Source organism: Burkholderia sp. BCC1998 (genome assembly GCF_905339875.1).
Classification (GTDB): domain Bacteria; phylum Pseudomonadota; class Gammaproteobacteria; order Burkholderiales; family Burkholderiaceae; genus Burkholderia.
Genome location: NZ_CAJPHE010000009.1, coordinates 230,174 through 277,575, shown reverse-complemented (window position 1 = coordinate 277,575; position 47,402 = coordinate 230,174). Strand labels below are relative to the sequence as shown.

The 47,402-nt window shown below is 67.1% G+C and carries 38 protein-coding genes and 2 pseudogenes (1 of these 40 cut by a window edge); 17 read left to right on the top strand and 23 right to left on the bottom strand.

Annotated elements, in window-relative coordinates:
• Together U5A56_RS18510 and U5A56_RS18505 are read left to right on the top strand one after the other, a co-directional pair.
• Nucleotides 1-3,879, top strand: a 3,879-nt coding sequence (locus U5A56_RS18510) for a beta strand repeat-containing protein (protein ID WP_321923879.1), incomplete at its 5' end; no start/stop codon positions are given.
• Nucleotides 3,880-4,153: 274 nt separating this feature from the next.
• Entirely contained in the window at nt 4,154-5,527 is a 1,374-nt protein-coding gene (locus U5A56_RS18505; RefSeq protein ID WP_124487249.1) for a TolC family outer membrane protein, read from the top strand.
• A 134-nt stretch (nt 5,528-5,661) separates the two neighbouring features.
• Here U5A56_RS18505 and U5A56_RS18500 read toward each other — a convergent pair.
• Both U5A56_RS18500 and U5A56_RS18495 read right to left on the bottom strand, forming a co-directional pair.
• A pseudogene (locus tag U5A56_RS18500) lies at nt 5,662-6,308 on the bottom strand (tyrosine-type recombinase/integrase); the annotation flags it as partial.
• 87 nt (nt 6,309-6,395) lie between these two features.
• Nucleotides 6,396-7,268, bottom strand: a complete 873-nt coding sequence (locus U5A56_RS18495) for a hypothetical protein (RefSeq protein ID WP_321923877.1) — start codon at nt 7,266-7,268, stop codon at nt 6,396-6,398.
• A 720-nt stretch (nt 7,269-7,988) separates the two neighbouring features.
• On the opposite strand from U5A56_RS18495, the gene U5A56_RS18490 reads away from it, so the two are divergent.
• Together U5A56_RS18490 and U5A56_RS18485 are read left to right on the top strand one after the other, a co-directional pair.
• Nucleotides 7,989-10,313 (top strand): YjbH domain-containing protein, encoded by a 2,325-nt coding sequence (locus U5A56_RS18490; protein WP_321923875.1) that lies wholly within the window; start codon nt 7,989-7,991, stop codon nt 10,311-10,313.
• 54 nt (nt 10,314-10,367) lie between these two features.
• Nucleotides 10,368-11,084: a carboxypeptidase regulatory-like domain-containing protein gene (locus tag U5A56_RS18485; RefSeq protein WP_321923873.1), complete on the top strand. Its 717-nt coding sequence runs from the start codon at nt 10,368-10,370 to the stop codon at nt 11,082-11,084.
• A 260-nt stretch (nt 11,085-11,344) separates the two neighbouring features.
• Here U5A56_RS18485 and rpoD read toward each other — a convergent pair whose 3' ends face one another.
• From rpoD to U5A56_RS18470, 3 genes are all read right to left on the bottom strand, one after another.
• Nucleotides 11,345-13,372: an RNA polymerase sigma factor RpoD gene (gene rpoD / locus U5A56_RS18480; protein WP_260426236.1), complete on the bottom strand. Its 2,028-nt coding sequence runs from the start codon at nt 13,370-13,372 to the stop codon at nt 11,345-11,347.
• 557 nt (nt 13,373-13,929) lie between these two features.
• Complete coding sequence (locus tag U5A56_RS18475; protein WP_321923871.1) at nt 13,930-14,403, bottom strand: RES family NAD+ phosphorylase; 474 nt, start codon at nt 14,401-14,403, stop codon at nt 13,930-13,932.
• Nucleotides 14,400-14,828, bottom strand: a complete 429-nt coding sequence (locus U5A56_RS18470) for an antitoxin Xre/MbcA/ParS toxin-binding domain-containing protein (protein ID WP_321923869.1) — start codon at nt 14,826-14,828, stop codon at nt 14,400-14,402. The genes U5A56_RS18475 and U5A56_RS18470 overlap by 4 nt, the downstream gene beginning before the upstream one ends.
• A 179-nt stretch (nt 14,829-15,007) precedes the next feature.
• Here U5A56_RS18470 and U5A56_RS18465 point away from each other — a divergent pair, with 179 nt between their 5' ends.
• Together U5A56_RS18465 and U5A56_RS18460 are read left to right on the top strand one after the other, a co-directional pair.
• Complete coding sequence (locus U5A56_RS18465; RefSeq protein WP_124487255.1) at nt 15,008-15,322, top strand: helicase; 315 nt, start codon at nt 15,008-15,010, stop codon at nt 15,320-15,322.
• A gap of 106 nt (nt 15,323-15,428) precedes the next feature.
• Nucleotides 15,429-15,653, top strand: a pseudogene (locus U5A56_RS18460) (ISNCY family transposase); the annotation flags it as partial.
• 229 nt (nt 15,654-15,882) lie between these two features.
• Here the strand turns inward: U5A56_RS18460 and U5A56_RS18455 are convergent.
• On the bottom strand, nt 15,883-16,188 hold the full coding sequence (locus U5A56_RS18455) for a DUF4148 domain-containing protein (protein ID WP_124519845.1): 306 nt from the start codon (nt 16,186-16,188) through the stop codon (nt 15,883-15,885).
• 322 nt (nt 16,189-16,510) lie between these two features.
• Between U5A56_RS18455 and U5A56_RS18450 the strand changes: the two genes are divergently transcribed.
• The 3 genes from U5A56_RS18450 to U5A56_RS18440 are packed head-to-tail and all read left to right on the top strand — an operon-like array spanning nt 16,511 to nt 22,819.
• Complete coding sequence (locus U5A56_RS18450; RefSeq protein ID WP_321923867.1) at nt 16,511-19,759, top strand: efflux RND transporter permease subunit; 3,249 nt, start codon at nt 16,511-16,513, stop codon at nt 19,757-19,759.
• A gap of 56 nt (nt 19,760-19,815) precedes the next feature.
• Nucleotides 19,816-21,252: an efflux RND transporter periplasmic adaptor subunit gene (locus tag U5A56_RS18445; protein ID WP_321923865.1), complete on the top strand. Its 1,437-nt coding sequence runs from the start codon at nt 19,816-19,818 to the stop codon at nt 21,250-21,252.
• A gap of 31 nt (nt 21,253-21,283) precedes the next feature.
• Nucleotides 21,284-22,819 carry an efflux transporter outer membrane subunit gene (locus tag U5A56_RS18440; RefSeq protein WP_321923864.1) on the top strand — a complete coding sequence of 512 codons (1,536 nt, stop codon included), beginning with the start codon at nt 21,284-21,286 and terminating at the stop codon, nt 22,817-22,819.
• Here U5A56_RS18440 and U5A56_RS18435 read toward each other — a convergent pair.
• Together U5A56_RS18435 and U5A56_RS18430 are read right to left on the bottom strand one after the other, a co-directional pair.
• Nucleotides 22,797-24,257 (bottom strand): heavy metal sensor histidine kinase, encoded by a 1,461-nt coding sequence (locus U5A56_RS18435; protein WP_321923862.1) that lies wholly within the window; start codon nt 24,255-24,257, stop codon nt 22,797-22,799. The genes U5A56_RS18440 and U5A56_RS18435 overlap by 23 nt on opposite strands.
• Nucleotides 24,254-24,931 carry a heavy metal response regulator transcription factor gene (locus U5A56_RS18430; protein ID WP_027786146.1) on the bottom strand — a complete coding sequence of 226 codons (678 nt, stop codon included), beginning with the start codon at nt 24,929-24,931 and terminating at the stop codon, nt 24,254-24,256. The genes U5A56_RS18435 and U5A56_RS18430 overlap by 4 nt, the downstream gene beginning before the upstream one ends.
• Before the next feature lie 354 nt (nt 24,932-25,285).
• Here U5A56_RS18430 and U5A56_RS18425 point away from each other — a divergent pair, with 354 nt between their 5' ends.
• Genes U5A56_RS18425 through U5A56_RS18410 form a run of 4 tightly spaced genes read left to right on the top strand, consistent with a single transcriptional unit; the run spans nt 25,286 to nt 28,460 of the window.
• A complete protein-coding gene (locus tag U5A56_RS18425) occupies nt 25,286-26,128 on the top strand; it encodes a transporter substrate-binding domain-containing protein (RefSeq protein ID WP_044844255.1) in 843 nt (280 codons plus the stop codon).
• The gene (locus U5A56_RS18420) at nt 26,125-26,859 is read left to right on the top strand and encodes an amino acid ABC transporter permease (RefSeq protein WP_321923860.1); all 735 of its coding nucleotides are present in this window, start codon (nt 26,125-26,127) and stop codon (nt 26,857-26,859) included. Before U5A56_RS18425 ends, U5A56_RS18420 begins: the two co-directional genes overlap by 4 nt.
• Nucleotides 26,849-27,634 carry an amino acid ABC transporter permease gene (locus U5A56_RS18415; RefSeq protein WP_321923858.1) on the top strand — a complete coding sequence of 262 codons (786 nt, stop codon included), beginning with the start codon at nt 26,849-26,851 and terminating at the stop codon, nt 27,632-27,634. The genes U5A56_RS18420 and U5A56_RS18415 overlap by 11 nt, the downstream gene beginning before the upstream one ends.
• On the top strand, nt 27,621-28,460 hold the full coding sequence (locus tag U5A56_RS18410) for an amino acid ABC transporter ATP-binding protein (RefSeq protein ID WP_321923856.1): 840 nt from the start codon (nt 27,621-27,623) through the stop codon (nt 28,458-28,460). The genes U5A56_RS18415 and U5A56_RS18410 overlap by 14 nt, the downstream gene beginning before the upstream one ends.
• A 1-nt stretch (nt 28,461) precedes the next feature.
• Here U5A56_RS18410 and U5A56_RS18405 read toward each other — a convergent pair whose 3' ends face one another.
• Together U5A56_RS18405 and U5A56_RS18400 are read right to left on the bottom strand one after the other, a co-directional pair.
• Complete coding sequence (locus tag U5A56_RS18405) at nt 28,462-29,793, bottom strand: LLM class flavin-dependent oxidoreductase (RefSeq protein ID WP_321923854.1); 1,332 nt, start codon at nt 29,791-29,793, stop codon at nt 28,462-28,464.
• Nucleotides 29,790-31,445, bottom strand: coding sequence for an MmgE/PrpD family protein (locus tag U5A56_RS18400; RefSeq protein ID WP_321923852.1), 1,656 nt, complete (start codon nt 31,443-31,445; stop codon nt 29,790-29,792). The genes U5A56_RS18405 and U5A56_RS18400 overlap by 4 nt, the downstream gene beginning before the upstream one ends.
• Before the next feature lie 75 nt (nt 31,446-31,520).
• On the opposite strand from U5A56_RS18400, the gene U5A56_RS18395 reads away from it, so the two are divergent.
• A complete protein-coding gene (locus U5A56_RS18395; RefSeq protein ID WP_044844336.1) occupies nt 31,521-31,727 on the top strand; it encodes a type II toxin-antitoxin system VapB family antitoxin in 207 nt (68 codons plus the stop codon).
• Nucleotides 31,724-32,107: a type II toxin-antitoxin system VapC family toxin gene (locus U5A56_RS18390; protein WP_321923850.1), complete on the top strand. Its 384-nt coding sequence runs from the start codon at nt 31,724-31,726 to the stop codon at nt 32,105-32,107. The genes U5A56_RS18395 and U5A56_RS18390 overlap by 4 nt, the downstream gene beginning before the upstream one ends.
• A gap of 49 nt (nt 32,108-32,156) precedes the next feature.
• Here the strand turns inward: U5A56_RS18390 and U5A56_RS18385 are convergent, their stop codons facing one another.
• A complete protein-coding gene (locus tag U5A56_RS18385) occupies nt 32,157-32,333 on the bottom strand; it encodes a CsbD family protein (RefSeq protein ID WP_044844262.1) in 177 nt (58 codons plus the stop codon).
• Nucleotides 32,334-32,568: 235 nt separating this feature from the next.
• Here U5A56_RS18385 and U5A56_RS18380 point away from each other — a divergent pair, with 235 nt between their 5' ends.
• Together U5A56_RS18380 and U5A56_RS18375 are read left to right on the top strand one after the other, a co-directional pair.
• Complete coding sequence (locus U5A56_RS18380; RefSeq protein WP_082088472.1) at nt 32,569-32,715, top strand: DUF3096 domain-containing protein; 147 nt, start codon at nt 32,569-32,571, stop codon at nt 32,713-32,715.
• A gap of 690 nt (nt 32,716-33,405) precedes the next feature.
• Complete coding sequence (locus tag U5A56_RS18375; protein WP_124522693.1) at nt 33,406-33,705, top strand: hypothetical protein; 300 nt, start codon at nt 33,406-33,408, stop codon at nt 33,703-33,705.
• 317 nt (nt 33,706-34,022) lie between these two features.
• On the opposite strand, the gene U5A56_RS18365 is transcribed toward U5A56_RS18375, so the two are convergent.
• From U5A56_RS18365 to U5A56_RS18310, 12 genes are all read right to left on the bottom strand, one after another.
• A complete protein-coding gene (locus tag U5A56_RS18365) occupies nt 34,023-35,243 on the bottom strand; it encodes a M20 aminoacylase family protein (protein ID WP_415749171.1) in 1,221 nt (406 codons plus the stop codon).
• Between the two features lie 36 nt (nt 35,244-35,279).
• Complete coding sequence (locus U5A56_RS18360) at nt 35,280-36,749, bottom strand: aldehyde dehydrogenase family protein (protein WP_321923848.1); 1,470 nt, start codon at nt 36,747-36,749, stop codon at nt 35,280-35,282.
• A gap of 86 nt (nt 36,750-36,835) precedes the next feature.
• Entirely contained in the window at nt 36,836-38,161 is a 1,326-nt protein-coding gene (locus U5A56_RS18355) for an FAD-binding oxidoreductase (RefSeq protein ID WP_321923846.1), read from the bottom strand.
• Nucleotides 38,162-38,163: 2 nt separating this feature from the next.
• Complete coding sequence (locus U5A56_RS18350) at nt 38,164-38,898, bottom strand: cupin domain-containing protein (RefSeq protein WP_124519858.1); 735 nt, start codon at nt 38,896-38,898, stop codon at nt 38,164-38,166.
• A gap of 116 nt (nt 38,899-39,014) precedes the next feature.
• Entirely contained in the window at nt 39,015-39,467 is a 453-nt protein-coding gene (locus U5A56_RS18345; RefSeq protein WP_044844267.1) for a helix-turn-helix domain-containing protein, read from the bottom strand.
• 11 nt (nt 39,468-39,478) lie between these two features.
• Nucleotides 39,479-39,607: a hypothetical protein gene (locus U5A56_RS18340; RefSeq protein WP_257774286.1), complete on the bottom strand. Its 129-nt coding sequence runs from the start codon at nt 39,605-39,607 to the stop codon at nt 39,479-39,481.
• A 25-nt stretch (nt 39,608-39,632) separates the two neighbouring features.
• Complete coding sequence (locus U5A56_RS18335) at nt 39,633-40,967, bottom strand: FAD-binding oxidoreductase (RefSeq protein ID WP_321923844.1); 1,335 nt, start codon at nt 40,965-40,967, stop codon at nt 39,633-39,635.
• 153 nt (nt 40,968-41,120) lie between these two features.
• Entirely contained in the window at nt 41,121-42,995 is a 1,875-nt protein-coding gene (locus U5A56_RS18330; RefSeq protein ID WP_321923842.1) for an ABC transporter ATP-binding protein, read from the bottom strand.
• Nucleotides 42,995-43,954 (bottom strand): ABC transporter permease, encoded by a 960-nt coding sequence (locus U5A56_RS18325; RefSeq protein ID WP_124487274.1) that lies wholly within the window; start codon nt 43,952-43,954, stop codon nt 42,995-42,997. The genes U5A56_RS18330 and U5A56_RS18325 overlap by 1 nt, the downstream gene beginning before the upstream one ends.
• A gap of 30 nt (nt 43,955-43,984) precedes the next feature.
• Nucleotides 43,985-44,938 carry an ABC transporter permease gene (locus U5A56_RS18320; RefSeq protein WP_044844269.1) on the bottom strand — a complete coding sequence of 318 codons (954 nt, stop codon included), beginning with the start codon at nt 44,936-44,938 and terminating at the stop codon, nt 43,985-43,987.
• Nucleotides 44,939-45,017: 79 nt separating this feature from the next.
• On the bottom strand, nt 45,018-46,601 hold the full coding sequence (locus tag U5A56_RS18315; RefSeq protein WP_321923840.1) for an ABC transporter substrate-binding protein: 1,584 nt from the start codon (nt 46,599-46,601) through the stop codon (nt 45,018-45,020).
• A 785-nt stretch (nt 46,602-47,386) separates the two neighbouring features.
• Nucleotides 47,387-47,402, bottom strand: partial view of a methyl-accepting chemotaxis protein gene (locus tag U5A56_RS18310; RefSeq protein WP_321923898.1) — the 3' portion only. Its footprint extends 1,523 nt past the window's final position; the window shows 16 of its 1,539 coding nt (coding positions 1,524-1,539); its start codon lies off the right edge, out of view; it ends in the stop codon at nt 47,387-47,389.

Sequence of the window (47,402 nt, the reverse complement as noted above, 5' to 3'; positions counted from 1 at the left end):
TCGTTGAACCTGACCGGTGTCGAAACCGGCGCCACCGTCGAATACTCGATCGACGGCGGCCATACGTGGAACACGAGTTTCAGCGCGACCGAAGGCGTGAACGATGTGCAGGTCCGGCAAACCGACATCGCCGGCAACACGTCGGCCGCGACATCGTTCAGCTTCACGCTCGATACCTCGGCTGCCGCCCCCGGCGTCGCGCTGACCACCGATTCCGGCAGCAGCGCGTCCGACCACATCACCAATGTCGGCACGTTGAACCTCACCGGCATCGAAACCGGCGCCACCGTGCAGTACAGCGTCGATAACGGTGCGCACTGGAGCACCAGCTTCGGTGCCCTGGAAGGCGCGAACAACGTGCAGGTCCGGCAGATCGACGTCGCGGGCAACACGTCGGCGGCGACGTCGTTCAGCTTCACGCTCGACACGTCGGCCGCCGCGCCCGGTGTGGCGCTCACCACCGATTCCGGCAGCAGCGCGTCCGACCACATCACCAATGTCGGCACGTTGAACCTCACCGGCATCGAAACCGGCGCCACCGTGCAATACAGCGTCGACAACGGGGCGCACTGGAGCACCAGCTTCGGTGCCCTGGAAGGCGCGAACAACGTGCAGGTCCGGCAGGTCGACGTCGCGGGCAATACTTCGTCGGCGACGTCCTTCAGCTTCACGCTCGACACATCGGCCGCGGCGCCCGGCGTGGCCCTCACCACCGACTCCGGCAGCAGCGCCTCCGACCACATCACCAATGTCGGCACGTTGAACCTCACCGGCATCGAAACCGGCGCCACCGTGCAGTACAGCGTCGATAACGGTGCGCACTGGAGCACCAGCTTCAGCGCCGTCGAAGGCACGAACAACGTGCAGGTCCGCCAGATCGACGTCGCGGGCAATACGTCGGCCGCGACGTCGTTCAGCTTCACGCTCGACACGTCGGCGGCTGCACCCGGTGTTGCCCTGACCACCGACTCCGGCAGCAGCGCCTCCGACCACATCACCAATGTCGGCACGTTGAACCTCACCGGCATCGAAACCGGCGCCACCGTGCAGTACAGCGTCGACAACGGCGCGCACTGGAGCACCAGCTTCAACGCCATCGAAGGCACGAACAACGTGCAGGTCCGCCAGATCGACGTGGCCGGCAATACCTCGTCGGCGACGTCGTTCAATTTCACGCTCGACACGTCGGCCGCCGCCCCCGGCGTGGCCCTCACCACCGATTCCGGCAGCAGCGCGTCCGACCACATCACCAACGTCGGCACGTTGAACCTCACCGGCATCGAAACCGGCGCCACCGTGCAGTACAGCATCGACAACGGCGCGCACTGGAACACCAGCTTCAACGCCATCGAAGGCACGAATAACGTGCAGGTCCGGCAGGTCGACGTCGCGGGCAATACTTCGTCGGCGACGTCGTTCGGCTTCACGCTCGACACGTCGGCTGCCGCGCCGGGCGTGGCCCTCACCACCGACTCGGGCAGCAGCGCCTCCGACCACATCACCAACGTCGGCACGTTGAACCTGTCCGGTGTCGAATCCGGCGCCACCGTGCAATACAGCGTCGACAACGGTGCGCACTGGAGCACCAGCTTCGGCGCCCTGCAAGGTACGAACAACGTGCAGGTCCGCCAGATCGACGTCGCCGGCAACACCTCGTCGGCGACGTCCTTCAGCTTCACGCTCGACACATCGGCCGCAGCGCCCGGCGTGGCCCTCACCACCGACTCCGGCAGCAGCGCCTCCGACCACATCACCAACGTCGGCACGCTGAACCTCACCGGCATCGAAACGGGCGCCACCGTGCAATACAGCGTCGACAACGGTGTGCACTGGAACACCACCTTCAACGCCATCGAAGGCACGAACAACGTGCAGGTCCGCCAGATCGACGTCGCCGGCAACACCTCGTCGGCGACGTCCTTCAGCTTCACGCTCGACACATCGGCCGCGGCGCCCGGCGTGGCCCTGACCACCGATTCCGGCAGCAGCCCATCCGACCACATCACCAACGTCGGCACGCTGAACCTCACCGGCATCGAAACCGGTGCCACCGTGCAGTACAGCATCGACAACGGCGCGCACTGGAACACCAGCTTCAGCGCCGTCGAAGGCACGAACAACGTGCAGGTCCGCCAGATCGACGTGGCAGGCAACATCTCGAACGCGACCAGCTTCAATTTCACGCTCGACACCACCGCCCCGTCCACGCTGTCGTGGCAATACAGCGGGAACACGCTCACAGCCAACACCGACACGTCGAACGTCTGGAAAGTGACGGTCCACGACAACACCACCAACGCCGACTACAGCGCAACGCAACAAAGCGCCGGTACCTGGGCCTTCACGCAACAGAGCCTCAACCTCAACAAGGACTCCCTCACCGTGACCGAGTGGGACACGGCAGGCAACACGCGATCCTCGACGCACACGGCGCCCGCCGGCGTCGCCGGATCCGAGATCAATCTGGCGCTGGCCGATCCGTCCGGCCATGCGTCCGACCTCGCGGTGACGATCGCCGGCATCCCGTCCGGCTGGACGCTGAACGCCGGCACCAACCTCGGCAACGGCGCATGGCTCGTCCCGACGAACGATCTCGGCGCACTCACCGTCACGCCGCCCGCGTCCTTCACGGGCGCCACGGTGCTCACCGTGACCGAAACCTGGACCGCCGCGGACGGCAGCCACCAGGCCGTCACGGTCGCCGACAACGTCGAAGCGTTCGCGGCCAACGCGCCGATCTTCGCGTGGTCCGGCGACGATCAGCTCACGGGATCCGCCGGCCACGACCTGTTCGTGTTCGCGCAGCCGATCGGCAACGACACGCTGCACAATCTCGACCTCGCCGCCGACAAGATCGACCTCGTCGGATTCACCGGCATCACGAGCTTCAGCGACGTCCAGGCCCACATGACGGACGACGCCAACGGCAACGCGGTGATTGCACTGGGCGACGGCGCGACCATCACGGTGGCGGGCGTTCACGCCACCGACCTCACCAGCGACAATTTCGTGTTCGACCAAGAGGCGGTCACGACCAACGCCGGCGTCATGACGGTCAACGACGGCGCGATGCTTCCCGTCGGCGGCACGATCGACAACACGGGCACGATCGCGCTCGGATCGACGGGCGACCTGACCCGGTTCGAGGTGCTGGTCAGGAGCGCGACGCTGGAAGGCGGCGGTCACGTGACGCTGTCGGACGACAGCCACAACGTCATCTTCGGCAGCACGCCGGACGCGACGCTCGTCAACGTCGACAACACGATCGCCGGGGCCGGCCAGCTCGGCGCCGGCCAGCTGACGCTCGTCAACGAAGGGACGATCGTCGCCAGCGGCGCCAACGCGCTCGTGATCGACACGGGCGCCCACGCCGTCGTCAATACGGGCACGCTCGAGGCAACCGGCAGCGGCGGCCTCGTGCTCGACAGCGCCGTAGCGAACACGGGCAACCTGTGGGCCAACAACGGCAACCTGACGATCCACGGCGACGTGACGGGCGCCGGCAGCGCGACGATCAGCGGCGCCGCGACCCTGGAGTTCGGCGGCGCGTCCGCGGAAAACACGACGTTCGCCGACGGCGCCGCCGGTACGCTCAAGCTGGACCAGTCCGCCGGCTTCACCGGCACGGTCAGCGGCTTCGGCGCGGCCGATACGCTCGATCTCGCGGATGTCCTGTTCAACGACCACACGACGCTCAGCTTCACGGCCAACGACACCGGAACGGGCGGCACGCTGACCGTCAGCGACGGCGCCCACACGGCGCAGGTTGCGCTGCAGGGCAACCTGTCGGCCGGCGGCTTCCAGCTTTCGCACGATCAAGGCAGCGGCACCGTCGTCACTTACACCCCGCCGCCGCTGCCCCACGTCCAGGAGGTCTAGCCGGCCGGAACGCCCCGCGAGCGACGCGTGCACGCGCGATCGAATGCAGCACGCCGTCGCTCGCGGCGGCAGGTCCGACGCATCCTGCGCAGCGCACCGACGCGAATATCTTCACGGGAATTCCGTCGAATGGACTAAGCTGCCAGAAGGCGCAACGTGATTCCGGCGAGCTGCGCCGGCCGCATGATTCCGAGCATCGCGAAATATCCGATCGTGCCTGAGCCGTGCTGCTTGCTGGCAGCCGTCAGGCGACAGGCGACAGGAAACCGAGTCGATGAACCGAAACTACCCGCTGCTAGCCGTGCTCGCACTCGCGTCGGCGCTTGCCGCCGCCTCGTCGCTCGCCGCCGCGCAAAGTCTCCAGGAAGCAGTCGAGCAAGCGATCAGAACCAACCCCGAAGTCCGCGCCACCACGTATAACCGCGAAGCGGCCGATCAGGGCCTGAAGCAGGCGCGGGCCGGCTACTGGCCGCGCGTGGACGTCGACGCGTCGATCGGCAAGGAGCAGCGCGACGATGTGGAGACCCGCCTGCTCGGCCTGAACCGGACCACGTTCACGCATCGCAATGCCAACGTGACGTTGTCGCAGATGCTGTTCGACGGCTTCGCGGTCAGGAGCGAAGTGGCGCGTCAGCAGGCGCGCATCGACTCGTCCGCCAATCGCGTCGCCTCCACGTCCGAGGACGTGGCGCTGCGCGTGGTGGGCGCCTATCTCGAGGTGCTGCGCCGCCGGGAGACGACGGCCGCCGCCGAGGACAACCTCGAATCCCATCGCCGGATCCACGACCAGATCAAGCTGCGCAGCGACCGCGGCGTCGGGCGCCGCGCCGACCTTTACCAGGCGGAAAGCCGGCTGGCGCTGGCCCAGGACAACTTGCGCACCGAGCAAAGCAGCCTGAAGGATGCCGAAGTGGCTTACGCCCGTCTCGTAGGCTCGGCCCCGGATGCGCTCGTCAAGCCGGTGGCGCCGGAAGGCGCGCTGCCGCCGACCGAACGCCTCGCGCTGGACGCGGCGCTGGCGAACCACCCGTCGCTCGCCGGCGCCGAGGCGGACGTGGCCCAGGCACGCGCCCGGTACGACGGCGCCAAGGCCGCGCTGTGGCCGCGCCTCGACCTGGAGCTCAGCGCGAGCCACGACCGCGACGGCGTGCTCGGCCCGACCAACGACCGCCGCGTGATGCTGCGTCTTCGCTACAACCTGTTCCAAGGGGGCGCCGACAAGGCGCGCATCGGCGAAGCGCACGCGCAGATCCGCGAAGCGGAAGAGGAACGCAATCGCACGCGCCTCGAGATCCAGGAAAGCGTTTCGCATGCGTACAACGCGTACCTCACCGCGCGCGACCGGATGGTCGTGCTCAAGCAGTACGTCGATTCCAGTGCGTCGACGCGCGAAGCGTACATGCTGCAGTTCGGCATCGGACAGCGCTCGCTGCTCGATCTGCTCAATGCCGAGAACGAGTATTACAGCGCGCGCATCGATTACATCGGCGGCCAGTATGCGGAAGCCGCGAGCGCCTACCGGGTGTTCGCCGGCATGGGACAGTTGCTCGATACGCTGCACGTCGGGCGGCCGGCCGAGGCGTGGGGAGCCGGCAGCGCGCGGCCGGCGGTCGCCTTCAATCGCGGCGCCCAGGACACCGGGAAATGACACTCGCCCGGGCGGCGCGGCTGACCGGACCCGGCGCGCTCATGGGGGGATGAACACGGGAAGCGCAATTTTCTATCATAAGCCTTGAAGTTATGAAATCTATTGTGCTTATGCTTAAGGTGCCATAAGCAGGCCTACTGCTTGAAATCCCGTGAGCGAAACGCCTGATCGATTTGCCGGGCTCGCTGCACCTCGTCGCTGTGCAGGTAGGTCGATGTCGTCGAGATCGAGGCGTGCCGCAGGTTGTCGCGCACCATGATCAGCTCAGCACCACGCGCCAGCGCGTGCGACGCGTGGGTGTGCCGCATCCAGTGCGGGCTCGCGCGGCGCAGCTTTTCGGCGGTCGCCGGCCGATCGTCCTGGATTGCATCGGCCACCAGCATGAAGAACCGTCGCAGCACGCGCCAGAGCCGTCTGGGTTCGATGCCCGCGCCATGCTCGCAACGAGCGGCGTCGCCGGGTCCCAGCGTGCGAGCGTGATCGGCAGCCCGCGCTGCACGAGATATTGATCCAGCGCGGTTCGAGCGAGTGACGGTAGCGCCATCTTGCCGAGCTTGCCATCCTTGCCAAGCACGTGCAGCCAGTGATCGCCGTGCTCGTCCCGGCGGATGTCGCCGAGCGTCGCGCCGACCAGCTCGCTCGCGCGCAGGCCGGTCGCATAGCCGAAGTCCAGCAGGAAGCGGAGGCGCTGCACGGCCGGCAGGCTCCAGCCGTACGACCATTCGAGGCCCTCGGCAAGTGCGCGGATCAACAACCACTCGCCCTCGGAGAATCCCCGTGACCACGATGACGATGCGCGAGCTGGACCGATTCAAGGTGATTCAGGATGTATCCCATCGCCATAGACTGTTTGAAATTTTTATTCAAATTAATGCAATTGCACCTCCGAATATAATTGACTCCATAAGCGAGAAAAGCGTGACTGCGCCAGATATGCCGGCATCTCCGAATAGACAAAGAACGGAGTCAACCCATAGCGTAAGCCCTGTCGATCACATTGCCGCAGAAAAGTCGGCCCCGCCTGTGTCGCCGCCTCCAGCAAGCTGCGTAGCGGCATGCCCGCGGTCTCATTGAGCACGACGTGAAGAATCGGATAGAGTGCGTCACGCTCACGGCACTCGGTTTGGCGACATGCTTCGCAATACGCCTCCCAGCCTTCGTCGGTGCGGTCGATCGGTGCAAGGACGGCCGCGCGGACGTGCGCGGAGACGACGTCATCGAGACATTTCCGATTGCCCTCCAGCACCGCGAGATTCTTACGCCGAAACGCATCTTCAATCAGCACGCGTTCGGCGTCGTCGATTGTCCGGAAGCCCGCGTAATCTTTATCGCCCCAGGCTTCAGCGTAGTCCCAGTCATACAGTGACCGGATATCGTTCAGTCTCTGCTCTTCGACGACATAGCGCACGAGCGTCGGACACATGTCCATGACGAACAGCCTCTGATTCAACGCGTCCATGGTCCTTGCCGGCATTCTGTCGACGAGGTACTCCAGCGACTCCGCGTTTGCGCGCCGGTGGACGCGCACCGCCCGGCTCGCCACGTCCGGTGCCGCGGCCCGGTCATTTAACGGTCCTGCCACGGTCAACCGTTTGTCCAGTGACCAGGTCGTCACGGCGGCATAACCCGGATGAAAAGCCACGATTGAAGCGCGATCGCCATAGCCAAATCGCGCGAGCACGTCGAGGTACTGTTCGAGCCGCTCCAAGGTGCGCACGCACGCATCAAGCGATTGATTCAATACTGGTTTATCCGGTGTTCAAGCGAAAGGCGATCCCGTTCGCGCGCCCGGGCATGCTTATTTCCGTCGACTCAAGTTGTCGGATTTGATCAAGAATCCGGCGCAGATTGCGCTTCCGGTTTCCACTAGACTTACTCGCATATAGGTAACGATCGGTAATACAGCAGCGAGACATGCGAACCCATGGGAAGCGCACGTCTGAATGAAACGATTGCCCGCGGACGTGTACCGCACGGCGTCGGCCCGATCGCCGGACGCATGAGCATGGGGTGAAAGTCGGTCTAATTATAAGTTATGCGAATGAAATGATATTGACGACACCCGGTGCCGATTGCGGTCGCCGGGCTTGATTGCGCGAGCGAGTCGCTTCGGGGAACGGTCCACGCGGCAGGACGCGGTGGGCGCGCCAAGTCGCTAACGGGCGCGCGATGTTGGGGGGGCGTTGCCATGTGTCGATCACGGTGCCATGTGTCGATCACGGTCCCATGTGATCGGCGCGCGACAGCGATCGGAATTATGCATACCGGTGCGTCGCGGGTGATGCGGGCACTTCGCCGTTCCGCGGGACGGGGTTGGGTAGAGGATCGAGAGGGATCTTCGATCGCATCGTCGCCGCATGAGCGTTCACGGCCACGAGCGATGCCAGTGCCGCGGCGGTGCATGTCGACGTTCGGCGATGTCGGATGCCACACACGATACGAACAACCAAGTACACGACCGATGACGATCAAGCTACGTGCGAACGCGACCACGAACAAGCCGGCGGCCATTGCCCTGGGGGCAGCGGTGGCATTTTCCCTGCCGGCTGGTGCGGCGGGCACGCCCGTGCTGACATCGCTGGGGCAGTCCGGCGGGCTATTGATTCCATACGGATTCACGCTGCCTGAAGGAACATTCGAGGGGCAATACAACAACTACATCGATCCACGGTTCGGGAAGCAGACGACGAGTTCGGACATCGTCTGGGGCGCGATCGGCCTGTTTCCGCACGTGGAGATATCCGGCGGTCTGGCGAACTATCCAGGCGACGTACGCACGACGGTGCCGGGCTACGACCACATCGTGCTTCGACATCTGATGGCGAACGCAAAGGTCTCGATTCCGAAGTTCTTCACATACCAGCCGGACATCGCGATCGGCATCAATGACGTTGGCGGGCAAACGCATTACTTCCGGTCCACCTACGGTGTCGTATCGCAAGTGCTCGGGCCCGCGACGCTGACGGTCGGCTACGGGCACGGCGACCGGCTCGACGGGGTGTTCGGCGGCGCCGAGCTTCGGCTGTGGCACACGGGCCTGTCGCTGCTGGCGGAGCACGATTCGAAAACGCCCTATGCGGGCATCCGCTTCCAATCGCCGCCGATCAAGTGGCTGGCCGACGCGAGCCTCGTGGGCACCGTGATGCGCTCGCTCAGGCATACGGACGGGATCGCGCCGCGCACGTCGTTCTCGGTCGGCGTGCAGATTCCGCTCGGCCGGCGGTTCGATGCCGCGCGCTGCGGCGACGGCTTGTGTAGCGACGCGCCGGTTGTCGCGGCAGGCACATCGGCGCCGGACGACGTGCGCGCAGCGGACGACGACACGCTGCGACCTGCGGCCGCGCTCGCGCCGCTCAGCGCATTCACGCGGATCGAGCCTGCCACGCCTGCGGCGGCGGATGCGTCACGCGACGATCGAATCATGCCGTCGCTTCACACGCCGCCGGATCTCGCTCGGACCGCCGCGCCGGCAGTCGACGCGGCGCCGGACCCGGCGGCGCTCGACAGGATCGTGCGCGCGCTGACGGACGCCGGACTCGAGCGCGTGCGCGCCGGCATGGCGGGCGCGGATCTCGTCGTCGAATATGAAAACCACCGCTACAACCAGAACGAGGCGGACGCGCTGGGCATCGCGCTCGGCGCGGCAGCGGAGTACGCGCCGAAGGGCGTCGAGACCGTGCGCATCGTAATCAAGAAGGCGAACGAGCCGGTGGGCGAGTTGAGCGTCGATCGGGCGGACTACGCGCGCTTCGTCGCGGGTGGCGCGTCGACCGCCGCCGGCGCGTCGCTGTCGATGCGCACGCGGCCGACGCACGATGCTGATTCGATTGCGTGGGTAGGTAACGCCCGCGCGCACGGGCTCGTACGGATCCAGGTCGCGCCGGTCACGCACTACCTCTACGGCACTGAGTACGGCAACTTCGACTACTCCGTGGGCGCGAAAATCCAGGGCTTCGTGCCGCTGTGGCGCGGCGCGGAACTGTATTCGAGCGTGATCGTGCCGATCGCGAACAGCAAGAACATGGACAACGGCCGCGTCTACGACCAATACCGCTTGCGCGGCGGGCTGTCGACCGTTGCGCTCGTGCAGAGCTTCTGGATTGCGCCGCGCGTTTTCAACGTGACCGCGCTCGGCAAGTTCGACCTCCAGTACCTGGGCGTCGAGAACGAGACGACCGCGTTCGTACCGGGCCGTCCCGACGTGGTGCGGCTGAAGCTCGCCTATCTGCATCACGAGCCGGGCAAGGATGCGCTGCCGGCGGAGAAGAACGCGCTGCTCACGTACCGGTGGGTCGAGCCCGCATGGAAGATGTGGATCGAGGCGGGCGTCGCGCGCTATGTCGGTGGCGACAAGGGCCCGCTGATCACGTTGACGCGCTGGTTCGACGACGTGTCGTTCAGCGTGCAGGGATGGCATAGCGGCCACGGCTCGTTCGTCGGCGCGTCGGTCAGTTTCCCGTTGACGCCGCGCCAGGGCATGAAGCCGGGGATCGTGCAGATCAACGGGCCCGAGCAGTTCTCGCTCAATTTCCGCACGCGTGTCGGATCGTCGAACTATCTCGCGCAAGACGGCGCCGAGAATCTCGACTTTGCCTACAACGCGCAACAGTTCCTGCTCAACCAGGGGCGCTTCAGCGCCGAGTACTTCGCGACGCAGCTTTACCGGATGCGCGATGCCTACAAGCGCTACGCGCATTCCGCCGGCGTGGCGCCGCCCGCGACGGAGGCGGCGCTGCCGGCTGACGGCGTGCAGCCGTCGACCGCGCGCGAGGCAAGCATTCAATGATCGAGGGACCGGAGAGTCCTCGGGAAAATCGGGTTGATCTAACGGAGAAAATCAATGAAGACCATGAAGAAAGCGGCACTGAGGGCATTGCAAGTCGGCACGTTTGCGCTCGCGGGTACGCTCGCGGCCTGTGGCGGAGGTGACGACAGTCCGAGCACGACGCCTTCGAATGCGTCGTCGGCCACGATCAACGGCACGGCCGCGACCGGCGCAGCGATGGCGAACGCGGCGATCACGATCGTGTGCGCGACCGGCAACGGTTCGGGCACGGCCGACGCGAACGGCGCTTTCTCGGTCACGTTTGTGCTCGCGGGGCCGTGCGCGATCACCGGCACGAACGGGACGACCACGCTGCACTCGTTCGCGAGCGGCGGCGGCACGTTCAACGTGACGCCGTTGACCGAACTGCTGCTGACCTATCTGGCGGGGCAACTGGGCACGGACCTGAACGGGCTGCTGTCGGGCCTCGCGTCCAATCCGACGTATCAAAGCGCGTTGACGAACCCCGCTGTCGTTGCGGCTGCGGCGAATGGGGTTGCCCAGACCATCAAGAACGAAACCGGCGTCACGCTGTCGACGTCCGCGTTCCTGACGACGCCGTTCAAGCCAGGCCAGGCCGGCCAGGATTCGGACCTCGAAGCGCTGAAATCGAAGGGTGCGCTCGGAGGAAACGGCCAGCCGTCTGCGACGTTGCTCGGCAAGGTGGGTGACGCCGGCAAGGCAGCTGGCAAGCCCACCGGCGGCACCGGCGGCAGCGGCAACCCGGCGTAACGGCGAGCGAAGCCGCGCGCGCGGATTCACACCCGGCGCGTTGCCCGCCACGCGGTTCGATGTCGAACGCGCGCGCCCGGGCAACCGTGCCTTGGCGGCTGATATGACGCCCCGTGTCAATCGGGTTCGTTTTTTCAGTTTTCGAAGGCACGTTGCCTGAATTTCCCGAGGGCGACGTAGCAGCAAATCTCGCCGGGCATGCCGCCTGCCGACTTGTTCCGGCCAGCGAAGTGAGTTCGACGGTGAAAGACGAAATGGCCTCAGCGCTCAAGAAAGGGCCTGAGCTTGTCTGCACGGCTGGGATGCATCAGCTTGCGCATCGCCTTGCTCTCGATCTGACGGATCCGCTCGCGGGTCACGTCGAACTGCTTGCCGACCTCTTCAAGCGTGTGATCGGAGTTTGTGTCGAGCCCGAATCGCATCCGCAGAACCTTGGCTTCGCGCGGCGACAACCCGGCGAGTGCCTCGTCGATCGCCGCGCGCATGTTCGCGTGAATCGCCGCCTCAGCCGGTGAACTCGCCGAGACATCCTCGATCATGTCGCCGAGTGTTGCATCGGCGTCGTCACCCACCGGGGTCTCGAGCGAGACAGGTTGCTTGGCGATCTTGAGGATACCGAGCACTTTCTCCTCGGACATCTCCATGCGCTTTGCCAGCACTGCGGGATGCGCTTCCTGCCCTGTCTGTTGCAAGATTTCGCGCGATATCCGGTTCAGCTTGTTGATCGTCTCGATCATGTGGACCGGCACGCGAATGGTTCGCGCCTGATCGGCGAGCGCACGCGTGACAGCCTGCCGGACCCACCAAGTCGCGTAGGTCGAGAACTTCCAGCCGCGCCGGTATTCGAACTTGTCCACGGCCTTCATCAGGCCGATATTGCCCTCCTGGATCAAATCCAGGAACTGCATGCCGCGGTTCACGTATTTCTTGGCGATTGAAATGACAAGACGAAGGTTCGCCTCGATCATCTCGCGCTTGGCCTGCCGCATTTTCAGTTCCGCGGCACTCATCTGGCGGTTGATCTGCTTGAGCTGCTGGAGCGGCAACGAGACCCGGGACTCGATGTCGACGAGTTTCTGCTGCGCCGCCTGAATCGCCGGCTGATGCCGCTCGAGCGCCGCGCCAAACTGCTGCGAGGTCGCCGCCGCTCGGGTCGTCCATTCAAGATCGGTCTCGTGGCCCGGGAACGAGTCGACAAACGCGTCGCGCGGCATGCCGCAACGGTCGACAGCAATCGCCAGGATACTGCGCTCGATCGCGCGAACCTCAGTCACTTGCCCATGGACAATTGCGCACAGGCGGTCGATGGTCTTGGCGGTAAAGCGGATCGGCGCGAGCTCACACTGGATCGCCATGCGCACTTGCGCAGCGGCTGCGGAACGGGCACCGCCAGTGACAGGCACATCCGGCAACTGCTCGAACAGTGCACGCACGCGTGCGAAAATCGCAAGACTGTCGTTCGTGAGTTCTTCGAGGCGCGCCGCGTTCGCCTTCTCCGAATCCCCGGCATCCGTTTCGACGTCGTCTTCGTCCGAATCATCGTCGGCGGCGAGTGCTTCCGCATCCTCTTCTTGGGACTCCGGCGTCATTTCGCTTTCATCGGCGTCGACACTGATGCCATCGACCAGTTCGTCGATGCGGAGTTCGCCTGCCACGATGCGGTCGACATCGGCAAGAATCGTGGACACGATCGACGGACACGCGGCAATCGCTTGAATCATGTCCTGTAGACCATCTTCGATCCGTTTCGCGACCTCGATTTCACCGGCGCGGGTCAGCAGTTCGCTGGCCCCCATCTCACGCATGTACATCCGAACCGGATCCGTGGTGCGGCCGAATTCGGAATCGACGGTCGATAGCGCAGCTTCCGCCTCCTCGTCCGCCTGATCGTCGGATGCCACGGCCGGCGCAGCGTCGGTGAGCAGGAGCGCTTCGGCGTCCGGCGCTTGTTCGTACACGGCCACGCCCATGTCGCTGAACGTGCTGACGATGGTGTCCATCGCCGCCGTTTGAGCAAAGTTGTCGGGCAGGTGGTCGTTGATGTCCGCGTGGGTGAGATAGCCGCGCTCTCGACCGAGCGCGATCAACGCGCGCATCTGGTGCTGGCGCTCCTCATTCTGGCGTGCCAGTGACGCGATGTCCGTCGGCGTCAGGGCCTGGGGCTTTCCCTTTGACACACGGCGGCCGGCTTTTGCCGTGGCCGTGATTTCAGGGGATGTGGAATCGTTCCGATCAGAAATTGCCAATACATGCTCCTCGACAGATGAGCCGACGATCGTCGCGAGCATGACGCCAGAACGGGTTGCCTGCCGGGATGCGAACGGAATCGTGATACGCAAAGATGGTCGAGGCCGGGACGCCTCGCTCGAAATCCGTATGCGCAGCTTGTGGGGGGCGTGAATGATACCGGAAAGTATTGTGCGGCACAACACGGGGCCCTTGGATTTCCATGCACTTTACCGGTGTAGCCCGCTCTAGCTGCGATTAAGGGGGTAGCAGTCGCCTCCCCCAACCGCCCCTGCACAGGAACGAGTTCGGTCACCTTGCCCCTGCAAGGATAAGCGGCCATACGTCGATGGCGAGGTTGAAATTGACGTTTAGAGAAAACTCGTCTGCCGAGGATCCCGCTCCGGCATCTTGACCGACAGCACATCTTTCGCGGCTCTACGCATTCGTGCAATAAGCGGTACGCCGACACCGTCAATCGTGAGCCCGAAGCCATACGCTTCGATGTCGACTCGCTTAAGCTTCGGAATGGGTTCCCACATCGGCTTCCAACCGTGCGTCGCGGTACGAGCGAGCAACCGACGCTTCGAAGGTTGGTTAGCAGACCACCATCAAGCATTTATGATCGGCCAACTGGCGGTATGGCAAAAAGTCGCTCGTCCCACACGACCGGTTGTGGATCCGTCACGATGATCCGCTCGGTGTCAGGATGCGCCAGATTCACGAGCACGTTGAACTCTGCACGGACGACGACGGAAGGGACGATCAGGAGTGCTGTACGCGATTCTGCCATCCATTCGTCGCCGAACTGCCGTGCTGCCTGCAGTGCCGCCGCACCCCATCCTCTCGGCAAAGTTTCTGCCGTATGGCGTTCGACGCTGACGTCGTCGGGAACGGATGCTTCGACCCATCCGTGGGTTTTCGGCACCTTGCCGATGCGTGCATGCACGAGCACCTCGAGCATCGCACCCGCGAAGGTCGACGCCGCGTAGATGACAGGCCGGCCCGGACTATTAAAGCGGCCACCGACCAGCATCGCGCCGGTGCCGCTCCAGATCGTGTGTCGCGTGTCACCGATGCGAAACAACTTCATGCCGGTAGCCCGTAGAACAGTTTCCAGAGCAACTCTTCAACCCTGCGCGCACCGAGCTCGGTCAGCGCGACGTCGAGCGGCGCCCGTCCCTCAAGTTCAGGATGTGGCGTCGACAAAAATTCCCGCGCGTCCTCTTCGTCGTTCCAGACGTAGGTGGTCGTTGCAACGATCCGGGCCAGACGCTCCGTCTTCTCCGATTCGTCTTGCGTTAGTCGATCGCGGCGGCGCTTGTAGGTCGCTTCGGGGATGATGCGGGCGAGCAGCGCGCGCCGAGCATCGGCGCCTTGCGTCGCGTGTTCGACGCCCGCGCGCAGCGCGGACTTCGGCAAACCGCCGCGCACAAGCGCTTCCAGCTCCGCCAGCGTATGCGGGAGCGGCTGCAGCCCCATGACCGCAGCCACGGCCTCAGGGGTAACGATTGACATGGCGACTCCCATTCAGTATCATTTGATACTTCATTGTAGCGCAAATGATACCGCCCGCAAGGCGTTCTTGAAAGTTGACACGCGGAGACGCCTCGCAAGCCGACTGTCGCACAACGTGGCCGATTTTGGTGGATCCTTGCGCAGCGTTAGAATAGCGCCCCTTCTCATGGGAGACGACAATGTCCTGGTTCGTTTATGAAGTGCCCGAATACCACGAAGACGCTGCGCGCATCGAACCCTTCAGCGAGCTGCGTAGCCGTGTGCTGAAAGCCGGTGGCCCGGCCATGGCTGACGACCTGGAAAGCGTTCGCGAGAACGCCGCAGCAACAGCGGACACGCCAGAGCGGCCCCTGCGGACGCCGGAGAATCCGCAGGTCTTTCCGATTCCCTACGCCGACTCCATGATCCTGGTCGGGTTCATCTTCGATCTGAAGCGAGAATTCCGGCAACTGGTCGTGTCACCCGTGGAAATGCCCTGGTTGAACGACGCGTAAACGGCGCGTCCGACCGGAAGCCGACGGGAGAGTTGCTTCTGTTCCGGGGCCGGGTCCGACTATCTACTGCACGCTTTCGGATACACATGCGTGGAGTTGGACCCGCGCCAACGCTTATGCGCCCTCCTTCACCGCTGCTTACCACACAGGCTTCGCGAAGCCGCCGAAGAACGATTTCAATGCGCATCGGCCGCTGCGGGATGACGAGCATCTGGACACAGTGTTGACCTGGCGTGAAACACGTCGGGTATCGAAATCGCCGGCAGTGCTCCACGATCGAGTGCTTTACTTGCTGGATGACACACCGGTAAACCGGAAGCTGATTCACCGCACCGGCTGCCGTCGCTCTTCCTCGCGCGCGTCGGATGCATGACGAAACTCCCGGGAAAGACTCGATGAGGGCGCACCGAAGATGCGCCGCCGGCACGACCGTGCGTGCGATGTACTGTCCGACACGTTCATTCTCACGATTGCAGCGCGCACGGCGCCGACCGGCAGATGACGCATTCGAAATCCGCGGCCGCTTCCTTCGGGCCGCGGATAGCAGTTGAAAATCGGGCTCAGTGATGCTCGTACGGCTGCTCCGTATCGAGCGACGCGAGCGATTGCGCGGTCGTCTCTGCGGCGACGCTCGGCCGTGCAGCCACCGATTGCGATGGCTGCGCGGCGATCTTCGCTTCCGCGGCCTGGATGTCGGCGGGATAGTAAGGGTCGCTACCGACCGGCTTATAGCCGGCCTTCTCGACCCGCACGAGATCGGCGCGCACGTCGGCCCGCGTGACCGCATGGTCGGTGGTTTGCGCAAATGCGAAGACCGGTGCGCTCAGCGCACAGGACAGCAGGACCGCACGAATCAGGTTGTTCATGATGTTCACCTCTCAAGATGGCATGTTCGCGTCCGCAGATCAGGCCGGACATCCGCTCCGCATCGATGTGATGAAGAGTTGTGTCCATTCTGCGATTCGCGCGCTTTCCGGAAGGTGAGGCTTCGATTACGGTCTTGTCATCTGATCGCGGCCGCATGTCGGTCACGGGCCGGCCCGTCCGGTCGGACACTGCGCACCTGCGCGCCAGCACAGATAACGGTTTCGTAATCCTCGGGTCAGGGTCGGGTCAACGCCGCGCCGGCAGACTGCACGCTCGCCGCATCGCACGCGGCATCCATGCCCTGCTTCGAGGAGCACCATCATGTGGATCGTCCGGCTGGCGTTACGCAGGCCCTACACGTTCGTCGTACTCGCACTGCTGATCTTCATCGCGGGACCGCTTGCGCTGCTGCGCACGCCGACCGACATCTTCCCGAGCATCGACATTCCGGTCGTCAGCATCGTCTGGTCATACAACGGCTTCTCCGCGGAGGACATGGCCAAGCGGATCACGTCGAACTACGAGCGCGCGCTCACGTCCGACGTCGACGACATCGAGCACATCGAGTCGCAGTCGCTGAACGGCGTGTCGGTCGTGAAGATCTTCTTCCACCCGGGCGCCGATATCAATCGCGCGATCGCGGAAGCCGCGAGCAATGCCGCGTCGATCCTGCGCATCCTGCCGCCCGGCACGTTGCCGCCGAACATCATCACGTACAACGCGTCGACGGTGCCGATCCTGCAGCTCGGGCTGTCGAGCGACACGCTCGCCGAGCAGCAACTGTACGACCTCGGCAACAGCTTCATCCGCACGCAGCTCGCGACCGTCGAGGGCGCGGCGGTCCCGCTGCCGTTCGGCGGCAAGATCCGCCAGATCGTCGTCGACCTCGATACGCGCGCGCTGCAGGCGAAGGGGCTCGCGCCGATCGACGTCGTGAACGCGATCAACGCGCAGAACCTGATCCTGCCCGGCGGCACCGCGAAGATCGGCACGCACGAATACAACGTGCAGATGAACGGCAGCACGCAGACGGTCGCCGCGCTGAACGATCTGCCGGTGAAGACGATCGGCGGCAATGTCGTGTACGTGCGCGACGTCGCGCACGTTCGCGACGGCTACGCACCGCAGACCAACATCGTGCGGGTGGACGGCAAGCGCGCGGCGCTGCTGACGGTCGAGAAGACCGGCAGCGCGTCGACGCTGACGATCATCGACCAGGTGAAGGCGATGTTGCCGAAGATCGCGGCCGGGCTGCCGAAGGCGCTGCACATTTCGCCGCTCGATGATCAGTCGGTGTTCGTGAAGGCGGCGGTCCAGGGCGTCGTGCGCGAGGCGCTGATCGCCGCGTGCCTGACCGCGCTGATGATCCTGCTGTTCCTCGGCAGCTGGCGCGCGACGCTGATCATCGCGATCACGATCCCGCTCGCGGTGCTCACGTCGCTGCTCGCGTTGTCCGCACTCGGCCAGACCATCAACATCATGACGCTGGGCGGGCTCGCGCTCGCGGTCGGGATCCTCGTCGACGACGCGACCGTCGCGATCGAGAACATCACGCATCATCTCGAGCTCGGCGCGCCGCTCGAGGACGCGATCCTGACCGGCTCGGGAGAAATCGCGGTGCCGACCTTCGTGTCGACGCTGTCGATCTGCATCGTGTTCGTGCCGATGTTCCTGCTCACGGGCGTCGCGCGCTATCTGTTCGTGCCGCTGGCCGAGGCCGTGATCTTCGCGATGATCGCGTCGTACTTCTTCTCGCGCACGCTGGTGCCGACGCTCGCGATGACGCTGATGCGCGCAACAGGAAACGGCCGGCCGCCGCGCGGCGTATTCGCGCCGCTCGTGCATTTGGCGCGTTTCCAGGCAGCGTTCGAGCATCGCTTCGAGGCCGTGCGGCTGCGCTATCGCGCGCTGCTCTCGGCGGCGATCGCGCGGCGTCGCCGCTTCGCGGCCGCGTTCCTGCTCGCATGCGTCGCGTCGACGGGCCTCTACGCGTTCGCCGGGCAGGACTTCTTCCCGTCGGTCGACACCGGCGAGATCCGCCTGCACCTCCGCGCGCCGACCGGCACGCGGATCGAGGAAACCGCGCGGCTGACCGACGAGGTCGAAGCGAAGATCCGCAGCGTGATTCCGGCGGGCGAACTCGCCGGCGTGCTCGACAACATCGGCGTGCCGGTGAGCGGGATCAACCTCACGTACGATTCATCGGATCCGATCGGCACCGAGGACGCCGACGTGCTGGTGACGCTGAAGCCGAATCACGCGTCGACCGCCGCATACGTCGCCAGGCTGCGCAACGTGCTCGCGCAGTCGTTCCCCGGCGTGACGTTCGCGTTCCTGCCGGCCGACATCGTCAGCCAGATCCTCAATTTCGGGCTGCCCGCGCCGATCGACATCCAGATCGTCGGCAACAAGCTCGACCAGAACCGCGCGGTCGCGAATACGCTGCTCGCGAAGCTGCGCGGCGTGCGCGGGCTCGTCGACGCGCGCATCCAGCAACCCGGCGACGAACCGGCAATCGACGTGAACGTCGACCGCACGAAGGCGATCCAGGCCGGCCTCGAACAGCGCGACGTCGCGCAAAATCTGCTGATCGCGCTGTCCGGCAGTTCGCAGACGACGCCGAACTTCTGGCTCGATCCGCGCAACGGCGTCAGCTATCCGGTGCTCGTGCAGACGCCGCAATACACGGTGAATTCGCTGCAGTCGCTCGCGAACGTGCCGCTGCCCGCCGGCACCGCGCGCTCGCCGCAGACGCCGGCTGGCGGGCCGGCCGCGGGCGCGCCCGCGCAGAACCTGCTCGGCGCGCTCGGCACGTTCTCGCGCTCGACGCAGCAGGCCGTGGTGTCGCACTACAACGTGCAGCCGGTGCTCGATATCTTCGCGTCGGTGCAGGGGCGCGATCTCGGCGGCGTCACGGCCGACGTGACGAAGCTCGTCGACGCCGCGCGCGCGCAGCTGCCGCCCGGCTCGTCGATCGTGCTGCGCGGCCAGGTGCAGGCGATGCACGAGTCGTTCGCGGGCCTGCTCGGCGGCCTGGTACTCGCGATCTCGCTGGTCTACCTGCTGATGGTCGTCAATTTCCAGTCGTGGCTCGATCCGCTCGTGATCGTCGGCGGCCTGCCGGCATCGCTCGCCGGCATCGCGTGGATGCTGTTCGTCACGCGCACCACGCTGTCGGTGCCCGCGCTGACCGGCACGATCCTGTGCATCGGCATCGCGACCGCGAACAGCATTCTCGTCGTGAACGCGGCGCGCGAGCTGCTCGCGGGCGGCGCGTCGCCGTGGCAGGCGGCGCTCGACGCCGGCTTCAGCCGCTTCCGGCCCGTCGTGATGACCGCGCTCGCGATGCTGATCGGCATGTTGCCGATGGCGCTCGGCCTCGGCGACGGCGGCGAGCAGAACGCGCCGCTCGGCCGCGCCGTGATCGGCGGCCTCGCGTTCGGCACGTTCTCGACGCTGCTGTTCGTCCCGGTGCTGTTCGGCTTCGTCCACGCATGGCTCGCGCGGCGCCGCGACGCCTCGGCCGCGCGGCGCACGCAGCACGCGCCCGACACGCCGGCGCTGCGTTGAGCTCGGACGGCCGCCCCTTCTCATCATCCTTCGATTCGCCCGACCCCGGACCCATCATGAACGACTCGATCGAACCCGTCGCCCCGCCGCCCGCCGCCGAAGCGGCCACCGCGGCCACCACCGTGCCGTCCGCCGCGCGCGGCGCCGCGCCCGACACCCCGCCGGCCCGCCGCGGCCGCAAGCTGGCCGTGCCTGTCGCGGCCATCGCGCTGGCCGCCGCGCTGCTCGCGCTCGGCATCGTGCCGCGTATCGATGCACGCGCCGCACAGCGTGCACAGGTGGCCGAGCAACAGGCGCTGCCGGTGTCGGTCATCGTGCCCGGCGCGGCGCCGGCCGACCAGACGCTGACGTTGCCCGGTTCGGTGGCGCCGTATGCAGACGCGTCGATCTACGCGCGCACGAGCGGCTACATCGCGCACTGGAGCGTCGATCTCGGCACGCACGTGAAGGCCGGCCAGACGCTCGCGCAGATCTCGGCGCCCGATCTCGACGCGCAGTTGCGCCAGGCGCGCGCCGACGAAGCGAGCGCGCAGGCGAACTACGACTATGCGAAATCGACCGCGCAGCGGTGGCAGGACATGCTGAAAACGCAATCGGTGTCGCAGCAGGACACCGACACGAAGGTCGCCGACATGAACGCGAAACGCGCGATGCTCGCGTCCGCGCAGGCGAACGTCGCGCACCTTGCCGAACTCGTGTCGTACGAGTCCGTCACCGCGCCGTTCGACGGCGTGATCACCGCACGCAGCGTCGACGTCGGCACGCTGGTCACCGCGGGCGGCACGCCGGGCAGCCCGGGCCTGTCCGGGGAACTGTTCCATCTCGAACAGACGGACACGCTGCGCGTCTTCGTCGACGTGCCGCAGGACAGCGCGACCGGCGTATCGACCGGCACCTCCGTCTACCTGACGACGCAGCAGTATCCGGGGCGACGCTTTGCCGCGCGTGTCGCGCGCAGCGCGGGCGCGATCGATCCCGTCACGCGCACGCTGCGCGTCGAGATCGACGTCGACAACCGCGACGGCGCGCTGATGCCCGGTGCGTATGCGCAGGCGCATCTCGTCGTGCCGAGCGCGGCGCCGGCGCTCGACCTGCCGGTCAGTGCGCTGTTGTTCCGCCCGAACGGCGTGACGGTCGCCACCGTCGGTACGAACGGGCGAACCGTGCTGAAGACCGTGCAGATCGGGCGCGATTTCGGCACGCGCGTGGAGATCGTCGCGGGGCTCGCGGCGACCGATCGCGTGATCGACAACCCGGGCGATGCGATCACGGCCGGCGAAGCCGTGAAGATCGTGTCGACCGTGCGCGCCGCGGCACCGGTGGCCGCTTCGTCCGCTTCGTCCGCTTCGTCCGCGCAGACCGCGCAGACCGCGCAGACCGCGCAGACCGCGCAAACAGGGGCGGCGGCCATTGCCAGCGACGTGCCGCCGCTGCGCGCGGCCGGCACCGCACCGGCCGCGTCGACGCCCGCTCCTGCGCCCGCCCGCGGCTGACCCATAGACGACGACTCACGAGATACCTGCCATGCGCCTTCCTCACCCGCTCCCGTTCGCCCGCCACGCCGTCGCGCTCGGCGCCGCCGCGGCATTGGCCACGTTGACCGCGTGCTCGACGTTGCCACCCTATTCACCGCCCGCCGTCGCGGTACCCGCGCACTACGCGGGCGCACCGGCCGCGCAGGCCGGCTGGCACGTCGCGATGCCGGCCGATGCGGCCGCGCGCGGTGCGTGGTGGACCGTGTTCGGCGACGCCGACCTGAACGCGCTCGAAGCGCGCGTCGACGTGTCGAACCAGACGGTGAAAAAAGCCGTCGCCGATCTGCAACAGGCACGCGCGATGGTCGACTACCAGCACGCCGGGTTTCTGCCGACGATCACGGCGGGTGCCGCGCAGAGCCGCGCGCGCGTGTCGCAGAACCGGCTCGGCTCGTCGCTCGCCGGCAAGACGACACCCGACTACCAGGCCGGCGTCGCCGCGAGCTGGGAACCCGACGTGTTCGGCCGCGTGCGCGACGCGGTGACGGGCGCGCAGGCGAACGCCGCCGCGAGCACGGCCGACCTGCAGGCCGTGAAGCTGTCGGTCACGGCCGAACTCGCGAGCGATTATTTCGCGCTGCGCTCGCTCGACACGCAGAAGCAGTTGCTCGATGACACGGTGCATGCATACGCGGACGCGCTGACGCTGCTCAAGCAACAGCTCGCGGCCGGTGCGATCGATGCGTCGGCGGTCGCGCAAGCCGAGACGCAACTCGAATCGACGCGCACGCAGGACACCGACATCGACGCGTCGCGTGCGCAGTTGCAGCACGCGATCGCGACGCTCGTCGGCGAAAGCGCGTCGACGTTCGCGCTGCCGCCGCGCGTGCAGGCGTTCCACGTGCCGGCCATTCCGGCCGGCGTGCCGTCGGAACTGCTCGAACGGCGGCCCGACATCGCGGCCGCCGAGCGCCGTGTGGCGGCCGCGAACGCGCAGATCGGCGAGGCGCGCGCCGCGTTCTTTCCCGATCTCGTGCTGTCGGCGAGCGCCGGCCTCGAGAGTTCGTTCTTCGCGCCGTGGCTCGCCGCGCCGAGCCTGTTCTGGTCGCTCGGCCCGCAACTTGCCGGCACGCTGTTCGACGGCGGTCGCCGCAGCGCATCGCTGCGCGGCGCGCATGCGCAGTACGACGGCGCGGTCGCAGATTACCGGCAGACCGTACTCGTCGCGTTCCAGCAGGTCGAGGATCAGTTGTCGACGCTCGATGCGCTCGCGTCCGAAGCCGGCAGCCAGCAGCGCGCGACCGACGCGGCCGACCTGTCGCTGCGGCTGACGACGAATCGCTTCAACGCGGGCGCCGTCAGCTATCTGGACGTGGTGACCGCGCAGACGATCGCGCTGACGAACCAGCGCACGGCCGATCAGATCGACGCGCGCCGGATGGAGGCCGCGGTCGGGTTGTTGAAGGCGCTGGGCGGCGGCTGGCAAGCGAGCCCGGGCGCGGACGCGGAATCGAAAACCGGCACGCACGAACGCCCGGTCGCCGCGTTACCCGATCCCGTCGTCACGCAGCCGACGGCCGGTTGAACGTGAGCACGAAGCGCGTGCCGCGCGCGTCGCTTTCGACCTGCGCGGTGCCGCCGTGCAGCTCCATCACCGAGCGCACGATCGCGAGGCCGAGCCCGGCGGTGCCGCCCGGCACCCCGCCGCTGCGGGCGGGATCGCCGCGCACGAACCGGTCGAAGATCCGCGGCAGCAGCGCGGAATCGATCGGCTCGCCCGGATTCGCGACGACGACGCGCACCGCGTCGGCGGCGTCATCGACACTCAGCGTAATGACGCCGCCGGCGGGCGTGTAACGCAGCGCGTTCGCGAGCAGGTTGCCGACGGCGCGACGAAACAGCTCGACGTCGGCGGTCAGCTGCCCCCGCCCTTCGACGCGCAACGTCGAGCCCGCTTCGTCCGCGAGCCCCTCGAAATACTCCGCGATGCGCTCGAGTTCGTCGTGCACGTCGAACGCGCGCTGCCGCGTGACGAAGCTCGGATGCTCGGCGCGCGCGAGAAACAGCACGTTCTCGATCATCCGCGCGAGACGATCGCATTCCTCGAGATTCGATTCGAGCAGCGCCTGGTACTCGTCGGCCGCACGCGGCCGCGCGAGCGCGACTTCAGTGGCGCCGCGCATGTTGTTCAGCGGCGTGCGCAGGTCGTGCGCGAGATCGGCGCTGAATTGCGACAGGTGCGCGAATGCCTGCTGCAGGCGGCCGAGCATCGCGTTCTGCGCATCGACGAGCGCGCGCAGCTCGCTCGGTGCACGCGACGCGTCGAGCCGTGTATCGAGCTTGTCGACGGTGATCCGGCCGGTGTTGTCGACGATCTCGCGCAGCGGCGCGAGCGCCGTGCGGATCAGCCAGTAACCGAGCAGCAGCGCGAACAGCGCGCCGAGCCCGCCGGCGATCTCGAGCCGGTCGCGGTAGCCGTCGAGCAGGTCGGCGCGGTCGTGCATGTTGCGCGCGATCGCGATGCGGATCGGCGTGCGGTCGCCAAGCGCGGCCTCGATCACGACGCCGCGCATCGGCGTGCCGCTGCCGGCCGTCCACGTGACGAGCCGGTCGGCCGTGATCCGTTCGTCCGCCGGAACCGGCACCGCATGCGGCGCGAACAGCTGCGCGTCGGCCAGCGGAACCGATGCGGCGGCAGGCGCATCGTCGAGCGCGGCGAGCCGCACGTTGTGGCGCGCGAGCACGTCGCCGCGCGCATCGACGGCGGCCATCGACAGCGCCTCGTTGCCGAGCACCTGGCTCGTCAAGCGCTCGGCATGCGTGCGGACTGCATCGAGCGACTCGAGCTCGCCCGCGAGCCGGCGCGTGTGGCGCGCGGCCAGCACGATGTCGAGGTCGTCCTGCGTGTTCACCTGCCGTTCGAGGCCCGCATACACGTATGCGCCGACCAGCGCGAACGCGGCGAGCGTGGTCGCGGCGAACGCGAGCGCGAGCGTCGCGGCGAGCGAGCGCGGCCGCGTCATGCGTCGTCCTTCGGTTCGAGCACATAGCCGACGCCGCGCACGGTATGGATCAGCTTGACCGGAAACGCGTCGTCGATCTTCGCGCGCAGGCGCCGGATCGCGACCTCGACGACGTTGGTGTCGCTGTCGAAATTCATGTCCCATACGTACGATGCGATCTGCGTGCGGCTCAGCACCTCGCCCTGCCGGCGCGCGAGCAGCTGCAGCAGCGAGAATTCGCGCGGCGTGAGGTCGATGCGCGTGGCGCCGCGCTTCACGCGGCGACGCACCACGTCGATTTCCAGATCGCCGACCGCCAGGTGTTCGGTCTCGCGCGGCGGCCCGCGACGCGCGAGCGTGCGGATGCGGGCAAGCAGCTCGACGAACGCGAACGGCTTCACGAGGTAGTCGTCGGCGCCGAGTTCGAGGCCGTGCACGCGATCCTGCACGTCGTCGCGCGCGGTCAGGAACAGCACCGGCGTCGTATGCGTGTCGCGCAGCCGCTTGAGCACGCCCCAGCCATCGAGCACGGGCAGCATCACGTCGAGCACGATCACGTCGTAACGCTCTTCCTGCGCGAGCGTCAGCCCTTCGCCGCCGTCCTTCGCGAGATCGACGCTGAAGCCCGATTCCTCGAGCCCCTTCTTCAGGTATGCGCCGGTCTTCGGTTCGTCTTCGACTATCAGGATACGCATGGCCGGCTCCGTCGCTTTCGTGATGACATCCGGCGATGTTACCGGCAAACGGCGACAAGGGATCGCTGCGTGCGGGCGCAAACGCCTTTGATTACAAAACGGTAATCGGGCGGTCAGCGTAGCGTGCGGTTGCGAAGCCGTGCACGGCGGAGTGGGTAACCTGCATAAACCATCCGCTACATCGCTATTCCAGACGCTTTAGCGTCGCCTTCCTCTGCGTAAATCTAAGGACCAGATAACGGTATGAGAATTTCTTGGTTCTTGGATGCGTTCCACATCCCGAAAATACGAGCTCCCGACAACCGGGCGCGCGATGCGCCGCCCCGCGTCGCTCAAACAACGTTCCTCTTTCCCATGTTCAGCAGATCGTTTCGCACCACGTCGGGCCACGCGCTGTGCGTCGCCGCCCTCCTTTCCGTTTTTTCCGGCGTCGCCCGCGCGGACAGCACGCTCGATCGCATCCATCAACGTCACACGATCACGATCGGCGTGATCCTGTCGGGCCCGCCGTTCGGCTCGCTCGATCCCGCGACGCAAAAGCCGGTCGGCTTCAACGTCGATCTGGCGAACGACGTCGCGAAACGACTCGGTGTCGACGTCGAGCTGACACCCGTGCAGCCGTCGAACCGCGTGCAGTTCCTGCAGCAGGGCAAGGTCGACGCGCTGATCGCCAACATGGAGCTGACGACGGAGCGCGCGGAGATACTGTCGTATGCACCGACGCCGTTCGAATCCATCGGCGGCGCGCTGATCGCGCGCAAGGACAGCGGTATCAAGTCCTGGGCCGACTTGCGCGGCAAGCCGGTCTGCGTGTCGCAAGGCAGCAACTACACGAAGCCGCTCGCGACGGAATACGGCGCGCAGGTGAAGGCCTTCCGCGGCCAGCCGGAATCGCTGCTCGCACTTCGCGGCAACAACTGCGTGGCCGCCGTGCACGTCGCGCCGACGTTGCGCATGCTCGTCGCGCGCAACCCCGACTGGAAGGACTACACGACGCCGCTGTCGACCGACCTGATTCCGTCGCCGGCGGTGATCTGGGTCCGCAAGGGCGAGACCGACACGCAGGGCGCGCTCGACCGGATCGTTCAGGATTGGCACCGCAGCGGCTGGCTGCTCGACGTCGAGCGCAAGAACGGCATGACGCCGTCGCAAGCCGTGCTCGACCTGCACGCGAAGCTCAAGGCGCAGCGCACATGACGGTGGCCGCCGCGGTCGATGCGCTCCGCAAGTTCGGCCTCGATTACAGCTTCGTGCTCGCCGCGGACGAACGCGCGTCGTTCGTGCACGGGATGGGGGTGACGCTCGAACTGTCGATCGCGACCGCGGTCGGCAGCCTCGCCTGCGGCGTCGTGCTCTCCGCGTTGCTGGTGTCGCCGAGCGCGGCGCTCGCGCGACCTGCGCGCGCATTCGTCGAGGTCACCCGCAACACGCCGACGCTCGTGCAATTGTTCTGCGCATTCCTCGTCGTCAACATGCTGATCAGCGCCGCACTGCGCAATCTGGGCGGCAATCCGCTGACGCCGTTCATCTGGAGCGTGATCGTGATCTCGCTGCACAAGGGCGCGTTCCATGCGGAAGCGCTGCGCGCCGGCCTCGAAGCGGTACCGCGCGCAACGCTCGAGGCCGCGCAGTCGCTCGGCTACAGCCGCCGCCAGCGGCTCTGGCACGTGCAGCTGCCGCTCGCGATACGCTTCGCGCTGCCCGCGCTCGTCAACAACCTGGTCGATCTCGTGAAGATGACGACGGTCGCCTCGGCGATCGCCGTCGGCGACGTCACCTATGCGTCGATCATGATCTGGACGCAACGCGACAACGTGCTCGAGTTGATGATCCTGATCCTGCTCTTCTTCGGCGCGCTCACGTTCACGGTCAACCTCGCGGGACGTTGGCTGGAACACCGCCTGAGGATACCCGGCTATGGCCATTGACATGCACGCGCAGCCCGCGCGCCTCGTGCGATGGCGCGCCGTCGCGGCAACCCTGGCCGCGCTGGCCGTCGTCGCGCTGGCCGTCGCGGGCCACCGTCACCCGACCCTCGTCGCGCTCGCCACGTGGCTGCCGGCGCTCGGCAAGGCGATGCTGGTCAACATCGGCATCAGCGCGATCGCAATCGCGATCGGCACGCTCGCCGGCCTCGCACTCGGCCCGCTGACGCTGTCGCGGCTCGGCATCGCGCGCGTGCTGGCGCGCGCGTACGTGCAGTTGTTCCGCAACGCGCCGCTGCTCGTGCTGATCTATTTTTCGACCTACGTGTTCCCGTTCGAAATCAGGTTCGGCCATGCGTCGCTGCCGTTTCCGGACTGGTTCAAGGTAACGCTCGGCCTCGCGCTGCCCGCGAGCGCGAACTTCGCGGAAATCTTCCGCGGCGCGATCCAGTCGATTCCGCATGCGCAGTGGGACGCCGCACGCTCGCTCGCGTTCAGCCGCGCGCAAGTGTTCCGCTGGATCATCCTGCCGCAATGCGTACGCCGCATGCTGCCGCCGTGGATGAACCTGTATGCGAGCATCGCGATGGCCACCGCGCTCGCGTCGCTGGTCGGCGTGCACGACCTGCTCGACACCGCGCAGGTCGCGAGCAACACCGTCGCGCGAGCCGACTTCACCGTCGTCGTCTATTTCACGGTACTCGGCCTGTTTTTCGCGTACTGCTACCCGATCGCCCGTTTCACCCGCCTTCTCGAAAGACGTCATGCATTCCACTGAAACTCCGCACGGCGCGGACGAGCCGCTCGTCCGCCTGCGCGACGTGCACCTGTCCTACGGCACGACGCCCGTGCTGCGCGGCATCGATCTCGACGTGCACCGCGGCCAAGCCGTGTCCATCATCGGCCCGTCCGGCTCCGGCAAATCGACGATCCTGCGTTGCATCACCGGGCTGTTGCGGCCGCAGCGCGGCCTGATCGAGGTCGACGGCACGCGCGTCGACCTGCTCGCATCGGAGCGCGACGAAATCGCGCTGCGCAAGCGGGTCGGCTTCGTGTTCCAGCAATACAACCTGTTTCCGCACCTGAGCGTGCTCGACAACCTCGTCGTCGCCCCGGTCCGGATTCTCGGCCGCGATCGCAACGATGCGGTGCGCACCGCACACGCGCTGCTCGAACGCGTGCGTCTCGCGGACAAGGCGCACGCCTACCCCGGCGAGCTGTCGGGCGGCCAGCAGCAGCGCGTCGCGATCGCCCGCGCGCTCGCGATGCAGCCCGACCTGATCCTGTTCGACGAAGTGACGTCCGCGCTCGACCCGGAAACCGTCGGCGACGTGCTGTCGGTGATTCGCGATCTCGTGCGCGACGGCATGACCTGCGTGCTCGTCACGCACGAGATGCGCTTCGCCGAGGAAATCAGCGACGTCGTCTACTTCACCGAGGCGGGCGTGATCGTCGAGCACGGGTCGGCCGCGCGGCTGTTCCGCGCGCCGCAAAGCACGCGCACGCGGGCCTTCCTCGCGCATGCACTCGGCCCGGCCGGCAGCCCGCACGCAAGCCGCGACAGCGCGCCGGTCGCACTCGACCTGACGCGCTTCGCGGTCTGACTCAGCGCGCTGCGTAGCGGCTCGGCGGGCGCGCGAGCCCGAGATGGTCGCGCAGCGTCGTGCCCTCGTATTCGGGGCGGAACAGGCCGCGCCGTTGCAGTTCCGGCACGACATGCCCGACGAAATCGTCGAGTCCGCCCGGGAAATACGGCGGCATGATGTTGAAGCCGTCCGCGGCGCCGCCGTCGAACCATTCCTCGAGCGCGTCGGCGACCTGCGTCGGCGTGCCCCACACGATCCGGTGCCCGCGCGCGCCGGCGACGAGATAGTAGAGTTCGCGCAGCGTGAGGTTCTCGCGGCGCGCGAGATCGGTGAGCAGCTTCGCGCGGCTCTTCAGCTGATCGGATTCGGGCAGGTCGGGCAGCGGGCCGTCGAGCGGATACTTCGACACGTCGTGGCCGAGACGGTCGGACAGCAGCGTCAGCGCGCCCGACGTATCCGTCCATTGCTGGAGCTGCGCATACTTGTCCTTGGCCTCCTGCTCGGTGCGGCCGATCACCGGAAATACGCCCGGCATCACGGCAAGCGCGTCCTCGGCGCGGCCGTATGCCGCGAGCCGACCCTTCAGGTCGCGATAGAAGGCCTGCGCTTCCTCGAGCGTCTGCTGCGCGGTGAACACGACTTCCGCGGTGCGCGCGGCAAGCTCCTGGCCGGGGCCCGACGAGCCGGCCTGAATCACGACCGGATGGCCCTGCGGCGGGCGCGACGCGTTGAGCGGCCCCCTCACGTTGAAGAAGCGTCCGGCGTGATCGAGCGTGTGCACCTTCGCCGGGTCGAAATACACGCCGCGCGCCTTGTCCCTGACGAGCGCGTCGTCGTCCCAGCTGTCCCACAGCCCCTTCACGACATCGACGAATTCGCCGGCCATCTCGTAGCGCTGCGCGTGATCCGGATGATTGCCGCGCGTGAAATTCGCGGCGGTGCGGTCATACGAAGTCGTCACGACGTTCCATGCCGCGCGCCCGCCGCTCAGGTGGTCGAGCGATGCGAACACGCGCGCGATATGGTAAGGCTCGCTGTACGTCGTCGACGCGGTCGCCGCAAGGCCGATGTGCCGCGTATGCATCGCGAGCGCCGACAGCAGGCTCAGCGGCTCGAAGCGCATCGCCATCGACGGATGCGCGTCGGGGCCGCTCGTCAAGCCGTCGGCCAGGAAGACCATGTCGAACTTCGCGCGCTCGGCGGTCTGCACGACGCGGCGCAGCAGATCGAAGTTCTCGCTGCCGGATTCGGCATCGGGATGGCGCCAGCCGGCGACGTGGTGTCCTGCGCCCTGGAGGAACAACCCGAGGCGCATCTGGCGGCGGGAAGGGGTGCTGCGTTCGGTGCTCATGATTGAAGCGACGTAAAGGTGTGGAAAAGTCGGGCAAGATCGGCCGTGCTTCGCATCGTATCGATCAGTTCCGGGACGAACGCGAGTGCGGGATCGTGGGCGGTCGCGTCCGCGAACTTCGCGGCAAGGTCGTCGGCACCGACGAGGCGTTCGGTGCGTTGCCGCAGCGTGTCGCCGTTGCGCAGCGCAATCTCGACGACCGAGAAACGCGTCGCGGGATCGGTCGACGCGCGCGGCGCCGCGGCATCGTGGCGCCGCGTCACGCGTGCGGCGAGCGCGCTCAGGTCGTCGCGCACGGGCACGTCGGCGAACGTCGCGACGCCGGGCGGCCCGTCCGTCAGTGCGGCCGCCACCGCGTATTCCACGCTGAAGCGCGCTTCGAGGCCGGTGGCCGGCAGTCGGTCCGACAGCGGCGTGTCGCCGCCCGGCGGGAACGTGACCACGATGCCCTCGATGTCCGCCGGCGCGATGCGGTGGCGCTCGCGCAGATCGAGCGCGGCCTGCACGGCGTAATGGGTTGCCGTGCAGCACGGCCACGGCTTGAAGTACAGGCCGGGCGACACGATCTGCCACGGCGCGCCCCAGTCGGCCAGCACGCGCGCCGGCTGCGACGCGCCGCCGCCGAACACGGCGAAGAATCCTTCCGGGCCGTCGAGTGCGCCCGGTGCGCCGGTCAATCCGGCCTCGGCGAGCGCCACGGCGAACAGCCCCGCGCGCGCGGCAAGGCCCGCGTGCAACGGCTTGATCTCGCTGCCGAACTGCAGGCGCAGCCCGGCCGATTGCGTCGCGGCGATGCCGAGCGCGTTTTCGGTGGCCGCCGCATCGAGCCCGACCAGACGCGCCGCGGCGGCGGCCGCGCCGAGCGTGCCGAGCGTCGCGGTGTTGTGGAAACCGAGTTCGTAGTGGCGGCTGCCGAGCGCGAGACCGATCCGCGCCATCGTCTCGACGCCGACGACGTAGGCGTCGAGCAGTTCGAGCGCGCTGCGTGCGCGCACCTGCGCGAGCGCGAGCAACGCCGGCAGCAGCACGGTGCCGGGATGGCCGCGCACGCTGCTGTGCACGTCGTCGTAATCCAGCGCATGGCCTGCATAGCCGTTGAGCAGCGCGGCATGTTGCGGCGACGCCGGTATCGCGCTGCCGATCACCGCTGCGGCGCCGGCCGAATCCCGACCGCACGCCGCCAGCAGCTTGCGGTAACCGTTGTCGCGAGCGCCGGCGAACGCGGCGGCAAGGAAGTCGAGCAGGCCGCGCCGCGCGGCAACGATGGCGGGCGGATTACGCGCGGGCTCGGCGCACGCGATCGCTGCGGCCAGCCGGCGCGTGACGTCGCCGGCCGTGCCGTCGGGATTCAAGTGGGGAGACATGTCAGCCGTTGGAAAATCGCGAAATGCCGCAACGGGCGGCGCAACCGGGAACCTTCCGGTTCCTGCTCGCATGGGAGCGTTGGATACTAGCGAAGCATCCTTGCGTGCCCAACCAAGTATTCGAGCTTTCGATATCGCGTATTCAGCGTTGCTTGAACGGAGATCGGTGAGTTCGCTGCCATGAGCGGTTCCCGGTAAACAGTGCCGTCGTGTGAGCGAGTTTTCGGCGGACTGACCCGGGCCCGGGCCTACAAAACTGCCGCGGTTGAAAGTGAAAAATTCTGGCATGGCGTTTTTATCAACGACTGGACCGCTGCCGAATTGATGCTAAAATTGATGCATAAAGGCATCAACGGAGTCATCATGCGTACTACTGTTACCGTCGACGACGCGCTCTATGCGCGCGCACTCGAACTCGCCGAGCCGGGCACGTCGCCGGCCGACCTGTTCCGGGCTGCACTCGAAACGTTCGTGCGTGTCCAGGCCGGACAACGCCTAGCCGCGCTTGGCGGTCGCGCCCCGGACATGCCGGATGTGCCACGCCGTAACCCGGAGGCGGCTACCCGATGAGCGTTCTGATCGACACATCGGTCTGGGTCGAGCATTTCCGGCGACCGCTACCAGCGCTTATCCAGCTGCTGCGTGTCGATGACGTCTTGACGCATCCATTGGTGATACTCGAGCTGACGTGCGGGACGCCCCCCGAACCGCGGGCCCGAACGCTGGGAGATCTCGCGTTATTGCGCCAAACGCGGCTCGCGACGCCAGCCGAAGTAGCGGACTGGATCGAGCGGGAACGGCTGTATGGGCGCGGATGCGGCGCAGTGGATTGCACGCTGCTGGCGTCGGTGCTGTTAACCCCGAGCACTTGGCTCTGGACGCGCGATCGGCGGCTCGCCCAACTGGCGGAGCAATTCGGGGTTCATTACTTACCGCCTGACCTGCATTGAGCGAAGCCAGTGCCTATGGCTTCCAGTTCGGTGTCTCCCACGTCAGGCTCTATTGCCGCTTCTTGAGTCGCTCCTTCGCATCGCCGAATGATGCCTGTGTCTTGCCGACGATCTGTTCGGCCTTGCCCGTCAATCTGTCTGTTGGACTTCCCACGACCTTGCCAACCAGCTCCTTCAGTTTGCCCTTTGCTTCCCTGAGGCGGCCCTTTACCTGATCCTTGTTCATGAGTTGCTCCTTGAGGCTGACGGGTGCGCGAACTGCGAATGCCGATCCGGCACGCTGAGCGAATCGCGATGAAAACGTCGGTGCAGGCACGGCGCTTGCGACGGCTGAAGCGTTCGCGCTTGTGACCAGCGAGTTGACGGTCGAAGGCTGGACGCTCGCCAAGCTCGCGCGTCTGTAACGGGTGCCGGAGGCAAGGCAGGCTGTGGCCACTCGTTGCCAATCTTGCGGAGGAAGCATGAATATCGTCACTAGCGCCGGCCCGCTGGTTTCGCTGATCGCCGGCATTCTCATCCTCGTGGTACCGCGCCTGCTGAATTACATCGTTGCGCTCTACCTGATCATCATCGGGCTGCTCGGTCTGTTCGGCGGACGTATCCATTGAATTGACATGAGCACGAGATAGCCGGTTACGGACGCGCATCAGTCCATCGTGACGCCATGCTTGCGTTCACGGCGGCGGACACCGCCAGCGAAATGAGCAACACCTATGCCGTCTGCACGTGGATGCGTAACCGAGAAAGACGACGCCATGGCGCGTCTTTCCTTGACGCAATGACTCGCCGCCTCTGCGCCGGGCGGCCTGATGCGGAAAAACGTGATCCCGACGAGTGCGCGCCTTCTCGCAACGCGGTGCAGGGGCTTCCCTTCGGATAGTTGTGATATTCGACCCGACATCGCATGGCGGGAACGGGTAATATTCACGCCCCTCGATCGCAAATTAGATTCCCCCTGGTCAGACTTTTCCCCGTTTCCCTCCATTTCGTTTCAATTCGATGTAAGTGTTCCTTTGTCGGATCGGAACCGAAATGACGAGTGCGCCGTACACCTTGTCCGCGTGTGCGTACGCTTCGCGTCATCATGCTCTGCACTCCTTCCCTTTAAGCGTCGCACTGTGCCTCGAAGCGATTGCATGTCAAATCCGCAGCGACGATGACGTCGTGCGTGCGGCCACCGGATGGGTGCTGGCTGCGAAGCGACGCGGGTGGCGTGGTTGACATAGCAACGAAGCGCTGCCGCTCCGTTTTGGGAACGAATCGTGCGCGTTCTCGGGTATTGAATGGAGGACAGCGCTATGAAGCCCATGACCATTGCAAACCGCCGAATTCTGGCGACACTCGTGGCAGGCGGCGCGCTCGTCGCGGCCGGCACGGCCTTCGCGCAAACCTACGTTGCACCGCCACCGCGGTACGAAGAGCCCGCCCCGGCGCCGGGTGTGTCGGTCACGATTGGCATGCACGGCGACCGCTACTGGGACGGCCATCGTTACTGGGAGCACGAGGCATGGATGCATCGTCATCCGCGTGAACGTGATCCGTGGCGCGAACACGAGCACGAGCATGAACACATGCACGAACACGAGTATCGTGAATAGCGACGACGGGCCACCGGAAACTGCGGAGACCTCTCCGGCTTGACACGCTCGTTGCTTGCGCACGGACTTGCCTGATCGCTTCGGACCATTTCAGTCCTGGTTCGTGCGCACGGCGACTCGTCATCCGTCGCGTTCGCTGAACGATCCACCGCAGGTCGAGCAACCGGCGCGTGATCGGCATGCACGAAAGTGCCTGTCTCGCGCGTTTCGCGGCAACCTCGGACCGACGATATTCGAGTCTCCGCGGTACGAGCGCCTGCGAATCGCGCGGTCTCAGCCGGATTGGATCCGACGTCGCCCGCCATTGCGGCACACACTCACGGCGATTGCGTGAAGTAACGCTGTGCCAGGGCGACCCAGTAGCGAACGCCGGCCGGAATGATGTCGTCGTTGAAATCGTACGTCGGGTGATGCAGCGCCGGCGCGGCCGCTCCCGCCGGCGCGTTGCCGATCAGCACGTACGCGCCCGGGCGCTCCTCCAGCATGAAGCCGAAGTCTTCGGACGTCATGTTCGGCGGCACATCGGGGTGAAGCCGCTCGTCGCCGAACGTGTCGCGAATCACAGCTTCGCAGAGTGCGGTCTCGGCCGGCGTGTTGACCGTCGCCGGATAGTACTGAAAGAACTCGACGTCGACGTGCGCGCCATAAGCCGCGGCCAGCCCTTCGCACACGAGCCGGACGTCGCGCTGCAGTTGTTGCTGCAATGCCGACGACAGCGTGCGGATCGTCCCGCGCAACTCGGCGTTGTCCGGAATGACGTTGTCCGTCGTGCCCGCATGGAACATGCAGACGGAAATGACGGCTGGGTCCACCGGATCCTTGTGCCGCGCGGCAATGGTCTGACACTGCAGCACCATCGAACAGGCGAGCGGCACGGGGTCGATGCCCAAGTGCGGCTGCGCCGCATGCGCGCCCTTGCCCGTCACCGTGATCCTGAATCGGCAGCCGGCGGCCATGATGGCGCCGGTGCGCAACCCGAACTGCCCGGCCGGCAAACCGGGCCAGTTGTGCATGCCGAACACGGCTTCCGTCGGACATTGCTCGAACAGCCCGTCGTCGATCATCTTGCGCGCGCCCGCGCCGCCCTCTTCCCCGGGCTGAAACACGAAATGCACGGTGCCCGGCAACTGCGGCAGGCCCTTCAGGATGCGCGCGGCGCCGAGCAACATGACGGTATGCCCGTCATGCCCGCACGCATGCATGACGCCTTGCGCGCCCGATGCGTGCGCGAAGTCGTTGGCCTCCTGGATCGGCAACGCATCCAGGTCCGCGCGGAGCACGATTCCGCGGCCCGGGTCCGCACCCGGCAGGCTCGCGACGACGCCCGTGCCGCCCAGCCCGCGCGACACCGCATAGCCGAGATCTTCAAGCTCGCGGGCGACGACGTCGGCCGTCCTGTATTCCTCGAACCGCAACTCGGGATGCGCATGCAGGTCGCGACGCAAGGTCGCCCAGTGTGCGCAATGGGCTTTCAGGGACGTCTCGGGGAAATCGGGATTATTCAATGTCGGCACCTTCGGAAAGTAGACGGCTTCCATTCTGTACTGCCTCTGCACTCGCGCGCAGCTGCTGCGTCAATCGCCAAAACCCACGATCGACTTGACCTCCATGTACTCCTCCATCCCTTCGATCCCGTACTCGCGGCCGTTGCCCGACTGCTTGTACCCGCCGAACGGCGCCTGAGGATCCCATGCCGGGTAGTTCAGATGGACCTGCCCCGAGCGCAGGCGCGCGGCCACCGCGCGCACGCGTTCCTTGTCGGTGCCCTGCACATGCGCGCCGAGCCCATAGACCGTATCGTTCGCGATGGCGACGGCCTCGTCGACGGTATCGTAAGGCAGGATCGCGAGGACCGGACCGAAGATCTCCTGCTGCGCGATCGTCATGTCGGTGCGGACGTCGGAAAACACGGTCGGCCGCGCATAAAAGCCGCGGTCGAATCCCGCCGGCCGCCCGGGACCGCCGGCGATCAGTTTCGCCCGTTCGTCGAGGCCCGCGTCGATCATCTGCGCGACCCGGCCGAACTGCGCGCGATTGGCCAGCGGACCATGCGTCGTCGTGTCGGCGAACGGATCGCCGACGACCAGCTGCTGCGTCGCCGCGACGGCCAGCGCCTCGACGCGGCCCAGCACGCTGCGCGGCACGATCATCCGGGTCGGCGCGCTGCACGACTGGCCCATGTTGCGGAACGCGGCGGCAACGCCCGGAGCGATGGCGCGCGACAGGTCCGCATCGGGCAATACGATGTTCGGCGACTTGCCGCCGAGCTCCTGCGCGACGCGCTTGACGGTCGGGGCCGCCGCCTGCGCGACCAGCACGCCGGCACGCGTCGACCCGGTGATCGACACCATGTCGACCTCCGGGTGCGACGCGAGCGCCGCGCCCACTTCGGTTCCGCTGCCGCTCACCAGGTTGAACACGCCGGCGGGCACGCCCGCGTCGGCGATCACTTCGGCAAACAGCAACGCGCTGAGCGGCGACAGTTCGCTGGGTTTCAACACCACCGTGCAGCCTGCCGCGAGCGCCGGGCCGACCTTCGCCGTGATTTGATAGATCGGCCAGTTCCACGGTGTGATCAGCGCGCAGACGCCGATCGGCTCGCGCACGATCGCGGTCGTCCCGCGCCGTGTCAGGAACGGGTAACTGGCCAGATTGTCGCGTGCGACCCGGATATGTTCGGCCGCGAGCGGCACATGAGCGCCGCGTGCGTAATTGATCGGCGCGCCCATTTCCATCGCGAGCGCGAGCGCGAACCGTTCGGCACGCTCCAGCATCAACGCGTGAACGCGGTCGAGCAGTGTGGCGCGTTGCTGCGGCGATGTCGCGGCCCAGCGCTCGAAAGCATTGCGCGCAGCCTGCACCGCGCGGTCGGCGTCGCGTGCATTGCCGAGCGGGATCTCGCACAGCGTGTCTTCGGTGGACGGGCTGACGACCGCGAACCGGTCGCCGCCGTCAGGCAGAACCCAGTCGCCGTCGATGAAGAAGCGATCAAGCCTGCCGGCTTCCATCAGGTGACGAACCGGTGAATCGATGGGTGAATGCATTGCGGGGTGTCCTTGAATCGATACCATGCGCCGGCGAACGGCGGAAGCCCGGAGGCCGCCACCGTCGTCCGCGAGACGGCCTCACACTAGAAATCGGCAACCTTGCCCCAGGCGGAATCGGCGAACCGGCCCGGCTGATACGGTACCGGGTCCACGATCGGCGGCGCGCCGGTGGCGAGATCCGCGATCAGGTGACCGGCGCCGGGGCCGATGCCGAAACCGTGTCCGGAAAAGCCCGCCGCCAGGATCAATCCCGGCACGCCCGGCACTTCGCCGATACCCGGGACGCCGTCCGGCGTGCTGTCGACGTACCCGGCCCATGCGTGCGTGATCGTGGCTTCGCGCAGTTCGGGCAGCAGTTCGACGGCACGACGATAGGTTTCGGTGACGGTCGGCATGTCGGGCTTCGGATCGAGGATGCGCACCGCCTCCATCGGGGTCGGCGCATCGAGCCGCCACCGCTTGAGCGTTTCGTGGCCGCCGCGCATGCCCTCGAGGCCGCCCGGCAGAAGATTGCGCCAGCGCTTCGCGAACATCGGCACGAACTGCGGGGCGAACCGCAGGAACTGCGGCGTCACGTCCACGCGCGCGCGGCCGCTGATGGCCAGCGCGTAGCGTCCGTCGTCGCGGCGCGTGACGGACACGCCGGAGGTGTACAGCGCATCCGGCAAGCGCTGATCGACGGGCGACACGCTCAGGATCGACTGACGGATCGACGCCTGCGGAAAACGGATGCCGAGCTGCCGGCAGAACGACGACGCCCACGCGCCGCCGGCGAGCACGACCGCCTTCGTCCTGATGACGCCGGCCTCGGTGACCACGCCGCCGACGCGCCCGCCCTCGAGTTCGATCCCGCGCGCAGCACACTGCTGGTGGACGCTGCCGCCCAGCTTCATCAGTGCAGCCGCCACGGCCGGCGCGGCCTTGCCCGGGTCGGCCGTGCCGTCGGTCGGCGAGAACACGCCGCCCTTCCACTGCCGGCCCGTCACGCGCCCGCGCTCGCCGGCCTGCTTGCTGTCGAGCATGTACGTCGTCACGCCCGCGGTCTTCGCGAAGTCGCCCCAGCTGGCCCAGCGGGACAGCTCGGCCTCGTCATTGCTCAGATACAGCAGCCCGCAGCGATGAAAGCCCGTGTCTTCGCCGGATTCGGCGGCGAATCGTTCCCACAGGTCGATGCTCTTGCTCGCCATCGGCAATTCGCGCGCGTCGCGGTTCTGCTGCCGGCACCAGCCCCAGTTGCGGCTCGACTGCTCGGCGCCGATGCGGCCCTTCTCGACCAGCGCGACCGACATGCCGCGCCGGGCGAGGTAGTACGCGGTAAAGACGCCGATGATGCCGCCGCCGATCACGACGACGTCGGCCGAGGCCGGCAGCGTGGGCGAGGTTTCGATAAGGCGCAGCGGAGGGGACATGGTCAGTCTCGTTCGGTGGATACGTGGACGTTCTGCACGACGTAGAATTTCGCCACGCGCTCGCTGCTTTCCCACCCGATCGACGCGCCGCGCGGCACGAACAGCGCGTCGCCGGCGCCGAGCGACAGCACGCTGCCGTCGGGCGCCGCGAACCGGACGCTGCCGGCCAGCAGGAGCATGAACTCGTTCACGCGATGCGGGCGAACGATCCGGTGATACGGCGTCGAATCCCACGTGCCCGCGCAGTACGCGGCGCCGTCGTCGACGAACACGTTGTCGCTGCGGCATTGCGGCGCGGGGCCGAGCAGGACCTCCGGCGGCAGCGTCGCGGACGGCTTGAAGTCGGCATCGGCACGCAGCGCGAACACGCCGCGCTTCGTCGGTGTCGCGCACGCGGCCGCGCAGAACGTGAACAGCACGCGCGATGCCGCGGTGACGCGCAGCGCCGTGCCGCCGCCGATCACGGCCCCTTCTCCCGGGCCCAGCACGAGCGGTGCGGCGCCGGCCGCTTCGAGCGTCAGCTCGCCTTCGATGATCGCGATGGTTTCGATGTGCGGAAAGCTCGCCACGTCGAGTTCGCCGGCGAAGGCGATACGTCCGGCGGCCATCGCGTCGGGCCCTTCCCAGGCGATCTCCCGATGGCGCGCGAACGGATCGTTCGCACCGAACGCCTGCTGGCGAAACGCGGTTGACGAAGGTGCGCCGTCGGCACGGTGCAACACGAAAGCTGCGGTCATTTCTGCTCCTGTGCAGTGCGCGGCGGCCGGGTTGAAAACCGTCGCGCGATATCGGAAATGGTCGTTCGCCGGCGCGCTCGCCGGCCATCCGTCAGGCGTGCCCGTCGCCGTTGCGCCTACGCGGCGTGACACGACGCTGCGCGGCGCTCGGTGTGCGGGCGCATCGAAGACGGCCGCGCAGGCGTGCCCGGCCGCGCGACCACGTAATCGCGCGGCGTGATCCCGAGTACCCGCCGGAAATGCCGGCACAGGTGGCTCTGATCGAAGAAGCCGACCTCGGTCGCGACGACCGACGGCGCGAGGCCGGCGCGCAGCAAGTCCTGCGCACGCCGCACGCGCACGAGGCACAGATACCGGTGCGGCGACAACCCGACTTCGCCGCGAAAGCGTGCGGTGAAACGCGACACGCTCAATCCGGCCACCGCCGCGAGCGTGTCGAGGTTCAGCGGCTGCGCGAATGACGCATCGATCGTGCGCAGCACGTCGCCGATCGCCGGCGATACGGGCTGCGGAACACGCGGTGCGCGAGGCGTCGCGCCTTCGTCCGCGTCGTGGAACAGCGTGACCATGCTCGCCGTCCTCATGCGGCCGCCTGCGCGTCAGCGCGCGGCGCGGCGCCGGGCGCGCCCGGCCCGGCCATCGTGTCGCCGCCGGTCCCGTCGCGGCGGCCGTTGCCGGCGGCGAGCGGGCAAACGAATCGTGCGGTCATATCCAATCCTCCGGGGGCAGTCGCTTCAGTGCAGGAAATCCTGGATCCGGTAATACGCGCCGACGATCGGCAGAAACCACGCGTGCCCGAAATGGCCGGGCATCGCCGGCCACTCGAGGTCGCGCCACGGATTCGACGCGGCCGCGCCGTACAGCACGTCGGCCATCACGCGGCCCATGTGCACCGACATCTGCACGCCGTGGCCGCTGTAGCCCATCGAGTAATAGAGCCCGTCGTGCTGGCCCGCGCGCGGCAGCCGGTCGGCGGTGATGTCCACCAGCCCGCCCCAGCAGTAATCGAGCCGCACCTTGGCCAGTTCCGGGAAATACTCGGCCATGCCGGCGCGCAGGATGTCGCCGCTTTTCGCGTCGGAGCGCGGGCTCGACATCGCGAAGCGCGCGCGGCCGCCGAACAGCAGCCGGTTGTCGGGCGTCACGCGGAAGTAGTTGCCGATCTGGCGCGACGTCACGTAGGCGCGGCGCTGCGGGAACAGCCGGTTCAACTGCGCGTCGGGCAGCGGCTCGGTCACGACGATGAAGCTGCCGACCGGCGCGATGCGCCGCCGGAACCAGCCGAACGGGCCGTGCTGCGATGCGCCGGTCGCGACCAGCACGCGATCGGCGACGATCCTGCCGCGCGTGCAGGTGATCGCGTGGCGCTCGCCGTCGAGCCGCTCGAGCTGCGTGACGGCCGCATGCTCGTAGACGCGCGCGCCGGCGCGTACGGCCGCCTGCGCAAGCCCGACGCCGAACTTGCCCATGTGCATCTGCGCGCCGTTGCGCTGCAGGAGTCCGCCGTAGAAACCGTCGGAAGCGACTTCGTCGCGAATCCGCGCCGGCTCGATCAGTTCGATGTCCGGATCGACATCGCGGCGCAACGCGTCGAAGGTCTTTTCGAGCCCCGCGAAATGCTGCGGCTTTGCGGCGAGCTTCAGCTTGCCCGCCCGCCGGAAATCGCAGTCGATCGCGTGCTCGGCGACGATCGTCTCGACGCTCTTCACCGCGCTTTCGTACGCGCGATAGAACTGCTTCGCCGGCTCCGCGCCGATGCGCGCGGCCAGCGACGCGTAATCCTGCGCGACGCCCGTGTTGCACTGGCCGCCGTTGCGGCCGGACGCTTCGCCCGCGACCTGCGCGGCTTCGAGCACGACCACCGATACGCCGCGCTGCGCGAGCGCCAGCGCCGCCGACAGGCCGGTGAAGCCGCCGCCGATCACGACCACGTCGGCGCGCCCTTCGACGGGCCCTTCGCAGCCGGCGCGAAACGCGGGGCGGGTATCCAGCCAGTACGATTCGAATTTCATCGGATTCTTCTCGAGCATGTCGGCGACGACGATCGGCGGCCGTTCATGGGAAATCATTTAATCACCATCAAAAACCGCAGTTGCCGCGTATTCGCGCGCGGCACGCGCACAAAGCGCCGTTTTGCGCGACCGCCGCAGCAGACTATGCGGTGCGCCGTTCGCCGCTTCACTTGCCACGTCGTGCGCGGCGAACTTCCGGCGTGTCGCGCGCTACAGCTGCACCGGCTGCTCGGGCGCGGCACCCGCCGGCGCCGGCTCCGCCTGGAAGCGCGCGAGGTCTTCCTCGCTGCGATGGCACAGCACCTGCGCGCCGTTGCCGAGCGTGCGCAGCGCCGGTGCCGTCCGGTTGCAGACGCCGTCCACGCGCATCGCGCAGCGCGACAGGAACGGACACAGCTCGGCCTCGTTCTCGCGTTCGCCGATCGGCACCAGCGGTCGGTGGCAACGCTCGGCCGCATCGTCGAGCCAGCCCGCGCGCAACTCCGGCGCGGACGACACCAGCAGATGCGAATACGGGTGATAAGGCGGCGCGCACAGCGCGTCGCGGCTACCGGTTTCGACACGGCGGCCCGCGTACAGCACGACGATGTCGTCGCTGATCGCGCGCACCTTCGCGATGTCGTGCGTGATGAACACGTACGACACGCCGAGCTTCGCCTGCAGGTCGCGCAGCAGATCCATGATCGCGGCGCCGACGACCGTATCGAGCGCCGACGTGACTTCGTCGCACAGGATCAGGTCGGGCTCGGCCGCCAGTGCGCGCGCGAGGTTCACGCGCTGCTTCTGCCCGCCGGACAGCTCGCCGGTACGCCGCGAGGCCACCGCGGGCGGCAGCCGCACGAGTTCGAGCAGCTCGGCGACGCGCTGCCGCGCACGCGCGCCCTTGATCCCGTGATAGAACGCGAGCGGCCGCGCGAGCGTGCGCTCGACGGTATGCACCGGATTGAGCGCGGTATCGGCGTTCTGGAACACGATCTGCACGCGGCGGTGCTGCTCCTTCGTGCGCTTGGCGATATCGAGCGCGAGCGGCTCGCCGTCGAGCAGAATCTTCCCGGCAGCAGCCGGGACCAGGCCCGCGATCACCTTGGCGAGCGTCGTCTTGCCCGAGCCCGATTCGCCGATCACGCCGACCGTCTGCCCGCGCCCGATGCGCAGGTCGACTTCGTGCAGGATCAGCTTCGCGGGCCAGCCCTTTGCCGTCCGGCCGCCGTAACCGGCGACCGCACCGCGCACGTCGAGCAGCGGCGCCGGTTCGGCCGGCGCCGGTTTCTCGTCGCGTTGCGCATCGTTCGGCGTGACGGCCGCGATCAGGCTCTGCGTGTACGGGTGCGCCGGCGCATGCAGGATCTGCTCGGTCGCGCCGACTTCGCGGATCACGCCGTCGCTCAGCACGACGATCCGGTCGGCCATCTGCGCGACCACCGCCAGATCGTGCGATACGTACACCGCGCTCATCCCGTAGCGCCGGATCACGCTCTTGAACGCCTGCAGCACGTCGATCTGCGTGGTCACGTCGAGCGCGGTGGTCGGCTCGTCGAGGATCACGAGCTCCGGATCGGTGATCAGCGCCATCGCGGCCATCAGCCGCTGCAGCTGGCCGCCCGACACCTGGTGCGGATAACGCTTGCCGATCGTCTCGGGCTCCGGCAGCGCGAGCGCGCGGAACAGCTCGACCGCCTTCGCCTGCGCGTCGCGCTTCGTCATCGTCTTGTGGATCAGCGCGCTCTCGATCACCTGGTCGAGAATCGTGCGCGACGGGTTGAACGCGGCGGCCGCGCTCTGTGCGATGTACGCGACCTTCCGGCCGCGCAGCGCGGCCAGGCCTTGCGCGGACAGCGTGCAGACGTCCGTGCCGCCGAGCTTCACCGCGCCGCCGGCGATCCGGCAGCCGGCGCGCGCATGGCCCATCAGCGCCAGCGCGATCGTCGTCTTGCCGGAGCCCGATTCGCCGATCAGCGCGAGCACCTCGCCGCGCCCGATCTCGAAGTCGACGCCGTGGACGATCGTCGTTTCCTCGCCGCCCGGCCGGCCGCCGACCACGCGCAGCCCGCGCACCTCGACGAGCGGAGTCGATTCATCTCGCATCAGTGTTCTCCCGCGGCCGCGGCCGCGCCCTTGCGGCGGCCGCGATGCGGCAGGCCGTCGATCAACAGGTTGACGCCCACCGTCAGGATCGCGATCGCGACCGCGGGCATGATCGCGACGGCCGAGCCGTCGCCGAGGCTCGCGATGTTCTCGCGCACGAGCGAGCCGAGGTCCGCGTACGGCGGCTGCACGCCGAGCCCGAGAAAGCTCAGGCCGCTCAGCAGCAGCACGACGAACGTGAAGCGCAGCCCGGTATCGGCGAGCATCGGATGGATCATGTTCGGCAGCATCTCGACACAGGCGATGTACAGCGCGCTCTCGCCGCGCGCCCGCGCCACCTGCACGAATTCGAGCGTGCTGATATTGACCGCCAGCGCGCGTGCGATCCGGTACGAGCCCGGCATGTAGCTGACCGCGGCGGTGAGGACCAGCAGCGGCAGCGACGAGCCGAAGGCCGCGACGAACATCAGCGCGAACATCTTCGACGGAATCGACGTGAGCGCGTCGAGCAGCCGGCTCATCGTCTCGTCGACCGCGCGGCCCGACACGGTCGCGAGCAGCCCGAGCGTCGTGCCGGTCAGCGCGGCGAGCAGCACCGCCGCGAGCGCGAGCAGCACGGTCAGCCGCGTGCCGTACAGGATCCGGCTCAGCATGTCGCGGCCGAGGAAGTCGGCGCCGAACGGCAGCTTCGCGCTGAACGGCGCGAACACGTCCGGCGTGACGATCGCGCCGACGTCGTGCGGCGCGAGCAGCGGCGCGAACACCGCGATGAACAGCATCAGGCCGACCATCGACAGGCCGATGCGGCCGCCGGTCGTTAGTCTGATGCGCGCGGCGCGGCGCTTGCGCGGCTGGTCGGGGGACGGCGCGGCGGGCGGCGTCGCGCCTCCCGACGGCGAGCGCGGTTCGCCTGACGGCGGCAGCGCGCTGCTGCGATGAACGGGTTCGGTCGGGTGCATGGTCGGCATCTCGGAAGGTGGGCGGGACGCTCAGGTCCGCAGTCTCGGGTTCGACACGATCGAGCAGAGGTCGGCGAACAGCACGAGCGTCAGGTAGGCGACGCAGAAGATCAGCGTGCAGGCCTGGACCAGCGGGAAATCGCGATTGCCGACCGCATCGACCATCAGGCTCGCGAGGCCCGGATAGTTGAAGATCGTCTCGACGACGATCACGCCGCCGAGCAGGTACGACAGGCTCAGCGCGATCGCATTGGCGATCGGCCCGATCGCGTTCGGCAGCGCATGGCGCAGCACGACGCGCGCGGGGCTCGCGCCCTTGAGCACGGCCATCTCGACATACGACGCGCTCAACTGCTCGATCACCGCGGCGCGCGTCATCCGCGCCATCTGCGCGATCACGACCGCGCACAGCGTCAGCACCGGCATCGCGTACGCGCGCAGGAAATCGTGCAGGCTCTCGATCGGGCCGCTGTACGACAGTGCGGACAGCCAGTGCAGCTTCACGGCGAGCACGAGCACGGCGACCGTCGCGATCAGGAACTCAGGCGTCGCGACAAGCGCCAGCGTGCCGAGGCTGATCACGCGGTCGACCACCGACTCGCGCTTGACCGCAGCGAGGATGCCGAGCAGCAGCGCGATCGGCACCGACACGGCGGTCGTGATCGCCGCGAGCGCGAGCGACTTCGGCAGGCGCCCGCCGATCATCGCCGACACCGGCATGTCGCCGGACAGCGAACGGCCGAAATCGCCGTGCAGCAGCCCGGTGAGCCAGTTCAGGTAGCGCACGTGGGCCGGCATGTCGAGGCCGAACTGCTGGCGCAGCGCGGCGACCGTCTCGGGCGTCGCCGACTGGCCGAGCGCGGCCTGCGCGGCATCGCCCGGCAGCAGGTTCGTGATCGTGAAGATGATCGCGGACACGATCAGCAGCGTCAGCGCGGTGACCGCGATGCGCCGGCCGATCAGTCCAAGCAGGATTCGATTCATGAAACTTCACTCCCGTAAAGGCCGCGTGCGGCCGGCGCGGCAATCCGCACCGGCCGCACGGCGGCGGCACGCGCCGGCGTCAGGCGTTCCACCACACGTGCTCGGCGAACATGAAGCCCATCATCCCGCCGGTCGGGATCGAGCCGAGGCCCGCGATCCGCTTGTCGTAGCCGTCGAGGAAGCTGATGAAGGCCGGGATGCCGACCCTGCACTGCTGCGCGACGAGCACCTGCATGTCGCCGTACATCTGCTTGCGCTTCGCGTCGTCGGTTTCCGAGCGCGCGGCGAGCAGCAGCTGGTCGAACTTCGGGTTCTTCCAGCCCGACTCGTTCCACGGCGCGTCCGACTTGAAGAACTGCGTGAACAGCACGTCGGCGCTCGAACGCGGGTTGATGTTGCCGAAGCCGAGCGGATGCTTCATCCAGTGATTCGACCAGTAGCCGTCCGCCGACACGCGGTTCACCTGCAGGTTCAGCCCGATCTTCTGGCCGGCCTGCTGCAGCAGCACGGCCATCTCGATCGACCCGTTCGCGTCGGAGGTCGCATAGATCGGCGGCAGCGCGGCGCCCAGCGCGCCCGCCTTCTGGAACAGGAACTTCGCCTTGTCCGGATCGTACGGCCGCTGCGGCAGCGACGCGTTGAAGTAGCGATGTCCCGGCGGGATCGGCTGGTCGTTGCCGATCACCGCGTAGCCGCGGAACACCGCCGAGCGGATCTGCTCGCGATTGAACAGGTACTTCATCCCTTCGACGAAATCGGGGTTCGCGACGATCGGGTTGTCGCTGCGCATGATCAGGTCGGTATAGAGCCCCGACTTGGTTTCCTGCAGCGCATAGCCCGGCGTCGACGCGACCCGCTGCGTCGAGCGCGGATCGATCGCGTTGATCAGGTGCACGTCGCCCGACAGCAGCGCGTTCAGGCGCGCGGCGCTGTCGCTGATGCCGATCAGCTCGATCTCGTCGAGGTACGGCATCCCCGGCTTGAAGTAGCTGTCGTTGCGCACGCCGACGGTCGACACGCCCGGCTTGAACGACTTCAGCTTGTACGGGCCGCAACCGATGCCGGTGCTGAAATCGGTCGTGCCGTCCTTGACGATCACGAGTTGCGGCGTCGCGAGGATCACCGGCAGATCGGCATTCGCGCTCGCGAGCACGAGCGTGACCTCGTCCGGGCCGCTCGCCTTCGCGTCGGCGAACTGATCGGCGAGCGGCTTGACCTTCGACGCGGTGGCCGCGTTCTTGTGGCGCATCAGCGAGTACACCACGTCGGCCGGCGTGACCGGTTTCCCGTCGTGGAACGTGACGCCCTTGCGCAGCTTGATGATCCACGTCTTCGCGTCGGTCGTCTGCAACGACTGGGCGAGATTCATCTGCGGCGTCAGGCTCGCATCGAGCTGCGTGAGGCCGCTGTAGAACATGAAGAAACGAATGTAGTCGGCGCCCGTCGAACCCTTGGCCGGGTCGAGCGTATCGGCCGTCGAGCCCGATTCGTTCGCAACCCGAATCTTGCCGCCGCGCTTGGGCGCGGGTGCCGCAAAGGCAGTCCCGGGTTGCATCAGCAGCCCGCCGGCGCCGGCGGCCATCATGCCGCTCGCCGCCATGACCCGCATCATGTCGCGGCGCGTGAAGCCGCCCTTGCCGCCGTTGTCGATATCGTCGCTCATCCGAACTGCTCCTGACTGTGGAAAGTGGGTCCTGGGGTCCAGCGTGGTTCGAGAATCCCGTCGTGCCCGTGTGCTGGTCGCGGGCGCGACGTCGTGCGCATTGAGTTCATTTAAGCATCGCCAAAATGCGGGTTATCGCGATTCGGGGCGGCTGCACGATACGATTCGACCGTTTTGGACCGCCCGCGCAGCATGATTTGCTGCGTGACCACGCGTACCGCCGTCGGCTCGATGCCGCGTCGCGACCACTGCGCGATACGTGCGCGACGAAGGAAATCGTAAAGTGATACGCGCGGCAGATTGCGCCGACAAAATTGGCCGCGCGGCATCCGAAACGCGTTCGACGCACGCAAACCGCATGTTTGTGTGGAATGCGTGCTCGCGGCCCGGGGCGCCCGGTGCGACCGGAACGTCGCGCGCGCATCGGACGACGGGCGCCGGCCGCGCGGACGGCGGGCGCATGAAAGGTCAGGAGATTGCCGCGACATCGAAGCGGCTTTGCCGGACGACGGGCGGACAACAGGGATGCGGTCGGATGATCCGACGCCGGGCGCGAACCCGCGGGGGGCCGTCGAGCCGCGACTCCCCGCTGCGACGCGGTCGGCGCCGACAGGTTGGTGAGCACCACGCCGAACACTTGCCGGCGTGGCGTCAGGAAAACGAGGTGATGGCGTTGCCGGCGGATGCGCACGCGGCGGTCAGCAGTCGGGCGATCAGGCGGTCAGGCGGTCACGCAGTCACGCAGTCACGCAGTCACGCAGTCAGACAGTCAGACAGTCGAGCAATCAAGCCGTCAGCCTG

Bases quoted from the DNA above. Each gene is read 5' to 3' on its own strand.
- U5A56_RS18505 (WP_124487249.1), top strand. From the start codon at position 4,154: ATGAACCGAAACTACCCGCTGCTAGCCGTGCTCGCACTCGCGTCGGCG.
- U5A56_RS18490 (WP_321923875.1), top strand. From the start codon at position 7,989: ATGACGATCAAGCTACGTGCGAACGCGACCACGAACAAGCCGGCGGCC.
- U5A56_RS18485 (WP_321923873.1), top strand. From the start codon at position 10,368: ATGAAGACCATGAAGAAAGCGGCACTGAGGGCATTGCAAGTCGGCACG.
- rpoD (WP_260426236.1), bottom strand. From the start codon at position 13,372: ATGCTCGCGACGATCGTCGGCTCATCTGTCGAGGAGCATGTATTGGCA.
- U5A56_RS18475 (WP_321923871.1), bottom strand. From the start codon at position 14,403: ATGAAGTTGTTTCGCATCGGTGACACGCGACACACGATCTGGAGCGGC.
- U5A56_RS18470 (WP_321923869.1), bottom strand. From the start codon at position 14,828: ATGTCAATCGTTACCCCTGAGGCCGTGGCTGCGGTCATGGGGCTGCAG.
- U5A56_RS18465 (WP_124487255.1), top strand. From the start codon at position 15,008: ATGTCCTGGTTCGTTTATGAAGTGCCCGAATACCACGAAGACGCTGCG.
- U5A56_RS18455 (WP_124519845.1), bottom strand. From the start codon at position 16,188: ATGAACAACCTGATTCGTGCGGTCCTGCTGTCCTGTGCGCTGAGCGCA.
- U5A56_RS18450 (WP_321923867.1), top strand. From the start codon at position 16,511: ATGTGGATCGTCCGGCTGGCGTTACGCAGGCCCTACACGTTCGTCGTA.
- U5A56_RS18445 (WP_321923865.1), top strand. From the start codon at position 19,816: ATGAACGACTCGATCGAACCCGTCGCCCCGCCGCCCGCCGCCGAAGCG.
- U5A56_RS18440 (WP_321923864.1), top strand. From the start codon at position 21,284: ATGCGCCTTCCTCACCCGCTCCCGTTCGCCCGCCACGCCGTCGCGCTC.
- U5A56_RS18435 (WP_321923862.1), bottom strand. From the start codon at position 24,257: ATGACGCGGCCGCGCTCGCTCGCCGCGACGCTCGCGCTCGCGTTCGCC.
- U5A56_RS18430 (WP_027786146.1), bottom strand. From the start codon at position 24,931: ATGCGTATCCTGATAGTCGAAGACGAACCGAAGACCGGCGCATACCTG.
- U5A56_RS18425 (WP_044844255.1), top strand. From the start codon at position 25,286: ATGTTCAGCAGATCGTTTCGCACCACGTCGGGCCACGCGCTGTGCGTC.
- U5A56_RS18420 (WP_321923860.1), top strand. From the start codon at position 26,125: ATGACGGTGGCCGCCGCGGTCGATGCGCTCCGCAAGTTCGGCCTCGAT.
- U5A56_RS18415 (WP_321923858.1), top strand. From the start codon at position 26,849: ATGGCCATTGACATGCACGCGCAGCCCGCGCGCCTCGTGCGATGGCGC.
- U5A56_RS18410 (WP_321923856.1), top strand. From the start codon at position 27,621: ATGCATTCCACTGAAACTCCGCACGGCGCGGACGAGCCGCTCGTCCGC.
- U5A56_RS18405 (WP_321923854.1), bottom strand. From the start codon at position 29,793: ATGAGCACCGAACGCAGCACCCCTTCCCGCCGCCAGATGCGCCTCGGG.
- U5A56_RS18400 (WP_321923852.1), bottom strand. From the start codon at position 31,445: ATGCCAGAATTTTTCACTTTCAACCGCGGCAGTTTTGTAGGCCCGGGC.
- U5A56_RS18395 (WP_044844336.1), top strand. From the start codon at position 31,521: ATGCGTACTACTGTTACCGTCGACGACGCGCTCTATGCGCGCGCACTC.
- U5A56_RS18390 (WP_321923850.1), top strand. From the start codon at position 31,724: ATGAGCGTTCTGATCGACACATCGGTCTGGGTCGAGCATTTCCGGCGA.
- U5A56_RS18385 (WP_044844262.1), bottom strand. From the start codon at position 32,333: ATGAACAAGGATCAGGTAAAGGGCCGCCTCAGGGAAGCAAAGGGCAAA.
- U5A56_RS18380 (WP_082088472.1), top strand. From the start codon at position 32,569: ATGAATATCGTCACTAGCGCCGGCCCGCTGGTTTCGCTGATCGCCGGC.
- U5A56_RS18375 (WP_124522693.1), top strand. From the start codon at position 33,406: ATGAAGCCCATGACCATTGCAAACCGCCGAATTCTGGCGACACTCGTG.
- U5A56_RS18365 (WP_415749171.1), bottom strand. From the start codon at position 35,243: ATGGAAGCCGTCTACTTTCCGAAGGTGCCGACATTGAATAATCCCGAT.
- U5A56_RS18360 (WP_321923848.1), bottom strand. From the start codon at position 36,749: ATGCATTCACCCATCGATTCACCGGTTCGTCACCTGATGGAAGCCGGC.
- U5A56_RS18355 (WP_321923846.1), bottom strand. From the start codon at position 38,161: ATGTCCCCTCCGCTGCGCCTTATCGAAACCTCGCCCACGCTGCCGGCC.
- U5A56_RS18350 (WP_124519858.1), bottom strand. From the start codon at position 38,898: ATGACCGCAGCTTTCGTGTTGCACCGTGCCGACGGCGCACCTTCGTCA.
- U5A56_RS18345 (WP_044844267.1), bottom strand. From the start codon at position 39,467: ATGGTCACGCTGTTCCACGACGCGGACGAAGGCGCGACGCCTCGCGCA.
- U5A56_RS18340 (WP_257774286.1), bottom strand. From the start codon at position 39,607: ATGACCGCACGATTCGTTTGCCCGCTCGCCGCCGGCAACGGCCGCCGC.
- U5A56_RS18335 (WP_321923844.1), bottom strand. From the start codon at position 40,967: ATGATTTCCCATGAACGGCCGCCGATCGTCGTCGCCGACATGCTCGAG.
- U5A56_RS18330 (WP_321923842.1), bottom strand. From the start codon at position 42,995: ATGCGAGATGAATCGACTCCGCTCGTCGAGGTGCGCGGGCTGCGCGTG.
- U5A56_RS18325 (WP_124487274.1), bottom strand. From the start codon at position 43,954: ATGCACCCGACCGAACCCGTTCATCGCAGCAGCGCGCTGCCGCCGTCA.
- U5A56_RS18320 (WP_044844269.1), bottom strand. From the start codon at position 44,938: ATGAATCGAATCCTGCTTGGACTGATCGGCCGGCGCATCGCGGTCACC.
- U5A56_RS18315 (WP_321923840.1), bottom strand. From the start codon at position 46,601: ATGAGCGACGATATCGACAACGGCGGCAAGGGCGGCTTCACGCGCCGC.